Source organism: Streptomyces sp. NPDC046939 (assembly GCF_040644575.1).
GTDB lineage: Bacteria > Actinomycetota > Actinomycetes > Streptomycetales > Streptomycetaceae > Streptomyces.
The window spans coordinates 136,863-194,533 of the sequence record NZ_JBEYWV010000012.1 but is presented as its reverse complement, the minus strand read 5'-3'; the positions used below and the strand labels follow the sequence as shown (position 1 = coordinate 194,533).

42 protein-coding genes and 1 other RNA gene (2 of these 43 cut by a window edge) are annotated in these 57,671 nt (G+C 72.8%); 28 read left to right on the top strand and 15 right to left on the bottom strand.

From position 1 onward, the window contains the following. On the top strand, positions 1–774 hold the end of the coding sequence (locus ABZ877_RS15920) for a succinic semialdehyde dehydrogenase (protein WP_361070440.1). Its footprint begins 861 nt before the window's first position; 774 of the gene's 1,635 nt are visible here — the last part of the coding sequence; its start codon lies beyond the left edge, outside the window; its stop codon occupies positions 772–774. Between the two features lie 99 nt (positions 775–873). Further along, positions 874–2,676 (top strand): GMC family oxidoreductase, encoded by a 1,803-nt coding sequence (locus ABZ877_RS15915; protein ID WP_361070437.1) that lies wholly within the window; start codon positions 874–876, stop codon positions 2,674–2,676. A 70-nt stretch (positions 2,677–2,746) separates the two neighbouring features. Here the strand turns inward: ABZ877_RS15915 and ABZ877_RS15910 are convergent, their stop codons facing one another. Beyond that, a complete protein-coding gene (locus ABZ877_RS15910; RefSeq protein ID WP_361070434.1) occupies positions 2,747–3,832 on the bottom strand; it encodes an LPXTG cell wall anchor domain-containing protein in 1,086 nt (361 codons plus the stop codon). Positions 3,833–3,937: 105 nt separating this feature from the next. After that, the gene (locus tag ABZ877_RS15905) at positions 3,938–6,040 is read right to left on the bottom strand and encodes a glycosyltransferase family 4 protein (protein ID WP_361070431.1); all 2,103 of its coding nucleotides are present in this window, start codon (positions 6,038–6,040) and stop codon (positions 3,938–3,940) included. Between the two features lie 719 nt (positions 6,041–6,759). On the opposite strand from ABZ877_RS15905, the gene guaA reads away from it, so the two are divergent. After that, positions 6,760–8,340, top strand: a complete 1,581-nt coding sequence (guaA, locus tag ABZ877_RS15900; RefSeq protein WP_361070428.1) for a glutamine-hydrolyzing GMP synthase — start codon at positions 6,760–6,762, stop codon at positions 8,338–8,340. 59 nt (positions 8,341–8,399) lie between these two features. Here the strand turns inward: guaA and ABZ877_RS15895 are convergent, their stop codons facing one another. Continuing rightward, on the bottom strand, positions 8,400–8,879 hold the full coding sequence (locus ABZ877_RS15895; RefSeq protein ID WP_361070425.1) for a pyridoxamine 5'-phosphate oxidase family protein: 480 nt from the start codon (positions 8,877–8,879) through the stop codon (positions 8,400–8,402). A gap of 127 nt (positions 8,880–9,006) precedes the next feature. Between ABZ877_RS15895 and ABZ877_RS15890 the strand changes: the two genes are divergently transcribed. Next, complete coding sequence (locus tag ABZ877_RS15890; RefSeq protein ID WP_361070422.1) at positions 9,007–9,798, top strand: class II aldolase/adducin family protein; 792 nt, start codon at positions 9,007–9,009, stop codon at positions 9,796–9,798. Positions 9,799–9,814: 16 nt separating this feature from the next. Here the strand turns inward: ABZ877_RS15890 and ABZ877_RS15885 are convergent, their stop codons facing one another. Beyond that, the gene (locus tag ABZ877_RS15885) at positions 9,815–10,678 is read right to left on the bottom strand and encodes a DUF4429 domain-containing protein (RefSeq protein WP_361070419.1); all 864 of its coding nucleotides are present in this window, start codon (positions 10,676–10,678) and stop codon (positions 9,815–9,817) included. Positions 10,679–10,844: 166 nt separating this feature from the next. On the opposite strand from ABZ877_RS15885, the gene ABZ877_RS15880 reads away from it, so the two are divergent. Together ABZ877_RS15880 and ABZ877_RS15875 are read left to right on the top strand one after the other, a co-directional pair. Further along, entirely contained in the window at positions 10,845–12,122 is a 1,278-nt protein-coding gene (locus ABZ877_RS15880) for a hypothetical protein (protein ID WP_361070510.1), read from the top strand. Positions 12,123–12,246: 124 nt separating this feature from the next. Further along, on the top strand, positions 12,247–12,795 hold the full coding sequence (locus ABZ877_RS15875) for a DoxX family protein (RefSeq protein WP_361070416.1): 549 nt from the start codon (positions 12,247–12,249) through the stop codon (positions 12,793–12,795). Between the two features lie 533 nt (positions 12,796–13,328). Here the strand turns inward: ABZ877_RS15875 and ABZ877_RS15870 are convergent. Beyond that, positions 13,329–14,645 (bottom strand): PspC domain-containing protein, encoded by a 1,317-nt coding sequence (locus ABZ877_RS15870; protein WP_361070413.1) that lies wholly within the window; start codon positions 14,643–14,645, stop codon positions 13,329–13,331. A gap of 163 nt (positions 14,646–14,808) precedes the next feature. On the opposite strand from ABZ877_RS15870, the gene ABZ877_RS15865 reads away from it, so the two are divergent. Beyond that, positions 14,809–16,113 carry a PspC domain-containing protein gene (locus ABZ877_RS15865; protein ID WP_361070410.1) on the top strand — a complete coding sequence of 435 codons (1,305 nt, stop codon included), beginning with the start codon at positions 14,809–14,811 and terminating at the stop codon, positions 16,111–16,113. Then, positions 16,110–16,811, top strand: coding sequence for a response regulator transcription factor (locus ABZ877_RS15860; protein ID WP_361070408.1), 702 nt, complete (start codon positions 16,110–16,112; stop codon positions 16,809–16,811). The genes ABZ877_RS15865 and ABZ877_RS15860 overlap by 4 nt, the downstream gene beginning before the upstream one ends. A 50-nt stretch (positions 16,812–16,861) precedes the next feature. On the opposite strand, the gene ABZ877_RS15855 is transcribed toward ABZ877_RS15860, so the two are convergent. Then, complete coding sequence (locus tag ABZ877_RS15855) at positions 16,862–17,290, bottom strand: ATP-binding protein (protein ID WP_361070405.1); 429 nt, start codon at positions 17,288–17,290, stop codon at positions 16,862–16,864. Between the two features lie 138 nt (positions 17,291–17,428). On the opposite strand from ABZ877_RS15855, the gene ABZ877_RS15850 reads away from it, so the two are divergent. The 3 genes from ABZ877_RS15850 to ABZ877_RS15840 all read left to right on the top strand — a co-directional run bounded on the left by ABZ877_RS15850 (position 17,429) and on the right by ABZ877_RS15840 (position 19,895). Then, positions 17,429–18,235, top strand: a complete 807-nt coding sequence (locus tag ABZ877_RS15850; protein ID WP_361070403.1) for a helix-turn-helix transcriptional regulator — start codon at positions 17,429–17,431, stop codon at positions 18,233–18,235. Next, complete coding sequence (locus ABZ877_RS15845) at positions 18,232–18,432, top strand: DUF397 domain-containing protein (protein WP_361070401.1); 201 nt, start codon at positions 18,232–18,234, stop codon at positions 18,430–18,432. The genes ABZ877_RS15850 and ABZ877_RS15845 overlap by 4 nt, the downstream gene beginning before the upstream one ends. A gap of 62 nt (positions 18,433–18,494) precedes the next feature. Continuing rightward, positions 18,495–19,895 carry a threonine/serine exporter family protein gene (locus ABZ877_RS15840; RefSeq protein WP_361070398.1) on the top strand — a complete coding sequence of 467 codons (1,401 nt, stop codon included), beginning with the start codon at positions 18,495–18,497 and terminating at the stop codon, positions 19,893–19,895. A 6-nt stretch (positions 19,896–19,901) separates the two neighbouring features. On the opposite strand, the gene ABZ877_RS15835 is transcribed toward ABZ877_RS15840, so the two are convergent. Genes ABZ877_RS15835 through ABZ877_RS15825 form a run of 3 tightly spaced genes read right to left on the bottom strand, consistent with a single transcriptional unit; the run spans position 19,902 to position 23,374 of the window. Then, positions 19,902–21,539, bottom strand: coding sequence for a glycosyltransferase family 2 protein (locus ABZ877_RS15835; RefSeq protein WP_361070396.1), 1,638 nt, complete (start codon positions 21,537–21,539; stop codon positions 19,902–19,904). Positions 21,540–21,594: 55 nt separating this feature from the next. Beyond that, positions 21,595–22,830, bottom strand: coding sequence for a glycosyltransferase 87 family protein (locus tag ABZ877_RS15830; protein WP_361070393.1), 1,236 nt, complete (start codon positions 22,828–22,830; stop codon positions 21,595–21,597). A gap of 37 nt (positions 22,831–22,867) precedes the next feature. Next, on the bottom strand, positions 22,868–23,374 hold the full coding sequence (locus tag ABZ877_RS15825; RefSeq protein WP_361070391.1) for a MarR family transcriptional regulator: 507 nt from the start codon (positions 23,372–23,374) through the stop codon (positions 22,868–22,870). 145 nt (positions 23,375–23,519) lie between these two features. On the opposite strand from ABZ877_RS15825, the gene ABZ877_RS15820 reads away from it, so the two are divergent. Next, a complete protein-coding gene (locus tag ABZ877_RS15820; RefSeq protein WP_361070388.1) occupies positions 23,520–23,933 on the top strand; it encodes an organic hydroperoxide resistance protein in 414 nt (137 codons plus the stop codon). 6 nt (positions 23,934–23,939) lie between these two features. On the opposite strand, the gene ABZ877_RS15815 is transcribed toward ABZ877_RS15820, so the two are convergent. Beyond that, positions 23,940–27,542, bottom strand: coding sequence for a CDP-glycerol glycerophosphotransferase family protein (locus ABZ877_RS15815; protein WP_361070385.1), 3,603 nt, complete (start codon positions 27,540–27,542; stop codon positions 23,940–23,942). A 133-nt stretch (positions 27,543–27,675) separates the two neighbouring features. On the opposite strand from ABZ877_RS15815, the gene ABZ877_RS15810 reads away from it, so the two are divergent. The 6 genes from ABZ877_RS15810 to ABZ877_RS15785 all read left to right on the top strand — a co-directional run bounded on the left by ABZ877_RS15810 (position 27,676) and on the right by ABZ877_RS15785 (position 38,996). Next, on the top strand, positions 27,676–29,574 hold the full coding sequence (locus ABZ877_RS15810) for a hypothetical protein (RefSeq protein WP_361070382.1): 1,899 nt from the start codon (positions 27,676–27,678) through the stop codon (positions 29,572–29,574). Beyond that, positions 29,571–30,722: an acyltransferase gene (locus ABZ877_RS15805; RefSeq protein ID WP_361070379.1), complete on the top strand. Its 1,152-nt coding sequence runs from the start codon at positions 29,571–29,573 to the stop codon at positions 30,720–30,722. Before ABZ877_RS15810 ends, ABZ877_RS15805 begins: the two co-directional genes overlap by 4 nt. Positions 30,723–30,766: 44 nt before the next feature. Then, the gene (locus ABZ877_RS15800) at positions 30,767–31,585 is read left to right on the top strand and encodes a TylF/MycF/NovP-related O-methyltransferase (protein WP_361070376.1); all 819 of its coding nucleotides are present in this window, start codon (positions 30,767–30,769) and stop codon (positions 31,583–31,585) included. 105 nt (positions 31,586–31,690) lie between these two features. Further along, positions 31,691–35,161 (top strand): CDP-glycerol glycerophosphotransferase family protein, encoded by a 3,471-nt coding sequence (locus tag ABZ877_RS15795; protein ID WP_361070374.1) that lies wholly within the window; start codon positions 31,691–31,693, stop codon positions 35,159–35,161. Further along, positions 35,158–37,854, top strand: a complete 2,697-nt coding sequence (locus ABZ877_RS15790) for a CDP-glycerol glycerophosphotransferase family protein (RefSeq protein WP_361070371.1) — start codon at positions 35,158–35,160, stop codon at positions 37,852–37,854. The genes ABZ877_RS15795 and ABZ877_RS15790 overlap by 4 nt, the downstream gene beginning before the upstream one ends. Next, positions 37,851–38,996 carry a glycosyltransferase gene (locus ABZ877_RS15785; RefSeq protein ID WP_361070368.1) on the top strand — a complete coding sequence of 382 codons (1,146 nt, stop codon included), beginning with the start codon at positions 37,851–37,853 and terminating at the stop codon, positions 38,994–38,996. Before ABZ877_RS15790 ends, ABZ877_RS15785 begins: the two co-directional genes overlap by 4 nt. A 54-nt stretch (positions 38,997–39,050) precedes the next feature. Here ABZ877_RS15785 and ABZ877_RS15780 read toward each other — a convergent pair whose 3' ends face one another. The 4 genes from ABZ877_RS15780 to ABZ877_RS15765 form a co-directional block, all read right to left on the bottom strand. Further along, entirely contained in the window at positions 39,051–39,932 is an 882-nt protein-coding gene (locus ABZ877_RS15780) for a carbohydrate ABC transporter permease (protein WP_361070365.1), read from the bottom strand. Then, positions 39,929–41,395: a sugar ABC transporter permease gene (locus tag ABZ877_RS15775; RefSeq protein ID WP_361070362.1), complete on the bottom strand. Its 1,467-nt coding sequence runs from the start codon at positions 41,393–41,395 to the stop codon at positions 39,929–39,931. The genes ABZ877_RS15780 and ABZ877_RS15775 overlap by 4 nt, the downstream gene beginning before the upstream one ends. Before the next feature lie 46 nt (positions 41,396–41,441). Further along, a complete protein-coding gene (locus ABZ877_RS15770; protein WP_361070360.1) occupies positions 41,442–42,809 on the bottom strand; it encodes an extracellular solute-binding protein in 1,368 nt (455 codons plus the stop codon). 805 nt (positions 42,810–43,614) lie between these two features. Next, complete coding sequence (locus ABZ877_RS15765; RefSeq protein WP_361070358.1) at positions 43,615–46,761, bottom strand: FHA domain-containing protein; 3,147 nt, start codon at positions 46,759–46,761, stop codon at positions 43,615–43,617. 376 nt (positions 46,762–47,137) lie between these two features. Here ABZ877_RS15765 and ABZ877_RS15760 point away from each other — a divergent pair, with 376 nt between their 5' ends. From ABZ877_RS15760 to ABZ877_RS15745, 4 genes are all read left to right on the top strand, one after another. Then, positions 47,138–48,829 (top strand): serine/threonine-protein kinase, encoded by a 1,692-nt coding sequence (locus ABZ877_RS15760; RefSeq protein ID WP_361070355.1) that lies wholly within the window; start codon positions 47,138–47,140, stop codon positions 48,827–48,829. A gap of 123 nt (positions 48,830–48,952) precedes the next feature. Then, entirely contained in the window at positions 48,953–50,221 is a 1,269-nt protein-coding gene (locus tag ABZ877_RS15755) for a serine/threonine-protein kinase (protein WP_361070352.1), read from the top strand. A 59-nt stretch (positions 50,222–50,280) separates the two neighbouring features. Further along, the gene (gene prfB / locus ABZ877_RS15750; protein ID WP_361070349.1) at positions 50,281–51,384 is read left to right on the top strand and encodes a peptide chain release factor 2; all 1,104 of its coding nucleotides are present in this window, start codon (positions 50,281–50,283) and stop codon (positions 51,382–51,384) included. 351 nt (positions 51,385–51,735) lie between these two features. After that, positions 51,736–52,692: a hypothetical protein gene (locus ABZ877_RS15745; protein WP_361070346.1), complete on the top strand. Its 957-nt coding sequence runs from the start codon at positions 51,736–51,738 to the stop codon at positions 52,690–52,692. 96 nt (positions 52,693–52,788) lie between these two features. On the opposite strand, the gene ABZ877_RS15740 is transcribed toward ABZ877_RS15745, so the two are convergent. Continuing rightward, a complete protein-coding gene (locus tag ABZ877_RS15740; protein ID WP_361070343.1) occupies positions 52,789–52,977 on the bottom strand; it encodes a hypothetical protein in 189 nt (62 codons plus the stop codon). 364 nt (positions 52,978–53,341) lie between these two features. Here ABZ877_RS15740 and ftsE point away from each other — a divergent pair, with 364 nt between their 5' ends. The 6 genes from ftsE to ABZ877_RS15710 form a co-directional block, all read left to right on the top strand. Then, positions 53,342–54,031: a cell division ATP-binding protein FtsE gene (gene ftsE, locus ABZ877_RS15735; RefSeq protein ID WP_361070340.1), complete on the top strand. Its 690-nt coding sequence runs from the start codon at positions 53,342–53,344 to the stop codon at positions 54,029–54,031. Between the two features lie 39 nt (positions 54,032–54,070). Then, complete coding sequence (ftsX, locus tag ABZ877_RS15730) at positions 54,071–54,988, top strand: permease-like cell division protein FtsX (protein WP_361070337.1); 918 nt, start codon at positions 54,071–54,073, stop codon at positions 54,986–54,988. A 78-nt stretch (positions 54,989–55,066) separates the two neighbouring features. After that, a complete protein-coding gene (locus ABZ877_RS15725) occupies positions 55,067–56,263 on the top strand; it encodes a S41 family peptidase (protein WP_361070334.1) in 1,197 nt (398 codons plus the stop codon). A 31-nt stretch (positions 56,264–56,294) separates the two neighbouring features. Further along, positions 56,295–56,834: an SsrA-binding protein SmpB gene (smpB, locus tag ABZ877_RS15720; RefSeq protein ID WP_361070331.1), complete on the top strand. Its 540-nt coding sequence runs from the start codon at positions 56,295–56,297 to the stop codon at positions 56,832–56,834. A 109-nt stretch (positions 56,835–56,943) separates the two neighbouring features. Beyond that, positions 56,944–57,332: a transfer-messenger RNA gene (gene ssrA, locus ABZ877_RS15715) on the top strand. Between the two features lie 101 nt (positions 57,333–57,433). Beyond that, positions 57,434–57,671 carry the 5' end (the start) of a PHB depolymerase family esterase gene (locus ABZ877_RS15710; protein WP_361070328.1) on the top strand. It continues 743 nt past the right edge of the window, so the window shows 238 of its 981 coding nt (coding positions 1–238); the start codon lies at positions 57,434–57,436; its stop codon lies off the right edge, out of view.

The following is a 57,671-nucleotide window of genomic DNA, read 5'->3' as shown; positions in this document are numbered from 1 at the left end:
ATGCTGGTCCTCCACGACGCCGACGTGGAGAAGGCCGCGGCGGGCGCCGTGCGCGCCTGCTTCTCCTCCGCGGGCCAGCTCTGCATCTCCATCGAGCGGCTGTACGTCCACGACTCGATCGCCGACGCCTTCCTGGAGCGGTTCGCGACCCGGACGAAGGCGATGCGGCTCGGCAAGTCGCTCGCGTACGGCGCCGACATGGGGTCGCTCGTCGGCGAACGCCAGTTGGCGACCGTCAAGGCCCACGTCGAGGAGGCCGTCGCCAAGGGCGCGCGGCTCCTCGCGGGCGGTGTCGCACGCCCCGACATCGGCCCGTACTTCTTCGAGCCGACCATCCTCGACGGGGTGGAGGCGCCGATGGCCGTCTGCACCGAGGAGACCTTCGGCCCGGTCGTCTCCGTCTACCGCTTCACCGACGAGGACGAGGCCATTGCCCTCGCCAACGCCACCCCGTACGGCCTCAACTCCTCGGTGTGGACGAAGGACGGCAAGCGCGGCCACGAGGTCGCGGCCCGCCTGCGCAGCGGCACCGTGAACATCAACGAGGGGTACGCGCCCGCGTACGGCAGCGTCCAGTCGCCCATGGGCGGCATGAAGGACTCCGGGCTCGGCCGCCGCCACGGCTCCGAGGGCCTGCTGAAGTACACCGAGGCGCAGACGGTCGCGCACCAGCGCGTGATGCCGATGGCGCCGTCGTTCGGCATGGACGACGAGAGCTACGCGAAGTTCATGACCCGCAGCCTGAGCGTCATGAAGCAACTCCGCCTGCGCTAGCGCCCCGCCAGGGGCGCGGGACTGTATCGATATGTGGCTCCGCCACGTGAGCGCGACCAGCCACACTCAACCGGCACTCGCACGCAAGGAGATCTGGCAATGACGCTGGGCGAAACCGACGACGCGGCGTACGACTACGACGTGCTGGTCATAGGCTCGGGCTTCGGCGGAGCCGTGTCCGCCCTGCGCCTCACCGAGAAGGGCTACCGCGTCGGCGTCCTGGAGGCGGGCCGCCGCTTCACCCCCGGCACGCTCCCGAAGACCTCCTGGGACGTGAAGAACTACCTGTGGGCGCCGAAGCTCGGCATGTACGGCATCCAGCGCATCCACCTGCTCGGCAATGTGATGGTGCTGGCCGGCGCGGGCGTCGGCGGCGGCTCCCTCAACTACGCCAACACCCTCTACGTACCGCCGAAGCCGTTCTTCGAGGACCCCCAGTGGAAGGACATCACGGACTGGGAGGAGGAGCTGAAGCCGTACTACGACCAGGCGCGGCGGATGCTCGGCGTACGGCTCAACCCGACGATGACCCCGGCCGACGTGCACCTCAAGGCGGCGGCCCAGTCCATGGGCATCGGTGACACCTTCCACATGGCGCCGGTCGGCGTCTTCTTCGGCGACGGCGAGGACGCGGACGGCAGCGTCAGGGCGCGCCCCGGCCAGCAGGTCCCGGACCCGTACTTCGGCGGAGCCGGACCCGCGCGCAAGGCGTGCCAGGAGTGCGGTGAGTGCATGACGGGCTGCCGCCACGGCGCGAAGAACACCCTCAACGAGAACTACCTGTACCTGGCCGAGAAGGCGGGCGCGGTCGTCCACCCGATGACGACGGTCGTCTCCGTGACCGACGACTCGCAGGGCGGCTACGCGGTCGCGACGCTGCCCACCGACGACCGGAAGAAGGCGGCGGGCCGCGTCTTCAAGGCCCGCAAGGTGGTCGTCGCGGCGGGCACGTACGGCACCCAGACGCTTCTGCACCGCATGAAGGCGAGCGGCCAGCTGCCGCACATATCGAAGCGGCTGGGCGAGCTGACCCGGACCAACTCCGAGGCGCTCGTCGGCGCGCAGACCACCGACCGGCGCTACCGGCAACGGCACGGCACGGGCGCCGACTTCACCCGGGGCGTCGCGATCACCTCGTCCATCCACCCGGACGAGAACACGCACATCGAGCCGGTCCGCTACGGCAAGGGCTCGAACGCGATGGGCAGCCTCTCCATCCTCCAGGTGCCGTACGCGGAGAAGTCGTCGCGGGTCGCGGGCTGGCTGGTCAACGCGGTGAAGCACCCGACGCTGATGGCGCGTTCCCTGTCCAATCGCCGCTGGTCGGAGCGGACCATCATCGGCCTCGTCATGCAGTCGCTGGACAACTCGCTGACGACGTACCTGAAGCCGGACGGCGTCGGCAAGGGGCTGCTCACCGCGGACCAGGGGCACGGCGCCCCGAACCCGAAGCAGATCAAGGCGGCGTCCGAGGGCGCGTCCGCGATCGCCGCCGAGATCAACGGCTTCCCCGGGTCGAACGTCGGCGAGCTGATGGGCACCCCGCTGACCGCGCACTTCCTCGGCGGCTGCCCCATCGGCGACAGCGCGGAGAGCGGCGTCATCGACCCGTACCACCGGCTCTACGGCCACCCGGGGATCTCCGTCGTGGACGGCTCGGCGGTCTCCGCGAACCTCGGCGTGAACCCGTCCCTGACGATCACGGCGCAGGCCGAGCGCGCGATGTCGTACTGGCCGAACAAGGGCGAGGAGGACCCGCGCCCGCGCGTGGGGGCGGCCTACAGGCGGCTCGCGCCCGTCGAGCCGAAGAATCCGGCGGTCCCGCCGGAGGCGTTCGGCGCGCTGAGGCTGCCGTTCCTGGGGATGCCGTCGGTGCCGCCCAAGGAGCGCGAGGAGCGGTAGCGGGCAGGGGAGACGCGAAGGACCCGCACCCCCCTCCGAGTGCGGGTCCTCCTGGTCGCGTGCGAAGCGCTTACGCCTCGTCGCCTACCTTGCGGCGACGCACGGCGTAGACGACCCCGGCCCCGGCGAGGACGGCGAAGCCGCCGGCGGTGCCGAGGGCCGGCAGCGCCGAGCTCGAACCCGTCGCGGCCAGCTCACCCGTGTACGGGGTGCTGCTGGCCTGCGGGGCGGGGGTGTGGGACGGGGTGGGCGTGCTGGTCGCGACCGGCTTCGGCGAGGTGACGGCCGCCGGGACGGGGCGGGGCTTCTTCGGCGCGGCGACGATCTCGAACCGGTACTCCTGGTCCTCGGGGACGCTGTCGCCGCAGACGCCGTCCGCGTTGACGCTGGTGGCGAAGGCCACCGAGCCGCCGATCCCGGTCGGGGCGCCCCGGTCGACGCTGAGCCGCAGCGGCAGGTCGGCGTGGTCGCCGGGGGCGATGCGGCCGAGGTCGGTGAACGGATCGAGGTTGTCCTCGCCGATGGCGGTGTCGACGTCGTGCCAGCCGTCCATGTCGGAGTACTGCACGCGTACGTACTTCGTGATCTCGGTGGTGTCCTCGTCGTAGGCGTACGCGAAGGCGTAGAGCTGCACGAACGTCGCCTCGAACTCCTCGGACGTCTTGTTGGAGACGCGGAACGTGAAGTCGTGCCAGCCGGAGCCCGCGACGACCTTCGAGGGCAGGCCGCGCAGCTCCGCGAGGGTGCCGGGGCTGTCCTCGACCGCGGTGCAGTCGTCCCGGCCGGGCTCCTCGTCGGCGCCGGGCTTCGGGTCGCCGGTCTTCTCCGGGTCGTCCGGGACCGGCGCGGGCGGGGTCTTGGGGCCGCCGTCCGGGTCGGCCGGGGCCGGCTTGCCGTTCGTGTTCGCGTTCGGGTCGGCGGGCGGGGCGGTGTCCGGGTCCTTCCCCGTGGCGGCGGCCGGGTCCTTGTCCGCGCCCGGCGCCGTCGTCCCCGGGTCCGTCCCCTGGGCGGCGGCGGCCGGGTCCGGCGTGCCGGTCGCGGTCGTGGCCGCAGGCTGCGGCGCCTCCTCCGCGAAGGCGGCCGGGGCGGAGAGCAGCGCGAGGGGCGCCACGGCGGCCGTGGCGGCCGCCGTCACCAGTGCGCGGCGAAGCTTCATTCCTACCTCGATCGATATGCAGAGGGACGTTCGGTTCCGCATAAATGACCTGTGACGGCAGGCGATGGTTGTCCCCGCACTCACCCGATCTTCATGTGACCTGGATCACCGCTCCACCTCGCGGGCGCAGACGGCGAAGTCGCTCGCCATCGTGACGTACACCTTCACGCCGTGGCCGCCGCCCTCGGGGAACAGGTCGGTCTTGTTGCGGTCGACGATGTCGCCGCCGAGCCGCCCGACCGGCACCGGGGCCGGTTCGCCGGTGGCCCGGTGCAGGCGCAGGTCCCAGTAGTCGCGCTCGGCCCGGCGCCGCCCGGCCGCGTCCGCGTAGGGCAGCGTGAACGTGAAGCCGCCGCCGGTCCCCGGCGTCACCGGTACGGAGAAGTCCTGGCCGTCACCGGCGCGCGAGACGGCCACCACGCGCGCCCCGTCGAGACCGGCGCCGTCACCGAGGAGCACGGCGCGGAACGTGGCGCTCTCCTCACCGATCTCGACGCGCTCCACCTCGGCGTGCGCGGCACGGTGCCAGGTGCGCAGCGCCAGGAAGCCGTCGACGGTGGGGTACGGCTGCCAGGCCGAGACCCCGTCGGGACCGGTGTGCGGGGCCGCGCCCACGCGGGCGGCGCGCTCGGCGAGGCCGCAGATCAGGCGCTGCCGCTTGTTGGTGCCGCGGCGTGCGACGTAGCAGTCCCAGCGGCCCGTGGCGAGGACGTGCTCGGCGGGGGAGAGGGTGACGGCACGTCCGTCGGGGCCCTGTGCGGCGGCGTCGGGCAGGGGCACCCGGATCTCGCGGCCCTTGGGGTCCTTGCGCAGCCGGGCCACGAAGTCGAGCGGGCCCGAGGGCAGCGTCGCCGTCTCGAACCGCACGGTGAAGCCGCCGTCGGCGGTGGAGCGGACGTAGGCGAGCGGCTTGTCCGGCGCGGGAGCGGGCGCGGCGGCCACGGCCGGGGCCGGGGCCTGCACGAGCGCGGCGGCTTTGGGGCGCCGGAACAGCCGGGGGCGGCGGCGCGCGTCGAGGCGCTCGACCCGCGGCGGTTCGGGCGTGCGGCGGGCGGTGAGCACGCGGAACAGCTCCTCGTAGCGGCGGGCGACGACGTCGGGCTCGAAGTCCGCGGCGCGGATGCGGGCCGCCTCGCCCATCGCGTCGCGCAGCGCGGCGTCGGACATGAGCCGGTCGAGCGCGTCGGCGTACCGCTGGATGCCCGCCTCGCCGTCCTCCTTCGGGACGAGCAGACCGTTCTTGCCGTGCTCGATGATCTCGGCGGGGCCGTGCGGGCAGTCGGTGGCGACGACCGGGACGCCGCAGTGCATGGCCTCGACGATGGTCATGCCGAACGACTCCATGTCGGAGGAGACGGCGGCGATGGCGCCCTTGGCCCACTCGGTCTCTATCGGTGAGGCCGAGCCCATGAGGTAGATCCGCTCGTACAGGCCGAGGGCGTCGATCTGTTCCCGCAGCTCGTCCCTCTTGGGCCCGCGCCCGTACAGCCGCAGCGTCCAGTCGGGGTGGGCGTCCGCGACCTTGGCGAAGGCGTCGACGAGCCGGTCGTAGCGCTTGACGGTGATGAGCCGTCCCGCCGCCACGATCACCTTGGAGTCCCGCGTCGAGGGCTGCACCCGCCCTGCGGGCACCCCGTTGGGCACGCAGGTGATCAGGGTGCGGACCTGGGGGAGCGCGGCGCGGTAGGCCGCGGCGTCCGCCTCGGAGACGGTGACGTAGGCGTCGAGCTGCCCGATTGCCACGTTCTGGTCGCGGAGCACCTGGTCGGCGTGGCCGGCGAGGGAGAGGTGCTCCTGGCCGACGCGGAGGTAGCGGTCGGTGCCGTAGCGGGCCAGGTAGCCGTTGAGGATCGGGCGCGTGGCGATGACGACGTCCGCGTCCGTGCCGGCGAGGTAGCGGGAGAGGCGCTCGTCGTGCAGCGCGGTGTAGCGCTGGCGGCCGGAGACGGTGCTGCCCTCGTTGTACATCGTGTTGGGCCGCTCGGTCAGCGGGTGGTCGCCCGCGTAGTCCGGGCTGTCCTCGCGAAGATCGATCAGGGTGGTCATGCGGACGCGCGGGTCGAAGGGCAGCCCCGTACGGTCGGCCGTGCGGTGCACGCTCACGACCTCGACCTCGTGGCGCGCGGCCAGGGCGCCCGACATGTTCGCGGTGGCACGGATGGTCCCGCCGATGCCGTACGCGTTGTTGATGAGAAAAGCGATCTTCATGTGTTCCTCTCCCCCCACGGAGGCGAGCCCCCATCGACTCGCACTGTGGTTGAGACCAATCGGGCGAGAAGGGGTTGCTCCCTGTGACGCGTATCACACGTATAGACACATGTGCCACGCTCCGTCGCAAATGTGGCGGGATTCATGCGGTTGCCGTACAACCTTTTGACCGACTTCTGATCGTTATCGACAACGTGCAGGCAGAGGGCACGGCGAAGGGCCCCGCGGGACGGATCCGCGGGGCCCTTCGGCATCGGCTCCGACGTCAGGGCAGCGTCGTTGCCGCGGAGCGGCGCCGGGGGGTCGCGCCGCCGGCTCTGTGGGGGACAGGGGACGTGGGTGAAGGAGGCTTCGGGGGGTGTGGGAGGGGTTCAGGAGGCCGACCGGCCCCGGGCGTCCCCGGGACCGGCCGTTCTCTTGGGTGACCGGGCTGCTGTCCCCTGCCGTCCGGTCACTGCACCGGAGCGAGGTCCCACGACGTACGGCATGACCGTGACGTCTCATCGCTCCAGCAAAGCCACGCGTGGTTCGACTGGCCCGCCCCTGGCTGACACGGACACCGGGACCAACGAAGCCCGCCGCGTCCGGGTCACGCGCCGTACGGGTGAGTGCCGCACCGAACTGGGGTCCGGGGCGGGCCCCCGTGACCTCAGGGGCAACTGGGCCGAACCGTTAGAATCGACGGTACGACCCCCGCACAAGCCGCCGGAAGGCAACCCGTGTCATCAGCGACTTCCGCTGCCGCCGCCCCCGACACCGTCCTGGTCGTCGACTTCGGTGCGCAGTACGCCCAGCTCATCGCCCGCCGCGTCCGTGAGGCCCGGGTCTACAGCGAGATCGTGCCGAGCACCATGCCCGTCGCGGAGATGCTCGCCAAGAACCCGGCGGCCATCGTCCTCTCCGGCGGCCCGTCCTCGGTCTACGCGGAGGGCGCCCCGCGCCTGGACCGCGAGCTCTTCGAGGCCGGTGTCCCCGTCTTCGGCATGTGCTACGGCTTCCAGCTGATGGCGACGACCCTCGGCGGCACCGTCGACAACACCGGCGCCCGCGAGTACGGCCGCACCCCGCTCGCCGTCACCAAGACCGACTCCACGCTGTTCGAGGGCACCCCCGCCGAGCAGCCCGTGTGGATGTCCCACGGCGACGCCTGCTCGGCCGCGCCCGAGGGCTTCACCGTGACGGCCTCCACGGACGTCGTGCCCGTCGCCGCGTTCGAGAACGACGAGAAGAAGCTGTACGGGGTCCAGTACCACCCCGAGGTCATGCACTCCACGCACGGCCAGCAGGTCCTGGAGCACTTCCTGTACCGGGGCGCGGGCCTCAAGCCCACCTGGACCACGGGCAACGTGATCGAGGAGCAGGTCGCCGCGATCCGCGAGCAGGTCGGCGACAAGCGCGCCATCTGCGGTCTGTCCGGCGGCGTCGACTCCGCGGTCGCCGCGGCCCTGGTCCAGAAGGCCATCGGCTCCCAGCTGACCTGCGTCTATGTCGACCACGGCCTGATGCGCAAGGGCGAGACCGAGCAGGTCGAGAAGGACTTCGTCGCCGCGACCGGCGCGAACCTCAAGGTCGTCGACGCCAGCGACCGCTTCCTGAAGGCGCTCGCCGGGGTCTCCGACCCCGAGGAGAAGCGCAAGATCATCGGCCGCGAGTTCATCCGCGTCTTCGAGCAGGCCCAGCTGGAGATCCTCCAGGAGGACGGCCCCGAGGTCGCCTTCCTCGTGCAGGGCACGCTCTACCCGGACGTCGTCGAGTCCGGCGGCGGCACCGGCACCGCCAACATCAAGTCCCACCACAATGTGGGCGGGCTCCCCGACGACATCGAGTTCGAGCTCGTCGAGCCGCTGCGCCAGCTCTTCAAGGACGAGGTCCGCGCCGTCGGCGCCGAGCTGGGCCTGCCCGAGGAGATCGTCCAGCGCCAGCCGTTCCCCGGCCCCGGCCTCGGCATCCGCATCGTCGGCGAGGTCACCAAGGAGCGCCTCGACCTGCTCCGCGAGGCCGACGCCATCGCCCGCGAGGAGCTGACCGCCGCCGGTCTCGACCGCGACATCTGGCAGTGCCCGGTCGTGCTGCTCGCCGACGTCCGCTCCGTCGGCGTCCAGGGCGACGGCCGCACCTACGGCCACCCGATCGTGCTGCGCCCCGTCTCCTCCGAGGACGCCATGACGGCGGACTGGACCCGGATGCCGTACGAGGTGCTCGCGAAGATCTCCACGCGCATCACCAACGAGGTCAAGGACGTCAACCGCGTCGTCCTCGACGTCACGAGCAAGCCGCCGGGGACCATCGAGTGGGAGTAGTCCCCACGCCGGTACGTCACTGAAGGCGCCGCTCACCCCCGGGTGGGCGGCGCCTTCGGTCATTTCCGCCGCAGCGTCCGCACCGCCTCGCCCGGCGTCCACACCTGCGCCACCAGCCACGTGTCGTCCTCGATGAAGACCCGGGTCACCTCGGTGAGCTCCGTGCGGAAGAGGTGGAAGTCGTCCGGGTCGGGGACCTGGACCTGGCCGGTGTAGCGGGCGAGGGTCGCCGGGTCCTCGACGAGGAGGGCGCGGCCGCTGACGCGTACGTCACCGCCGCCCATCGTCGTGCCCTCGCCCGGGTTGGCCTGGAGGGCGAAGCGCGGGTCGCGCAGCAGGTCCCTGGCCTTGAGCGAGCCGGGCATCATGCCGAGCCACAACTCGCCGTCGAGGAAGCGGACTTCGAGCCCCGTGGTGCGGGGCGAGCCGTCCTTGCGCAGGGTCGCGAGGACGTGGTGCGTGTGGAGGGTGAAGCGGTCCTCGACGGTTTTGGCGAGGTCCGGTGCGGCGGCGGTGAAGGCGCCCCAGTTCGACGTCATACGTCGAGCCTGACGCGAAAACCCGACACCTCCTGTCGGGTTTTCGGGCGAATTCCGGAACACCCGGCGCACTCTCTTCACAGCCGGGGCCTGTCGCCCCGCGAGGCGCCCGGGTACCTTCCGCTCCATGTCGACGCCCAGCCCCGCCCCGATACCCACCGACCAGCTGCACTTCGCCATGCCGCCCGTGCACACCGACCCCGCCGACGAGCGCCGCCACCGCAAGGAGCGGCTCGCGGGCGCGCTGCGGAACTTCGGACGGCTCGGGTACGAGGACGGGGTGTCGGGCCACATCACCGCCCGGGACCCCGAGTTCGAGGACTGCTACTGGGTGAACCCGTTCGGGATGCCGTTCCGCCACATCACCGTCGGCGACCTCGTACTCGCCAACGGGGACGGGCAGGTCGTCGAGGGCCGCCACCACGTCAACCAGGCCGCGTTCACCGTCCACGCCGAGGTGCACCGGGCCCGGCCCGACCTCGTCGCCGTGGCGCACTGCCACTCCACGTACGGACGCGCCCTCGCCGCGCTCGGCGAGCTGATCGAACCGATCACCCAGGAGGCGTGCGCCTTCTACGAGGACCACGCGCTGCTCGACGAGTACACGGGCGTCTCCGTGGACGCGGGCGAGGGCAAGCGGATCGCGGTCGCGCTCGGCTCGTTCAAGGCGCTGATCCTGCGCAACCACGGGCTGCTCACCGTCGGGGACTCGGTGGACGCGGCGGCCTGGTGGTTCATCGCCCTGGAACGCTGCTGCCAGGTGCAGCTCACGGCACGGGCCGCCGGACGCCCCGTGCTCATCGACCGGCTCCAGGCGGTGGCGACCCGCGACCGGACGGGCGGCGACCTCGTGGCGTGGATCAACTACCAGTCGATGTGGCAGGACATCACGCGCAGCGAGCCGGAGCTGCTGTCATAGCCCCCTGCCTGGCCGGTCAGCGGAAGTCGCGGAGCACGACCTGCTTCGTCCGCGTGAACTCGGCGTCGGTGAGCACGCCCTGCCGGTGCAGCTCGCCCAACTCCCGCAACCGCCGCAGCAGTACGTCGTGGTCGGTGTGGCGCGACGTCGGCAGGGCGGGGGTGCCGGGCGGCGCCGACGGGTGCGGCAGCCGGGCCGTGACCGCCGCCGCGACGAGGGCGGTCAGCAGGTCCTTGCGCGCGTTGCCCCACAGATCGAGGGCGTACGGGTCCTTCTCCGGCGGCAGCTTCGCGTACGGGGAGCCCTTCAGGACGAAGCGCAGCACCCCGTCCTCGTAGCCGGAGTTCGGGACCCAGTCGACGCCGTCCAGGTCGTCCAGGGGGATGACGCGCGGTCCCGTCACCCGCTTCACCCGGTCCGAGGTGTCGCTCCAGTCGATCCGGACACGGCTGCCGTCGAAGGAGACCATGCCGTCGCTGGAGCGTACGGAGACGGGCACGGCGGGCCCCGGTACGAGATACGTGTCGGCGGGCCCGTCCGGCAATTGCTCCAGGAGCAGCGCCTGCCGGATCTCCTCCGCGATGTACTCGGCGACGCCCGAGCGGTCCGCGTCCACCGCGAGCCGGTAGGGGTCCGCCGTGTCCGGAAGCCGGCCCCCGGTGGCCTGAAGCAGCGGGTCGGCGGCCTCGCGCAGGGTCAGGCGGAGCCGGCCGCGCTTGCGCTCGGGTTCGTAGGCGACCCCGGAGACGGCCGTGAGCGGCACGCTGATCTCGCCGTACGTCTGCCGCAACAGGGCCACGCTGCGGTGCAGACCTGGGGTGATGCGGATGGTGCTGCCGTCGAAGGCCCAGGTTCCGTCACGCTGGATGATCTCGGCCATACGGAAATTCTCGCAGCGGCGTCAACATGCCGGTCAATGCGGACGAAAGACGTTCACCCCATGGGGGCAGCCCCGTGCGCCGGAGCGCGCGCCGCGTACGGCACAATTCCCAGTCTGAGCGCGGAAGTTGACGGACGACACAAGGCTTGAGGGCGGGGGCGTCGCGGTGGCGATGCGGGAAGCACGGCAGGGCGGGGCGGCGGGCACGCACGAGGGCGGGTGCACGTGCGGGGACTGCCCGCACGGCGCGCGCGAAGGACACCGCAGGGCGGTCGCCGCGTTCCTCGCGCGCCGGGACGAACTGGCGTCCGGTAGCGGCCTGCCGTCCGCCGTCGCGCACTCCGCCGGAGCCTCCCGCCAGTGGATCTCCGACGAGCTGACCCAGTCCGCCCAGACGGTCGCCGAACGCGGCCGGGCCGAGGGCGCGGCGTGGCGCGCGCGCCTGCTGCCGCGCAGCCTGTACGTGATCTGGGGCGGAGTGCTCCTCCTCCTGCTCGTGCAGGCGCTCACCGCGGTCGGCGCGGGCTGGAGCACGGCGCGCACGGCGGGCCTCGTCGCGGCGGTGGCCGTCGGCGCGCTGCTGAGCGGCGCCGCCGCCCTGCACCGGGCACGCGGCGGGGTCCTCGCGCCCGTCATCGGGGAGGACAACCGGCTGTCGACGTCACGGGCGGTGGCGGGCGGCGTGGTGGTCCTTGTGGTGTACGCGGTCCTCGTCCTCGCTGGTCAGCTGGCGCTGGCGGCGGAGGAGCGGGCGCGGGAGGACCTGATCGAGGGGCTCGGGCTGGCGCGCGGGGCCGGGCTGCTGACCGTGCTCGCGGTGGTCTGCGCGGTCGCGGTCCTCGTGCGCCGGGTCGTCGGCCTGCGGGTGCTCGGCCAGCGGCTGCAGAAAGTGCCCGCGATCCGGCCCCGCGCCGCCGACCTCCTCACCGACGACTCCGGGCGCGGAAGCTTCACCGACACGCAGTACGTCGCCGTCTCCGCCGCCGCGCTCGTATGGGCAGCCGCCCGGCTCGCCCGCCGCCCCGACCAACTGCCCGACCTGCCGTGGGGCCTCGCCGTCCTGGTCGCGGTCTCGGCCGCCACGTACCTCTGCGGCAAGTACGCCGAGGGCGGGCGCCCCGTCGTCCTCTCCGTCGTGCGCGCCCGCGAGGCCGGCGACCTCGACGGGCCGATCCGCACCGGCGAGGACATCGAGATCCGCGGCGCCGGATTCGTACCGCCCGGGGCCGGATCGGCCGACCAGTTGGCGCGGGTCGCCGTCCGCATCGGCACCGTCCACGTCCACGTACCGCTGGTGCCCGTGCCGGGCGGCTTCACCAACCCGGCCGACGGGCTCCTCACCGTGCCCGTGCCGGTGGACGTCGAACCCGGACGGGTGGAGGTGCAGGTGATCACGGCGGCCGGGGTCGAGACCAACCGCTGCGTGATCGACGTCGTCGACTGACCGGGCCGATCCGCTGCCTCACCGAACTACCGGCCCGTTCGCGGATGAGCCGGGGCGTCCTCCCGTCCGTATGGTCGGGTACAGGCACGGCATCAGGTGTGACGCGAGAGGCGGCGGAGCGGCGATGGCGCACGGCATGCGAACGGACCCGCACAGTGGCTACGGCCGGGACAGCGGGGGAGGCAACGGTCGGGGCGGCTGGCGGGGCACCGCCCAGCGGTACGCGCTGCTGCCGCTGCGGATCTTCCTCGGGGTCACGTTCATCTACGCGGGGCTGGACAAGCTCACGGACGCGGGGTTCTTCCAGGCGAGCGGGGCCGGATCCATCGGCGAACAGATGAGCAACATCCGCGATGTCTCCGCCCTCCCCGAACTCGTCGACCTGGCGCTCAAGTCGCCCGCGGGGTTCGGCTACGCGATCGCCTTCGGCGAACTGGCGGTCGGGGTCGGGACGCTGCTCGGGGTGCTCGGGCGTCTTGCGGCGGCCGGGGGTGCGGTGATCTCCCTGAGTCTGTGGCTGACGGTGAGCTGGGCGGTGAAGCCCTACTACCTGGGCAACGATCTGGCCTACCTGATGGCGTGGCTGCCACTTGTTCTGGGCGGGGCGGGGGTTTGGTCAGTGGACGCGTGGTGGGCCGGGCGGCGCCACCGGTTCCGTCCCGGGCGCGGGTGAGGTGGTGACCGCTCGCGCAGTTCGTGCGGGTGCCGTCGTGGCTGGTCGCGCAGTTCCCCGCGCCCCTGGGGAGGCGGCTGCGCCGCCGTCCCTCTTGGGTGCGTTGTCGAGTGCGCCTGGCGTCGTGGCCGCTCGCGCAGTTCCCCGCGCCCCTGAAGCATGCGGCTGCGCCGCAGCCCCATGAGATGGCGCACGCAGTGCGCATCTCAGGGGCGCGGGGAACTGCGCGACCAGCCACCACCACGCCCGCACTCGACAACGCTCCCAGCAGGGGTCCGGGGAACGTCGGAGGGCGAGGGGTGCTGGGGGCAGGCCCCGGTCAACCTTTCGGCGCCGGTTCGGAGGGTGCCGGGCGGTGGCGGAGCCTGAGCGCTTGGGTCACCGTCCCGACCACCCCCGCCACCCCCAACCCCCCACAAACCAGCGGAATCCCCACGAACCAGGGCGCCTCCCACGCCCCGCCCGCATCGCCGAAGTACACGAGCGCCGTAGCCAGCAGGGTGAGTCCCGCGAGCAGGCGCCCGGGGTGGAAGTCATGCCGCACGGGACACCTCCGCCTGTCCGAGTCCGACCTCGACGTGGATGTCGAGGACACCGTCACCATCGGCGCCGCGACCCGGCGTCGGGTTCAGGGTGAGTGTTTTCTCGATGCCGGGGCGGACGTCGACGTCGTTGCGCTGGTCGCCGGGCAGTTGGACGTCCCCGACCCCCACTTCGATGCGCAGCCGCACCGTCTCGTCCCGGGGCAGCACGATCTTGGCCTGGCCCGCGCCGACCTCCAGGTGGGTGGTGAGCGTACGGCCGTCGGCGACGTCGACGCCGGAAAGGTCGAGGGTGCCGACGCCGGACCCGAGTTCGTACTGCGGCCTCAGTTGGGTCGCGTCGGCGGGCGCCCAGTGCGTCCGGGCCCATTCGGTGCTGATGTTGGCGGGCAGCGCGGCGGAGGCGACGAGCAGCCCGGCCGTGACGAGCGCCCAGAAGACGGACCCCGCTCCGGTCCGCCCCCGGAACGCGCTGACCGTGATGCCGAGCCCGAACACTCCGAGCGCACAGGCGAGCCCGGTCTGCAGGCTGGGGCCGAGCGGCCGGGAGTCCCACGACGCGGCGGCCCCGGCGGCCCCGGCGACGAGGGCGGTCAGGAAGGTGATCCCTCCGATCCCGCGTGGCCGAGCCACGGCCCCAGCGGGCCGCCCGGCGACCGGCCCGCCGCGCCCGTCGGGTTTCCCGGGCCCGGCGGCGTCCACGCTGTCCGGCGGCCCCCAGATGTATCCGGTGCCGCCGACGTACGTACCGTCCTTGACGATCGGGTCCCGCCACCACGACGGCGCGGGCGAGACGGGCGGCGCCTGTGCCTCGGGCGGCGCGTCGGCGACCGCCTGCGCGGCGACGGGGTCGGGGTCGGCGGTGCGGCGCTGCTGGGACCAGTAGCCGGCGCCCGCGAGGAGCAGGGCGAGGACGACGGCGAAGGTGAACGCCCCGATGTTGTTGAGCATCGACAGGAAGACGCCGCAGCCGAGCAGTGCCGTGACGATGGCGGCGAGCCCGGGGCCGTCGACGCGGCCGGTGAGGAGTTTGCGGAACTCGTTCTCGTCCTCGTCGTCGTAGGGCACGAACAGCCAGGCGAAACCGTAGAAGAGCAGGCCGACGCCGCCGGTCACGGAGAGCACGGCGAGCCCGATCCGGAAGATCACCGGGTCCATGTCGCAGTGCCGGCCCAGGCCCGCGCAGACGCCGCCCAGCGTCTTGTATCGCCGGTCGCGGCGGAAGCGCCGCAGCGGGGCCGGGGCGGTGTCCTTCTCCGTGGTGTCCTGGTCGGCGGTGGGCACCGCGCCGTGAGGCTGCTCGGTCATACGTCCATGGTGACGGGCCCGCACGGACGGCGGCAGTCGGGACAACCCTGGCCGGACCCTGAGATCGCCCCTGAGACCGGTCCTCGTACGGGCGGCGGGATCAGGGGCGTATCGGGGGCGGACCCTGATGACCCCCACGCTTCCGGCGTGTGACGATCGGGGCATGCAGGAAGCAGCGACCGCCACCCGCGCCGAGCGGCCCGGGGACGCCCGGGACCCGGGGCCGCCCCGCAAGCTCTACCGCAGCGGTGACGGCCGCTGGCTCGGCGGTGTCGCGCGGGGCCTCGCCGGCCACCTCGGCCTGCCGGTGGTCTGGGTGCGCCTGGTCTTCGCGGGCCTGTTCATGGCGGACGGTCTGGGTGCCCTGCTGTACGCCGCGTTCTGGTTCTTCGTGCCGCTGGGTGTCGGGGGCGTGGGCACCGACCGGCCCTCCGTGCTGACCACCGAGACCGCCCCCGACGGGCGCCGCAAGCTGGTGGCGCGCCGCCCCGACCGGGGGCAGATCCTCGCCCTGCTGCTCATGGTCGTCGTCGCGATGATCTTCGTGCAGAACGTCAACCTCACCGGCAACACCAAGGCGTACCTGGTTCCCGCCGTCCTCGTCGGCGCGGGCGTCGCCCTCGTCTGGCGCCAGGCGGACAACGCGCGCCGGGCCCGCTGGGCCGAGGTCGGCCGCCGCAAGCGCACCCTGAACCTGGCCCGCGCGGCGGCCGGTGTCGTCCTCGTCGGCGCGGGCGTGACCGGCATCTTCGTCACCCAGGGCGCCACCGAGCACCTGGGCTCCATCCTCCAGGCGGCGCTCGCCGTCCTGGTCGGCATCGCGCTCCTCGCCGGGCCCTACCTGATCCGCATGACGCAGGACCTCTCGGAGGAGCGCCTCATGCGCATCCGCGCCCAGGAGCGCGCCGAGGTCGCCGCGCACGTCCACGACTCGGTCCTGCACACCCTGACCCTGATCCAGCGCAACGCGGACAGCCCCGCCGAGGTGCGCCGCCTCGCCCGCGCCCAGGAGCGCGACCTGCGGGCCTGGCTGTACAAGCCGGCCGCCGCCGAGAACCCGCGGGAGCCGGAGACGGTCGCGGAGGCCGTCAAGCGCCATGCCGCCGAGGTCGAGGACAAGCACGGGGTGCCGCTGGAGGTCGTGGTCGTCGGCGACTGCCCGCTCGACGAGGCGCTGAGCGCACAGATGCAGGCCGCGAGGGAAGCGATGGTGAACGCGGCCAAGTACGGTGGCGAGGGCGGGGCGGTCCAGGTGTACGCGGAGGTCGAGGGGGACGAGGTCTTCGTGTCCGTCCGCGACCGGGGGCCCGGCTTCGACCTGGACTCGGTCCCCGCCGACCGCATGGGCGTAAGAGAATCGATCATCGGCCGGATGGAGCGCAACGGCGGGACGGCCCGGCTGCGGGCGGTGCCGGACGGCGGCACGGAGGTCGAACTGACCATGAAGAGGGCGGAGAAGACGTCATGACCGAACCGACGGCACCGATCGAGGAGACCGGCCCTGGGCGCCACGTGCGCGTCGTCCTCGTCGACGACCACCGCATGTTCCGTACGGGGGTCCAGGCGGAGATCGGCCGTACGGAGTCGACGGGCGTCGAGGTCGTCGGCGAGGCGGCCGACGTCGACCAGGCGGTCACGGTGATCACGGCGACGCGCCCCGAGGTGGTGCTCCTCGACGTCCACCTGCCGGGCGGCGGCGGTGTCGAAGTGCTGCGCCGCTGCGCCGCCCTGATGGCCGACGCCGACGACCCGGTCCGCTTCCTCGCCCTCTCGGTGTCGGACGCGGCGGAGGACGTGATCGGCGTGATCCGCGGCGGGGCGCGCGGCTACGTCACCAAGACGATCACCGGCATGGACCTGGTCGACTCGATCTTCCGCGTGCAGGAGGGCGACGCGGTGTTCTCCCCGCGCCTCGCGGGCTTCGTCCTGGACGCCTTCGCCTCCACGGACGCGCCCCCGGTCGACGAGGACCTGGACCGCCTCACCCAGCGCGAGCGCGAGGTCCTGCGCCTCATCGCGCGCGGCTACGCCTACAAGGAGATCGCCAAGCAGCTGTTCATCTCGGTGAAGACGGTCGAGTCCCATGTGTCGGCGGTCCTGAGGAAGCTCCAGCTCTCCAACCGGCACGAGCTGACGCGGTGGGCGACGGCGCGACGCCTGGTGTGACCGTCCGGGCCGCCCGGGTGGTGACCGCGAGCCGTTCGCGCCTGGGATCCCTACCTTGGCGGCGTCAGCCGCACGTCGAACCACATGATCTTGCCCGCGCCACCTTCGCGCCCCTCCGCACCCCAGGCTTCCGCCAACATCGCCACCAGGGCCAGCCCCCGCCCCGACTCCTCCTCCACGGACACCTCGCGCGGGGCCGGAAGCGTGTCGCTCGCGTCCGTCACCATCACCCGGAGCCGGCCCCGCGTCAGGATCGCTCGGGCCCGGATCTCTTGGCCGACCGGGGTCTTCGCGTGGCGGTAGGCGTTTGTCATCAGCTCGCTGAGCAGGAGTTCGGCCGTGTCCGTGATCTCCTGAGGCAGCGCCCATGAGCCCGCCTGCTCCCGGAACAGCAACCGTGCCCGGCCCACGCTTCGCGCATGACGCGGCAGGCGCCACTCGATGTCCTGCGGGAGCTTCGTCGTCGGCTTCGTCTGCATGCGACGTTCATTCCTTGCGTGGGAGGTTCCGCGTTTGCCGAGTTCACCGTCGCGTCCCGTGCGTAGTCTCGGAAGTGACTGCCTGCGTACGGTGCGTAGCCGTACCCGGCGAGTACGTGCGGTCTGACGGAGGTACGCATGTTGACGGAGGCGAATCTCGCCTGGCGGTACTGCGGCAACCAGATCAAGCTCTGGCGTGAGCAGGCGGGCGTGACCCGTGAGGCGCTGGTCGCGGAGAGCGGCTACGGCCTGGAGTACGTCAAGTCCATGGAGAACGGGCGGCGCAAGCCCACGGGGCGGCTCCTCCTGATCGCCGACCAGATGTGTGGGGCGGGCGGGAAGCTCGTCGCGGCGCGCGAGTTCTTGAAGCCCGAAGCGCACCCGCAGCGGTCGCAGGAGTTCATGGCTCTGGAGAAGGACGCCGTCGCCATCGGCTCGTACGAACCGCTGCTCGTCCCCGGCCTGTTGCAGACAGAGAAGTACATGCGAACGCTGATCAGCGAGAGCTGTCCGCTGCTTGCTGATGAGGTCGTGGAGCAACGGGTGGCAGGGCGCCTCAAGCGGCAGGAGGCGTTGATCGAGCGTACGACCGTCATGTTCAGCTACGTGCTCTACGAGGCGACGCTGCGCACGCTGGTCGGTGGCCGCGACACTATGAAGGAGCAGTGTCAACGGCTGCTGGCATGTCAGCAGTTGCGTAACGTCATGATCCAGGTCCTGCCGTTCGGGCGGGCGTGTGGCGTTGCACTCAATGGGCCCGTCACGTTGTTGGAGACGGCTGATCACGAGCATTACGCCTTCGCGGAAGGGCAGAAGACCAGCGCCCTCTACGCCGACGGAGACAAGGCCAGTGAACTCAGCCGGGTCCATGGCATGATCCGCATGCACGCCCTCAGCCCCGAGGATTCGTCGGAGTTCATCAGAAAGGTGGCCGAAGAGCTGTGAACTCACGCCCGATATGGTTCAAGTCCAGCTACAGCGACAGTGAAGGCAGTAACTGCCTCGAAGCCGCCCTGGACTGGCGCGAGCCCACCCCCCGTGCCATCCACATCCGCGACTCGAAGCTCGGCCCCCAAGGTCCGACCTTCACCGCCGCCGCGCCCGCATGGAACGCCTTCCTGGCGCACGCCCGCACCGCCTGAGTTCCGAGCGTCGAAACCCGAGCTCGGCCGTATGGGTGGAATGTCCGTTACGCTCGATTCATATGCGTGTGAGGAACGACACCCCCACCCTGCCCGCCCCCTGGCTCGCGCGGGCCCTGCCCCGCCTGCGCGGGCTCGAACCGCTGAGCAGTTACGGATACGGCGGGGAGTTGCTGCACGACGACGGGCGTGCGGACATGCAGGCGTACGGGGCCCGCGTCGCCGATCTGGCGGTGCGGGTCGGTGAGGCCCTGCTGTCGTACGGGGCGTCCGCCGAGGAGGCCGTCGCCGGAATCCTGGTGACCGCCGAGACGTACGGGCTGAGCTACTGCGAGCCGGACGTCACGCTCGGGTCCGTGTCGCTGTCCGCGTACGCGCCCGGGGAGCTGACCCCCTTGCACGCCACCCGGCACGTGCGGCGCCACTCCACCGACTTCCGTGCCCTCGGGAACCTGCAGGCCCTCGTGGGGCGGATCAGCGGGCACACGCTGACGCTCGACGAGGCCCGCGCCGAGGCCGGGCGGATACTCGACGCCCCCGCTCCCGTCGGAGGGCGGCGCTGGGCGCGCTGGCGGGTGCCGGTGCAGACCGGGCTCGTGGCGGCCGGGGGCGGGCCGGTCTTCGGCGGCGGGCCGCTCACCTCCCTGTGCTCGTTCGTCGCCGGGGTGCTGGGCGGGCTGCTCAACGGGTGGCTGGAGCGCAACGGCGTCCCCGCGTTCTACCGGTACGCCGTCGCCGCGATGCCCGCCGCGATCATGGCCCTCGGCGTCAGCCGGTTCGTGCCCGCCTTCGCCGTCCAGGCCCTCGTGGTGGCCGGGGTGCTCGGGCTGCTGCCCACCGTCACCTTCGTCAGCGCCGTGCAGGACGCTCTCGCCGGGCACTATCTGACGGCGCTCGGACGGCTGGCCGACGCGCTGCTCGTCTTCGCCGCCGTCGTGACCGGCGTCGTCGCCGTGCTCGGGGTCGGGCACCTGGTCGGGCTCGGCGTGCCGATCGTGCCGTCCGTACGGCGCTCCGACCGTCTCGGGGCGCCGGGCGCCGGGGCCGTCGTCTTCGCGGTCGCCGTGGCGGCACGGGCCCGTACCCCGGCGCGGGACTGGCTGCCCGCGGCGGTGCTCGGGCTCGCCGGGTTCGTCGTCTCCGTGGAGTTCGAGGTGCTCGGGTTCTCGTCCCTGGTGGGGACCGCGCTGGTGGCGACCGCCGTCGGAGGCGCCGGGCACTTCGTCGCGCGGCGGCGGCGCGAGTCGGCCCTGCCGCTGGTCGTGCCGGGGATCGCGCCGCTGCTGCCGGGCGGGGTCCTGTACGCGTCCCTCGGGGCGCTCGCCTCCGGCCGGACCACGTCGGGCATCGCCGGGATGGTCAACGTGGCGGCGGTGACGCTGGCGCTCGCGGTCGGGGTCGGGCTCGCGGGCGAGGTGGGTCAGTTGATCAGGCGGCTCCGGCTGCGGTCGCGGGCCGTTTAGCGCCGGTCAGCGCAGCAGGCGCGCGACCCGTCGGCGGACCACCGACACGACCCCCCGCACCCCCGCCGCCGTCCGCAGCGCCAGTGCGCCCGAGTGCGTGGCGTAGGGCTGGGCCAGGAGGACGCCGTGGCGGCGGCTCGGGACGGCGGTGCGGCGGAGCAGGCCGGGGCCGTGGGCGGCGTGGGGTGTGGTGTCGCGGTGGGTGCCGTCGACGAAGGTCAGGCGGAGGCGGATGTCGCAGGTGCCGGGGCGGCCGAGCGCCGAGAGGTCGAGCGTCGTCGACGCCGTCCACGTCCGGCCGTCCGGTTCGTCGTCCGTGCCGTACCGCGAGAAGGGCGCCGTTCTGCGCTGGACCACCGTGCCGCCCTTGCGCTCCACCAGTTCCACCCGCGCCTCGCGCGGCCCCGCGTCCGCCACCCGTCCGTACAGCTCGTGCAGCCGGAGCGTGAGGCGGGTGGAGCGGACGCCGGGGCGGAGTGCGCCGTCGACCGCCACGGGGAGCAGGTGCATCGGGCGGTGCAGGACGTGTTCCAGGGTGAGCTGCGGCAGGTCGGGGGACCAGACGGGCGTGCCGTCGGGGGCCCGCGCGTACGGCGGGAGCAGCCGTGCCGGGCGCGCCGCCAGCTCCTTCAGGCGGGGCAGGTCGCGGGGTGCCGGGGAGGCCAGGATCAGACGCCCGACGAGACGGCCGGGCGCCGGGGCCGCGTCGAAGTCGGCGGTGTCGAAGGTCTCCAGGTAGGCGCGGGTGCGGGTCCACCACTCGGCGCGGTACTCGGGCCCGCGCAGGTCGAGTTCGCGCGCGTACATCCGCAGGGAGTGGTCGAGGAACGCGGAGCGGGATGCGCGGGCGAGCCGTTTGCGGGAGGCGTCGAGGAGGAGGGCGACGGACTGGCGGTGGGCGTCGAGGCGGGCCTGCCAGTTGTCGACGGAGGCGCGGTCGAGGGAGAGGGAGAGCTTCCCGGCGGCGCGGCGCACGTGCCAGACGTAGACCCGGTCGGGGACGAGGGCCATGCGCGGGGCGGCGGCGAGGACGCGCGCCCCGAACACGAAGTCCTCGTAGACGAACCGGCCGTCGGGGAAGCGGATGGCGTGCGCGCGCAGGAAGTCGGCGCGGTAGAGCTTGTTGACGCAGAGGGTGTCGCGGACCAGGCGCGGGCGCTGCTCGGGGGTGTCGAGCACCCGCTCCTTCGCGTACAGCTCGGGCTGCCAGGGGACCTCGCGGCCCGAGGGGAGTTCGCGGCGTACGCACAGTCCGGCGGTGACCTGCGCGCCGTGCCGTCCCGCCGCGTCGAGCAGCGCGTCCACCGCGCCCGGCGGGAGCACGTCGTCGCTGTCGAGGAACATGACGTACGAGGAGGTGGCGCGGGCCAGTCCGTCGTTGCGAGGGGTGCCGCAGCCGCCGCTGTTGGTCTCCCGGTGCACCACGGTGAGCCGGGGCTCGTGGGCGGCGAGGCCGTCGAGCAGGGCGCCGCTGCCGTCCGTGGAGCAGTCGTCGACCGCGATCACCTCCCGGACGGCCGGCCCCTGCGCGAGCGCGGAGCGCACCGCGTCGGCGACATGGGCGACGTCGTCGTAACCGATCACGACGACCGTGACGGTCGGGGCAGGGGGCGGGGTCGGGTCTGCGGGGTCCACGGGATTCACAGGGGGAATCCTACGTGTTTGGGCTAATTGTCCGATTAAGCGAAACGCTTACTGACTAAGAGAAACGCCTGCCCGCCGTGGCCCTCCACAGGGCGCGGAACGAGATCCACGCCCCGGCGACGAGGAGCGCGTTCCGCAGCGTCATCACCGCGACCCCCGTCCACGTCCCGGCCATCACGTCCCCGTAGAGCACCGGGTACGCGAGGCCGCTCAGCGCCGCCGCCGCCAGCACGAGCAGCGCGACCGGCCGCTGGGTCGTGCGGCGCGAGGTGAGGCAGACCGCCGCCAGGCCCAGCAGCCAGACCAGGTACTGCGGGCTGATCACACGGCTGACCACGGTGAACAGCAGCACCGCGCAGAGCGCCGCGTCGTACGGGGTCGCCTCCGTGTGGCGCCGCGCCCGCACCCGCCACCACAGCAGCACCGCGAACGCCGCCGCCGTCAGTACGAGCGAGGCCGTCGCCACCCCGTCCACCCACGGGCCGACGTACTCCATCGCCCCGTACCGGTAGCGGACCCGGCCCGGCCAGCCCGCGAGGCGGGCGAGCGCGAGCACCGTCCCGCCCAGCGACTCGATCTGCACGCCGCGCCCGCCCTGCTCGTGCAGGAAGGACAGCGGGGCGCGGAAGACCAGCGCCAGGAACAGCAGCATCGCCGTCGCGGCACCGAGCGCCGTGCCCCAGACCTGGCGCGCCGTCCGGCCCGGCTCCACGCCGAGCAGCGCCAGCGCGGGCCACACCTTCACCAGGGCGCCGAGCGCCGCGAGCGCGCCGGTGAGGCGGGGGGAGCGGCCGAGGGCGAGCAGGGCGAGGACGGCGAGGGCGGTGACCTCGACGTCGTAGCGGGCGAGCGGCACGTGAAGGAGCAGCGGCAGACCGGCCGTCCACAGCCAGGCGCCGCGCGGGTCGCGGTCGCCGCGCGAGAGGACGTAGGTGACGAGCGCGTCCGCGGCGAGGGTGAGGGCGACGAACGCCTGGAAGTAGGTGAGCCCGGGCAGCAGCCCCGGCGCGAGGAGCAGCGGGCCCGCGCCCGGCGGGTACTGCCACAGCGGGTCGCCGGTCGGGAACGTGCCCTGGGCGAGCGTCGCGCTCCAGTGCGCGTACCGGGCGTGCACCTCGTGGGCGACGCCGCCCACGCCCAGCGGATACGTGCCGTCGAGGGCGAGCAGCGCGAGCATGGCCGCGCGGGTCAGCGCCCAGACGACGGGGAGTGCGGTGCGGGAGGGGCGGACCCAGGTGTCGTGGACCGGGTCCAGGGCCGTCAGGCGGTCCCGGCTCATGTCGATTGTCACGCCATGGGAGCGTATGTCCACAAACGCTCCGGAACGGTCAGCCCAGCGCCGCCGTGTCCAGCGCCGCCGAGTCCAGCGCCTCCGTCAGACGGTTCAGGCGGCGGCGCAGATCCTCGATCTCCGCCAGCTCGAAGCCGGTGGCCCGCGCGATGCTGCGCGGGACCTCGGCCGCGCGCGCCTTCAGGGCGGCGCCCGCGTCCGTGAGGGTCACGTTGACCGAACGCTCGTCGCGCGCGCTGCGCTCCCGCCGCACCAGGCCATTGGCCTCCAGGCGCTTCAGCAGCGGCGACAGCGTGCCCGAGTCGAGTCGCAGGCGCTCGCCGAGCCGCTTGACCGGGACCGCCGCGTTCTCCTCCCAGAGGACCAGCATCACCAGGTACTGCGGGTAGGTGAGGTCGAGGTCCTTGAGCAGCGTGCGGTAGACGCCGCCGAAGGCGCGGGACGCCGCGTTCAGCGAGAAGCAGATCTGCGCGTCGAGCCGGAGGAGGTTCTCGGAGAGGTTCTCGGGAAGCTCCTCGGCTGCGGCGGGGCGGGAATCGGTCATGCGATCAAGCCTAACCGAACGGACGGTTTTGGTTGTGCACAACTGAATTGCGTGCCATAGTTATGGCTGTACGCGGAGCCCGCCCCCGGCGGGTCTCCGGCCCGCTTTCCGGCGCTTCCGGCGCCCTTCCGACCAAGGAGCCCTCATGGACGCCCTCTACACCGCCGTCGCCACCGCCACCCACGGCCGTGACGGCCGCGCCGTCACCTCCGACGGCCTCATCGACCTCAAGCTCGGCGTCCCCGCCGAGATGGGCGGCAACGGCCAGGGCTCGAACCCGGAGCAGCTCTTCGCCGCCGGATACGCGGCCTGCTTCGGCAGCGCGCTCGGGCTCGTCGGCCGCAACGCCAAGGTGGACGTCTCCGACGCCGCCGTCACCGCCGAGGTCACCATCGGCAAGCAGGGCGAGGGCTTCGGCCTCGCGGTCGTGCTCCGGGTCGAGCTGCCCGACTCGGTCGACGAGGAGACGGGCCGCAAGCTCGTCGAGCAGGCCCATCAGGTGTGCCCGTACTCCAACGCCACTCGCGGCAACATCGACGTCGACCTCGTCATCGAGTAACCACCGTCACCGCAGCAGCCGCTCCACCACCCGCGCCGCCGCGCCGCCGTCGTCCAGGTCGCAGTAGGCGGCGCGGAACGCCTCGTACGCCGCCGCGTGCTGGGGCGCCAGCGTGTCCAGCTCCCGCAGCGCCTTGACCACCTCGTCGGTCGAGGACAGGAGCGGGCCCGGCGCGTGCTCCTCGAAGTCGAGGTAGAAGCCGCGCACCGTGTCCCGGTAGTGGGCCAGGTCGTAGGTGTGGAACAGCATCGGGCGGCCCGTGTGCGCGAAGTCGAACATCAGGGACGAGTAGTCCGTCACCAGGACATCCGCCAGGAGCAGCAGCTCCGCCGCGCTCGGATAGCCCGTGACGTCCCGGACGAACGGGGCCCGCGCCCCCGTCAGACGGCCCGTCACCTGGGGGTGCTTGCGGACGAGGAGGACGTGGTCGCCGGCGAGTTCGCGCTCGGCGGCGGCGAAGTCGAACGCGGGCTCGTGGCGGAAGCGGCCCGGGGCGTGCGCCAGGTGGTCGCGGTAGGTCGGCGCGTACAGCACGATCCGCTTGCCCGGGTCGATGGCGAGGTCGCGGCGCAGCCCTTCGGCCCGTTCGCGGCGGGCGTCCGGCGCGGCGAACAGGATGTCGTTGCGCGGGGAGCCCGCCGGGAGGACCTCACCCTCGTGGCCGAGGGCGCGGGACAGGTGCGGGGCCGACCAGCGGGACGGGGCGACCAGGACGTTCCACTGGCGGGAGAGGTGAGGCAGCCGCGCCAGATGGTCGTGGTCGGCGTAGAGGGTGTCGGTGAGGTCCGCGCCGATCCGCTTGAGCGGGGCGCCGTCCCACGTCTGGACGACGGTCTGACCCTCGCGGCGCTCGAAGAAGTCGGGGAGCTGGTGGGCGGTGACGATGCGGCGGCACCGGGCCAGGGCCGCGTACCACTCGGCCGAGTACTCCTCGACGCCGCGCGCCGCCGGGGGCACGTGGGTACGGCCGTCCCGGGTCACCCACAGGTGCTCGACGGCGACACCCCGCCGCACCAGCTCGGCGTGCACGGCGCGCGGCGAGTCCCCGTCGACGTACAGCACCGCGTCCTGGAGGGGGAGCTGCCGCTGGGCCGGGTAGTGGACGGTGCGCAGCCGGTGCCGGCGGTACGCCCCACGCTCACCGGGCGACAGAACGGACCCCACCTCGACGAGCAGCCGGTCCCCGTACCGCCGATCGAGGGTGCAGTCCCGTGCGGCTGCGGGCAGCGGACGCCCGGCGGTCTCCCCTTGCGGCGACGAATCTTCCCCGGCACCCGGAACCGGGCCTGTGACCGTGGCATCGCCTGCATGGGCGGCCGGGCCCGCAGCCGCGCCCGCGTCCAGCGCCGCCTTCCTGCGATGCCGTGGCAGGACCATGCCCAGGGAGGCCAGAACCCGTACCGGGACCCCGTTCCCGTGGCGGTCGTCCGCTTCTCGTAGGTGGGCGTACCAGTGCCCCTCCCACAGGGCCGAGGGGTCGACCCTCGCGCGGAAGCGGTCCTGTGCGTGTTCGGTGGGGGCGGCGATCTCCTCGTGGGTGGTGCTGTGCCGCAGGACCAGTTCCGGGCGGTGCCAGGCGGCGGCGCTCGCCGTGCCCGCGACGACGAACGAGCCGTCCTCCGTCCACTCCGCGAGGTCGGCGACGGGCTGCCGGGTCAGTTCGACGACGAGCCGGCCCTGGTCGTCGGCGGTGGCGCACAGCTCGCGCCCGTCGTGGGTGCGGTAGCGGCCGGGCGGCAGGTCGAGCGTCGCCGCCACCGACCGCGTCTTGCCGTCGGGGAGCCGGAAGACGACCTGCCAGCGGTCGCCGTGCGGCGGCTCGACCCCCTTGGGCGCGCGGTGCGGCGGCTCGGGCACCGCCGCGAGCCGGTCGAGCGGCACCCGGACGAGGAAACGGCCGCCCGCGCACGTCACCGGGAGGTCGTAGGTGGTGCCGGAGTGCTGGTGCGTCAGGCGCAGGGAGCGCGGCTCGATGCCGTTCAGGAGGCGGCCGGTGAGCACCATGGCGCCGTCCTCGGCGCGGTGGTCGTCGGCGAGCGCCGCGTACGCCACCACCTTCAGGACGAGCCGCCCGTCGATGTGGCCGAGGACGAGCCGGGTGCCGTCGGCGAGGTCGCGGACGAGGTGCTGCCGCGTCGAGTCGTCGCGCGTGCGCAGCGCGGCACGGCGCAGTTGCCCGTGCCCGGCGAGGACGATGCCGAGGTGCCAGGTGCCGGGCTGCCAACGCCCCTTCACCTTCAGCCTCGCCGGGTCGATCGTCATGGTGAACCCGGAGTGGTCGTAGTCGTGCAGCTCCTGCCCGGAGTCCACGGTGGCCGACGGGTCGGCGACGGTCCGGGTCGGGACCACGCGCACCTGCGCGCGGTTGCCCTCGGCCCGGAGCAGCCCCGTGCGCACGGTCTGCCCGGACCGCCCGGCCGGCAGGTTCCGCACGTACGCGTACCCGGTGACGCGCAGCTTCCCGTCCGTGTCCCACGCCGTCTCGCGCACCCGCGCCACCACGGGCAGTTCCCGCTTGTCGACGCGCAGGAGCCGGTCGGGCAGCCCGGTGAGGCCGGGGTAGACGGCGCCGCGCCGCAGCGCGCCGCGGACCTGGAAGGCGGTGCCGTTGCGCCGCTCGAAGGAGAGCAGCCGTACGAGGTCGTCGACGCGGCCCTCGCGGACGAGATGCCACTTCACGCGCAGGGGGAGGGGGAGTTCGTCGGCCACCGCGGGATCGGCGCGGCTCAGGAAGTCGGCGGTGCCCTCGCAGAGCGCCCGCCGGTACGCGGGCCCGCCCGTCGGCAGTGCGTCGAGGAAGGGCGCGAAGTCGTCGCGCAGGCAGGAAGTGTCGTACGTGCGCTTCAGCTCGGGCCGGTCGGCGAAGCTCTCGGCGAGGAAGCGGCTGACGTGGTCGCAGGCCGCGATCCGGTCCCGTACGCCTCGCACGTCGGTGCGGCGCCGGGCGAGGGAGCCCTCACGGACCCGCCAGTAGTGGACATGGCCGTCGAGCACGTCGACGGACTCGGCGAGGAAGTGCGCCGGGATCATGACGGGCGTGTCCTCGTGGATCCTGCCCTCGGGGAACGTGAAGCGGTGGCGGTCCCAGAACGCGCGCCGGAACACCTTGTTCCCGGCCGCCCGGTCGCAGAGGAGCCCCACGTCACGGGTGATGTGGGTGCGCTCGCGGCGCCGGGTCAACCACGCGTACTGCGGGGCCTGTTGGCGGCCGTGCTCGGTCAGATGCCACACGTTGCCGGTCACGAAGTCGGAGCCGGTGCGCTCCAGGCTCGCGACCATCCGCTCGTACGCGTCGTGCGGCACGACGTCGTCGCCGTCGACGAACGTGAGGAACTCGGAGCCGGGACCGAGTGCGCGCACACCGGTGTTGCGGGCGGCGCTCGGTCCGGCGTTGTCCTGGCGGACATAACGGAAGCGGGGGTCGCGGTCGGCGAAGGCACGGGCGATGCGCGGGCTGTCGTCCGTGGACCCGTCGTCGACGAGGACGACCTCCAGGTCGGTGAGGGTCTGGGCGGCGATCGACTCCAGGCACTCGGTCAAGTGGTCCGCGACGTCGAAGACGGTGACGACGACGCTGAGACGGGGGCGGCGGCCAGGCTTGTGTGACATTCGCCTTATGTGCCCGATCAGTGCACCTATGACAACTGTTTCGCCGTCGCTCGCCCATCTGGGCCAACCCCGCCGGTCACCCGGGCGGTCCAGCGCTCGTGACCCGCCCGGGCGCGCCGGTGTTGGTCCCTGGATGAAAATCCTCAACCGCCCCTTCGCGCCACCCCGCCCGGCCGTCCCCGGCGCCCGCCGCCCCGCCGCACCGCCCGGCACCCGGTCCCGTACATGGGCGGCGTGGGCCGTCCCCCTCGCCGTGCTCGGCGGCACCGCGCTCGTCGCGGTGCGCGCCGCCGCGCTCGGGCAGTGGATCGTGGACGACGCCGCCGTCACCTTCGCCTACGCGCGCAGCGTCGGCGAAGGGCTCGGACCGGTGCAGCAGGCGGGCGCCGCGCCCGTCGAGGGGTACTCCGACCCGGCGTGGCTCGCGCTGCTCCTCTTTGGGCGGGCGCTCGGGCTGTTCGACCACGGCGCGTGGTTCGGGGTGAGCGACCTCGCGCTGTTCCCGAAGGGCCTCGCGCTCCTGTGCGTCGCGGGGACGCTGGCGTGCGTCGGGGGAGCGGCGCGGGTGGCGCTGCCCGCGCGGGCGTGGCTCGTCGTGCTCGGCACGGGCGGGCTGCTCGCCGCGAACGAGTCGTACGTCGTGTGGTGCTTCTCGGGCCTGGAGAACTCCCTGTACGGGCTGGCCGCGGCGGCCCTCGCGCCGCTGCTCGTACGGGCCGTCGTCGCCCGGGGCGCCGCCGCGACCGGCGTGGCCTGCGGCGCCGGGGCCGTCGCCCTCCTCGCCGCGCTGACCCGCCCCGACGGGGCCGTGCTCGCCGCCGCCTACCCGCTGACCGTGCTGCTGTCGCGGCGCCGGGGCGCCGTGCGGGCGGCGCTGCTCAGCGTCGGGGTGTTCGCGGCCGGGTACGGCGGGTTCCTGCTGTGGCGGCACGCGGAGTTCGGCCGGTGGGTGCCGAACACGGCGGTGGCGAAGTCGCAGGGGGCGCCGTCGCTCGCGGAGCTGTCGAAGGCGGGGGACCTGCTCACGTACGCGGGCTGGCCGGTGGTCCTGCTCGGCGCGGCCTGCGCGGGGGTCGTCCTCGGCCGGCGCGGTCCGGCCCGCCGGGTGGTCGCCGTCCTGTCCGTGCCGCTCGTCCTCACCCTCCTCGCGTACGGGGCGCTGGCCCGGGACTGGATGCCGCTGCACCGGTTCGCCACCCCGGTGTGGGTGCTCGGCTCGGCCGTCACCGCGCTCGCCGTCACCGCCGTGGCGCACGGGGCCCGGCCCCGGGTGCGGGCGCTGCTGTGCTGCGCCATGGCGGGCGCCCTCGGGCTCTCCCTCGCCGGGCAGGCCGCGCGCGGCGCCGGGTTCCGGCGCGAGCCGACGCTCTCCATGTGCTGGGTCGCCGACCGCTACGGCCGCACCTTCGACGCCTACGCGGACCGGCTCACTCTGCGCCCCGGCGCCACCGTCGCCCTGCCCGACCTCGGCGGCACGCTCCTCACCAGCCGCCTCCGCGTCCTCGACCTGGCGGGCCTGACGGACCGGACGATCGCCGACGCGTACGCCGCCCACGACAAAGCGGCGCTGACCCGCCACGTCCTGGCCGAGGTCCGCCCCGCCCTGGTCCACACCCATGGCCCGTGGACCCCCAAGACGGGCCTGACGCCCGCCCGCCTCAGAGCGGCGGGGTACGCGCCGCTGTACCGGGAGGGCGACGGCGGCGACTACGTCCGCACCTCCGCGGTCCCGGCGGGCGCGCCCCGCATCGCGCAGGTACGGACCTGGGCGACCCCGCACCTGAACCGCCTGAACCGGCAGAAGCACGAGGAACGAGGCCACTTGGGCGGCTGCGGGGCCCGCCTCGTCCCGGACGGCCGGGCGAACCCGGGGGCCCGCTCCGGGCGGGCCACCGCCCCCACCGCCCTCCCGGCCCCGTCCCCGCCGCGTCCCGCCCCCGGCCCACGTCCGTCCCACGCCCGCCCCATCCCCCTCGCCAGCCCCCGTCCGGCCGCGCCTGTCGTGCCTGTTGTTCTGGGAGTTCGTTCATGACCACCGCGTTGCTTCCCGCCCAGCCCGCTGCCGCGTCCAGGCGGAGGCGGTCCCTGTCGGACGGGCGGCTCGACTCGCTGACGGGGTTGCGGTTCCTCGCCGCGTTCGCCGTGTTCGCGCATCACTTCACCGGGGCGAGCCCGACCGGAGGGGTCGCGCAGGCGCCCGCGTTGTTCCCGTACACGACGATGGGCGTCAACGGCGTCGGGTTCTTCTTCGTCCTGTCCGGGTTCCTGCTCGCCTGGGGCCACCGCTCGGGGACGCGGGCCCGGGAGTTCTACCGGCGGCGCGCGGGCCGCATCCTGCCGCTGCACCTGGCGGCGACCGTGCCGTGCGTCTGGGTGTTCCACGTGTGGGGCGGTGTCCCGTGGGACCTGCCGAGCTTCGTGGCGTCGCTGGTGCTCGTGCAGACCTGGTTCCCGGACGTCGTCCCGATGTTCCCGGGCAACGGCGTCTCCTGGACGCTCAGCGTCGAGGCGTTCTTCTACCTCCTGTTCCCGTTCGTCGTCCGGGGCGCCTACCGGCTGCGCACCCGCACGCTGCTCACTCTCGCCGGGACGGGCCTCGTCGCGATGTGGGGCGTCAACTGGTGGGCCGCGCTGCACCTTTCGCCGTCCCGGTGCGAGTGGCTGATGCGGCTCCCCGTGACCCGGCTCCCCGAGTTCGCGCTCGGCCTCGCGCTCGCCCTCGCCGTGGGCCGGGGCCTGCGCGTCCCGCTGCGGCCCGGCGTCCTGGCCGCCGCTTTCGCCGCGTACACCGTCGTCTACGTCCACCGGGGCGCCTGGTGCCCGGAGCCCGTCGCCGCGCAACTGCACTGGACCGTACGGCCGGTGGTCGCGCTCTTCTCCGTCGCCGTCATCGTCGCCTACGTGCAGCGCGAGCGCGCCGGGCGGCGCGGCTGGCTCTGCACGCCCGTCATGGTGCGGCTCGGCGCGTGGTCGTACGCCTTCTACCTGCTGCACCAGACCGTCAACCGGCTGATCCTCGACCACTGGGGCCGCACCCCGCCCACCAACCTGTCGGTGTTCACGCTGCTCGGCGTCGCCACGGTCGTCGTGGCCCTGTCCTGGGCCGCGTACACCTACGTCGAGGAGCCCGCCCGGCGCTGGTGGGCCGGGCGGGCAACCACGGAGAGCGACCGCCGTTGACCTAGCGTGACATTTGTGGGTATTTACGCGTATTGTCCCGGGCCATGGCATGGAAGAAAGCTGTCAACGACGCCCTCCGGACGCTGACCGGATACCAGTTGACCCGGCCGAGGCTCCCCGCCCCGCGCGCCGAGGCCCCCAAGCCCCCGCAGCCCGCGCCGCTCGCCCCCGGCAAGCCGAAGGAACTGCGCCTGCCCGTCGACTACGACGACGAGGCGAAGGAGACGATCCGCGCCGTCAAGCCGTGGACCATGACCTCCCCGGAGCGGCTGAACGCGTTCATCCTCGCCACCCGCCACGTCGTCCGGCACGACATCCCCGGCGCCGTCGTCGAGTGCGGCGTGTGGCGCGGCGGCTCCATGCAGGCGTGCGCGAGGACCCTGCTCGGCTGCGGCGTCACCGACCGGGACCTGTACCTCTTCGACACCTTCGAGGGCATGACCCCGCCCACCGAGGAGGACCTGCGCCGCGACGGCACCCCGGCCGCCGACCTCCTGGCCCGGCACGGCAAGGACAAGGCGATCTGGGCCTACGCCACCCTGGACGACGTCAAGTCCGGCTTCGAGGCGGTGCCTTACCCGGCCGAGCGCATCCACTATGTCCAGGGCAAGGTCGAGGACACCGTGCCCGGCGAGGCCCCTGAGCGGATCGCGATCCTGCGCCTGGACACCGACTGGTACGCCTCCACCAAGCACGAACTCGACCACCTCTACGACCGGTTGGTCCCCGGCGGCGTGCTCCTCATCGACGACTACGGCTACTGGCAGGGCAGCCGCCAGGCCGTCGACGAGTTCCTGGAGCGCACCGGCGAGCGCCTGCTCCTGCTGCGCATGGACGAGGGGCGCATCGCGGTCAAGCCGTGACCACCGCCGCGACCACCCGTATGGCCCAGGCCGGGTGACCGGGAACGGCGGCACCGGTTGTCAGACGAGCAGGCCCCCCGCCGCCGGAAGGAACGTGCGCAGCGCATGACACCCCGCCTCACCGTCGTCGTCCCCGTCCACAACGTCGAGGACTACCTCGGCGCCTGCCTGGAGTCGCTGTCGGCACAGTCCATGCCGGACCTGGAGGTCGTCCTCGTCGACGACGGCTCCACCGACGGCAGCGGCGGGATCGCGCGCGCCTTCGCCGCGAAGGACCCCCGCTTCCGCCTGGTCGAGCAGGCCAACGCGGGCCTCGGCGCCGCCCGCAACACCGGCGTCCGCCACGCCCACGGCACCCACCTCGCCTTCGTGGACAGCGACGACGTGATCCCGCCGGGCGCCTACGAGCTGATGCTCGCCACCCTGGAGGAATCCGGCTCGGACTTCGTCACCGGCAACGTGCACCGGCTGCGCGCCGACGGCACCACCGAGCAGTCGCCCATGTTCCGCAAGGCGATGGCCACCGGCCGGGCCGCCACCCACGTCACCCGCGACTGGGAGCTGCTCGCCGACCGCATCGCCTGCAACAAGGTCTTCCGGCGCGCCTTCTGGGACGCGCACGGCCTCGCCTTCCCCGAGGGCGTCCTCTTCGAGGACATCCCCGTCGTGCTGCCCGCCCACTTCCTGGCCCGCTCCGTCGACGTCCTGGACGACACCGTCTACCTGTGGCGCGACCGCGAAGGGTCGATCTCCAACCGGCGCGCCCTGCCCCGTGCCGTCCGCGACCGCACCGTCTCCGTCACCCACGTCAGCCGCTTCCTGGCCGGCCGCCCGGAGTGGCGGGAGGGCAAGCGGCGCTACGACGCCTCCGTGCTCGCCGGCGACCTGTGGATGTTCATGGAGGCCCTCCCGGACGGCGACACCGCCTACCACGAGGCGTTCCTCGACCACGCGAACGCCTTCGCCGCCTCCGTCGACCCGGCCGTCCTCGGTGAACTGCCGCTCGGCCTGCGCGTGCGCTGGCAGTTGATCCGCGAGCGCCGCCTGCCCGAACTCCTCACGTTCATGGCGTACGAGAAGGCGCACTCGGGCGCCTTCCGCACCCGCCGCACCCTGCTCGGGCGCCGCGCCGACCTCCCCGGCGTGACCCCGCCGCTGCCCCGCAAGGCCGTCGGCCTGACCCGCGCCGAACTGCCCCTGGAGGCCCGCGTCACGCACGCCGCCTGGGGCGACGACGGCATGCTCCGGCTCAAGGGCTACGCCTACGTACGCAACCTGCCCGCCGGACGGCTCACCGCCCGGGTCCGCCTCGCCTGGCTGCGCGCGGGCAGGCGCCGGGCCGTGCCGCTGCGCCTTCGCACCGTCCGCTCCCGCGAGGCGACGCTCTCCTCACGGCAGGGCCTGCACGACTACGACCGGGCCGGGTTCGAGACGGTCGTCGACCCCGCGAAGCTGGTCACCGGGCGGGCGAGCACCACCTGGAACCTGGAGCTTGCCGCGTACGCGGGCGGTCTCCTGCCCCGCAGCGGCCCGGTCCGGATGAGCGGCGCCTGCCCGCTGCCCGTACGCCACCTGGACGACTTCCTGCGGATCGCGCCGACCCTGCGCGGCGGATGCCTCCGGCTGCGCGTCGAGCGGCTGCCCGCGCGTCTCGTCGCGCACGAGAGCGACGGGCGGCGGGTGCGCGTCAGAGGCGAGCTGGCGCCGGGGCGGCAGGACGCGCCGCTCGCCGTCCGCGTCGAGAACCGGCGCACCAAGGAGACCCACGACCTGCCCGTCACCGTCGACGGCCGCACCTTCACCGCCGAGGTGCCCCTCGCCCTGTTCGGCGGCGCGGACGGCCCCACGGACCCGTGGGGCGTCGGCCTGGTCCGCCCCGGCGACACATGGACCTCGCTGCCCGTCCGCCCCGACATCGCGCCCGGCCGCTACGGGCTCGGCCGGGGCCGCGAGCTGATGGTCCTCGCCAACCCGTCCGGCAACACCGAACTGCGCGACCAGACCGTACGCCCCGTGGTCGACACCCTGCGCTGGGAGGAGGACGGCCGGCTGCTGCTCGCGGGCCGGTGCCCCGACGCCGTCCGGCGCGAACTGCTGCTCGTGCACGGCGGCCACGACGAGGAGAACGCCGTCCCGGTCACCGTCGCCGACGGCCGCTTCGAGGCCGCCCTGTACCCGCACGCCCTGCCGGGCCCGGCGGGCACGCTGCCGCTCGCCGAAGGCACCTGGTCCCTGTTCCTGCGCGCGAGCGGCGACAGCGACCCGGACCACCGCGCCCCTGTCCTGGTCGCCCCGGCCCGCCACCCGCACCTGCCGCTCACCCGGGTCCTGAACGGCCGCGAGTTCACCGTGCAGCGCCGCCACCACGACCAGCTCCTGCTCACCTCCGGCACGGCGCTGCCCGAGGAGGACCGGGGACGCGGCGCCCAGGCGGCCCTGCGCGCCGCTTATGCGCGTCAGCGAGAGCTGCCCCGCCGCGACGCCGTCCTCTACGCCAGCTTCGACGGCCGCCAGCACTCCGACTCACCGCGCGCGATCTTCGACGAACTGCTCCGCCGCGGCGTCGACCACGAGCACCTGTGGGTCGTCCGCGACCAGCAGGTGGAGCTGCCGCCGGGCGCCACCCCCGTCGCCCTGTGGAGCGCCGACTGGCACGAGGCGCTCGCCCGCAGCCGCTACATCGTCACCAACACCCACCTGCCCGACTGGTTCCGGCGCGCCGAGGACCAGTACGTCGTCCAGACCTGGCACGGCACCCCCCTCAAACGGATCGGCCGCGACCTGCGCGGCACCGCCTCCGCCGACCAGCGCTACATCGACACGCTGCCCGCCCGCGCCGCCCAGTGGTCCCTGCTCGTCTCCCCGAACAGCTTCGCCACGCCGCTCCTGCGCGGCGCCTTCGGCTACGACGGGCCCGTGCTCGCCTCCGGCTATCCGCGCAACGACGTGCTGCACGCCCCCGACCGCGCCAAGCTCGCCACCGCCGTCCGCGAGCGCCTCAGCGTCCCCGAGGGCAAGCGCGTCATCCTCTACGCCCCGACCTGGCGCGAGAACCAGCCCCGCAGAACGTCCGGCCGCTACGGGCTCGACCTCCGCCTCGACCTGGCCGCCGCCGAGGCCGCGCTCGGCGACGACCACGTCCTCCTGGTCCGCCGCCACTACCTCGTCGGCGGCTCCGTCCCCACCTCCGACTTCGTCCGGGACGTCTCCCGCCACCCGGACGCCGCCGACCTCCTCCTCATCGCCGACGTCCTCGTCACCGACTACTCCTCGATGATGTTCGACTTCGCCCGCACCGGCCGCCCCATGCTGTTCCACACCTACGACCTCGACCACTACCGGGACTCCCTGCGCGGCTTCTACCTCGACTTCACCGCCCGCGCCCCGGGCCCGCTTCTGCGCACCAGCGACGAGGTCATCGCCGCGCTCCTCGACCCGGACGCGGCCGTCGCCGGGTACCGGGACGCCTACGCCCGGTTCCGCGAGGCGTTCTGCGACCTCGACGACGGCACGGCGGCGGCCCAGGTCGCGGACGCCATGCTCGCCCACCGCGGCACGGACGGGGGCCGCGGGTGAGCGCCGCCGAGGACCCCGACATCACCGTCCTGATCGACTGCCCGGCAGAGACCGACCCCGCGCGGCTGCACGTCACACTCCGCTCGGTGCGGGCCCAGACCCATCGCCGTACGGAAGCCGTCGTCGCCGGTGAGGCGGCGCCCCGAGGCACGTACGTGCTGCCCCTCGCCGCCGGTGAACACCTCGAACGCGACGCCTGCCGCAACCTGTACGCGGCGGCCCGCCGCACCGGCGCCGACCTCGTCGCGGGCCGCTGGACCCGAAGGGACGGCACGAAGGAGCACTGCCCCGACTGGCAGAGCGAGGTGTACGCCCGCTCGCGCTTCCTGGACGCGGTGACCGAGGCCCCCGGACTCCTGACCCACCCCGCGCTGACCGCCGGGTACTGCGTGCGGCGCGTCCTGTTCGAGAAGTGCCCGCCGGAGCGCCGGTCCGGGCTCGACCTCGCCGTCGCCGCCCGCCGTGTCGCCCTGATCCCGCAGCTCGTCACGGGCGGCCTCGCCGCCCCCGACCCGCTGGGCGACCTCGCGGCCGCCGTCGCCGGCCACCGGCACGCACTCACCCTCATCACCGACCCCGGGCTGCGGACGCGCCGCACCCGCGTCCTCGTCGACGAACAGGTGCTGCCGTACGCCCGCGCCTTCCTCGGCCTCGACGCCGCGCGCCGCGCACAGGCGGCCGCCGACGCGGCCCGATCGCTCGAAGGACTGCTCGACGCCGCCGCGCTCGACGGCCTGCCCGCCCTGGAGCGCGTCGCCGTCCGCCTCCTCGCCGACGGGGACGCGGACGGCGTGCACCGCGCCGCGTACGGCCTCGCGCACCCCGGCACCGTCGTCTCCGCGCTGGTCCGCGCCGACGACGGCGGCGTGCGATGGAGCGCGCACCACACCGAGGCCGCGTACGACGTCACCGAGCTCGGCCACCAGTACGAGCACCCGCGCGAACGCAGGCTCCTCAACCGCGTCACCGGGTGCACCGCCGAGGACGGGCGGCTCGTCGTCGAGGGCGAGACCGTCGCACCGTTCGGCCTGTGCGGACCGGACAGCGTCCTCACCGCCACGCTCGACCTCCGGGCCCGAGGCGCCGGAGGCAAGACGGTCACCGTGCCCGTCGACACCGTGCGCCTGCGCGACGACGCCACCCTCGCGTGGCGCGCCGCCGTCCCCCTCACCGACGTGCTGCGCCCGCGCGGCATCGGCGACCGCGTGTGGGACCCGCGCCTGCGCCTCGGCGTCGACGGCACCCTCCTGCCGCCGCTCGACCTGTGCGCGGGCCCCGACAGCGTCCCCGGCCCGCTGGCCGCGCTCCCGGCCCGGCCCCGGCTGACCCGGCTCACCGCCGACACCTGGCAGCCGTACGTCACCGTCAAGCACCACCTCGCCCTCTGCCTCCTGCCCCGCCGCGAGCCCGCCCGCAGGGCCAACGCCCTCGTCCGCCGCCTCACGCACGCCCGCCCGGCCCGCGCGGCCAAGCGGCTCTGGCGGACCCTGCGCAAGCGGTACGCGGCCCTGCACGCCCAGCGCGTCAAGATCCACGTCTACCACCGGTACCTGTGCCGCCTGCCCGTCAACCGCGGCACCGTCGTCTTCGAGAGCCACATGGGCAAGTGCTACGGCGACAGCCCCCGCGCCCTCCACGAGGAGCTGCGGAACCTGAAGGACCACGGCTTCCGCGCGATCTGGTCGTACGCGGGCTCCCCGGACGGCTTCCCGGCCGACGCGCGGCTCGTACGCCGCTGGTCCTGGCGGTACCTGTGGGCGCTGGCCCGCGCCGAGTTCTGGGTCGACAACCAGGGCTTCCCGCACGCCCTCACCAAGCCGAGGGAGACCACGTACCTCCAGACCTGGCACGGCTCCGCGTACAAGCGGATGGGCCGCGACGAGATCCGGCACAAGACGCTCAACGCACCGCAGCGCGCCCGGCTGGAGCGCGCCGTCTCCCGCTTCGACCACTTCCTGGTCCGCTCCGAGCACGACGTGCGCACCCTCGCCCGCGCCTACCGCATCCCCGAGGAACGCCTCCTGCGCGTCGGCTACCCGCGCAACGACCGGCTCGTGGCGGCCCGCGCACGCGACGAGCGCGAGGGGCGCCTCCCGCGCCCCGCCCCGGCCGCCGCCCTCGGCATCCCCGACCACCGCACGGTCGTCCTGTACGCGCCCACCTTCCGCGGCGACCCCAAGAGCCGCACCGTACGGCTGCCGCTGGACGTGGCCGCCTTCGCCGACGCCTTCGGTGACACCCATGTCCTGCTCGTCCGCGCCCACTACATGGAGGCCGCGGCCCTGCCGGCCACTCCGCCCGGCACCGTCATCGACGTCTCCGCCCACCACGACGCCGGCGAACTGCTGTGCCTCGCGGACGTCCTGATCACCGACTACTCCTCGATCATGTTCGACTACGCCCTCCTCGACCGCCCGATCCTGCACTTCGCCCCCGACCTCGACGCCTACACCGCCGAGCGCGGCAGCTACTTCGACCTGCGCGAACGCTCCGGCGGCCCGGTCGTCGAGACCCAGGACGCACTGCACCGCGCCCTCGCCGGGATCAAGGAGACCGACCGCGCCTGGCAGGAGAGGCGCCGGGCCTTCGCCGCCGAGTTCGGGACCTACGACGACGGAGGCGCGGCGCGCGCCGTCGTTGACGCCGTCTTCCTGCGCGCAGGCGCCCCCGCCGCACGGAAGGCAGGCTCATGAGCGCGGCCCGCGACCTCTACCTCGTCACCAACTCCGTCGACGAACTCGGCGGCGTCACCGCCTGGACCCACCAGATGGCCCGCCTTTTCACGAGCGCGGGCCACCACGTGCACGTCATCGGCGTCTACGAGTCCGACCTGAAGATGGCCGTCCCGGAGGCGCCCGACTACCCCGTCACCAGCCTCTACCCGCACCACCCGCCGACCCCCCGGCCCCTGCGCGGCGCCCGGCGGCTCAGCGTGCCCGCACGCCGCCGCGAGGCCCGCCGGATCGCGGCGCGCCAGGACGCCCTCGCCACGCTCGACTCCGTGCTCGGCCGGGCCCGCCCCGGCTCCGTCGTGATCGTCACCCAGGTCTGGGCGATGGAGTGGCTGGGCGACCTCGACACCGCGCACCTCACCGTCGTCGGCATGAGCCACGAGTCGTACCGGTACTCGCGCGCCTGCCACCGCTACCACTGGATCAAGCGGCACTACCCGCACGTCGACCGCTGGCTCGCGCTCACCCAGGAGGACGCCGACATCTGGGCGGCCGACGGCCTCCACAACGTCGACTTCATGCCCAACGCCCTCGCCCACCTGCCCGCCGTGCCCTCACCCCGTACGGCGAACGTCGTCTGCTCGATCGGCCGGCTCGCCGACCAGAAGGGCGTCGACATGCTCCTCGACACCTGGGCGCGGGTCGCGCCGCTCCGCCCGGACTGGGAGCTGCACGTGTACGGCGCGGGCGGCGACGAGCCCGAACTCCGCGCGCAATGCGCCGAGTTGGGCCTCGACGGTTCGGTGCGGTGGCGCGGGCGGACCGACGACGTGCCCGGCGCCCTCGCCGCCTCCTCCGTCTTCGTGCAGTCCTCGCGCGGCGAGGGGTTCCCGCTCGCGCTGATGGAGGCGATGGCGAGCGGCGTGCCGTGCGCCGCGTTCGACTGCGCGCCGGGCGTCCGCGAGATCGTCCGCGACGGCGAGGACGGCCTCCTCGCCCCCGTCGGCGACCTCGACGCGCTCGCCGCCCACCTGCTCCGCCTCACCGGCAACCCACGGATGCGGGACGCCATGGGAGAGCGGGCCCGCGTCAATGTGCGGCGGTTCTCCGAGGAGCGGGTGCTGGAGCGGTGGGAGGAGTTGTTCGAGCTGCTGGAGCGGTGAGATCGGAGGCGCGTGCCGGGTGTCGCTTTGTGGGCGGCACCCGGCTTCTGGCGCCTATTTCACCGCGCCCGCCATCACGCCCGAAACGAACTGCCGCTGGAAGGCGAAGAACACGGCCAACGGGATGATCATCGAGATGAACGCGCCCGGGCCCAGCACGTCCACGTTGTTGCCGAACTGTCGCACCTGGGTCTGCAGCGCGACCGTGATCGGCTGACTGTCGGTGTCCGTGAAGATCAGCGCCACCAGCATGTCGTTCCACACCCACAGGAACTGGAAGATGCCGAGCGAGGCGATCGCCGGACCGCCGAGCGGCATCACCACGCGCACGAACAGGCGCAGCTCGCCCGCCCCGTCCAGGCGCGCCGCCTCCAGGAGTTCCCTGGGGATCTCCGCGAAGAAGTTCCGCAGCAGGAACACCGCGAACGGCAGCCCGAACCCGACATGGAAGAGGATCACGCCGAACAGCGAACCGAAGATCCCGATGTCGCCGAAGAGCTTCGCGATCGGTACGAGGGCCAGCTGCACCGGCACCACGAGCAGCCCCACCACGATCAGGAACCACCAGTCGCGGCCCGGGAACTCCATCCACGCGAACGCGTACCCGGCGAGCGAACCGATGACGATCACCAGCAGCGTCGCGGGCACCGTGATCAGCGCCGTGTTGACCAGCGACTTCGTGACATCGGCGTTCTCAAGAAGGCTGCTGTAGCTGTCGAAGGTCAACTGCGAGGGCTTGCTGAACACCTTCCACCAGCCGCTCGCCGCCATGTCCTCGGGGCTGCGCAAGGAGGAGAGCAGCAGCCCCACCGTGGGCACCAGCCACAGCGCGCCCACCAGGATGAGCACGAACTGAAGGACTCCGCTGCCCAGCTTGTCGACGACGCGGCCCGCGAACGAACGCTCCTTGTGCACTGTCTCGTCGACGGTCGTCATCGTCGTGCCTCCCGTCGAAGCCGCCTCATGTTGAACCACATCACCGGGATCACGAGCAGCAGGAGCAGGACCGCGATCGCGCTCGCCAGACCCTCGTTGCCCTCACTGAACGCCGACCGGTACAGCTGCAGCGCCAGGACGTTCGCGTCGTCCTGCGAGGAGCCCGGCGCGATGATGAAGATCAGGTCGAAGATCTTCAGCACGTTGATCATCAGCGTCACCAGGACGACGGCGAGCACCGGCGCGAGCAGGGGCACCGTGACCCGCCGGAACACCTGCCACTCCGTGGCTCCGTCCACGCGCGCCGCTTCCAGCAACTCCCTGGGGATGCTCGCGAGCCCCGCGCCGATCAGCACCATCGCGAACCCGGCCCACATCCATACGTACGACACCATGATCGACGTCGTCACGATGTTCAGGTAGAGATCGAATCCGCCCAGGTGGATCGTGAAGAACTTCTTGTCGCCGAGCCAGTCGACGCCGTTGTACGCCTCCGCGAAGTTCGACTGCGGCAGGCGCAGCTTCGCGCCGTCCGCCTCGGCGGGGAGCGTGAACGTCCCGTCGGCAGCGGCCGTCGTCGACGCCACCACCTTGCCGCCCTTGACCGCCTCGATCTTCATGCCCGGGTAGCCGAGCTCGGTCGCGTCGATGCCGTTGACGCCGCCCGCGCCCTTGCCGAGCGTGAAGTCCTGCCAGACCGTGCCGGTGATCTCACCGGACGAGGTGGGCGCCGCCTTCGCCGGCTTCGCGTCCTTCGGCATCTGGTCCGCGGCCACACCGACCAGCGCCAGCTTCACCGGCTGCCCGGCCTTGACCGGCTCCTTGGTGAGGTACGGGCCGCCGCTCTTGCCCGCAAGCTCCCCGTTCGGCCGCGGATGCGCCTTCGGGAACGCCGACGAGTCGACGAACGTGTCATGGATGCCGACCCACACCGCGTTCGCCGCGCCCTTCTCCGGGTCCTGGTCGTACACGAGCCGGAAGATGATGCCCGCGGCCAGCATCGAGATCGCCATCGGCATGAAGACGACCAGCTTGAACGCGGTGCCCCAGCGAATCCGCTCCGTCAGCACGGCGAAGATCAGACCCAGCGCCGTGGCGACCGTCGGGGCGAGCACCACCCAGAAGATGTTGTTGTTGATCGCCGCCTTCGTGTCGGCGCGCGTGAACAGGGTCTCGTAGTTGTCGAAACCGATGAACGAGCCGCCCGACGCGTCGAAGAAGCTCCGCACGATCGAGTACCCGATCGGGTACACGACCAGCGCGCCGAGCAGGACGAGCGCGGGCAGCAGGAACAGGAACGCGACGGTCCGGCGGGTGCCGGTGACGCTCTTGAACCGCGAAGGGTTCCTACGGGGTGCGGTGGGGTCGGGGGCGGGCCCGGACGACCGTCCCGCCAAATCACCCTGTCTCTCCGGTGACTTGGCGGTGCGGTCCGGGCCGCCGCCGTCGGCGGCCGAGGTCATCGTGGCGTCAGTCCTTAGTCCTTGATCCTTGGTCCTTGCGCACGCCTCAGTCCTTGTACGCCTTGGCCGCCTCGGCCTCCAGGGTCGACTGCGTGCCCGCCACGTTCTTCGGGTTCATCAGGAAGTCCTGCAGCGCCTTCCACTCGCCCTTGCCGGGGGTGCCGCCGAACGCCTGCGGGGTCTGGTCCGACATGTCGAAGCGGAAGCTGTCACCCGCGTCGATCAGGGACTTGGCGATCGTGCGCTGCACCTCGTTCGGGTACGCCGACAGGTCCACGCTCTTGTTGGGGGAGAGGTAGCCGCCCAGCTTCGCCTGGATCGTCGCCGCCTCCGGCGACGCCAGCCACGTCACCAGCGCCTGCGACGCCTTCGAGTCCTTCAGGATCACCGCCGCGTCGCCGCCGCTGACCACCGGGGCGTCCGCGCCGACCGCCGGGAACGGGAACACCTTCGCGTCCGTCCCGATCTTCGCCTTCGACTGCTCGATGTTCACCTGCGCGAAGTCGCCCTCGTAGACCATGCCGGCCTTCGGGTTGTCACCGCCCGTGAACGTCTGCTCCACCGACTTCGTGAACTCCGTCTGCACGGCGCCCTTGTTGCCGCCCGCGATGAAGTCGCTCTTGCCCCACAGCTGCGCCAGCGTCGTCAGCGCCTGCTTCACCGACGGGTCCGTCCACTTGATCTGGTGCTTCGCCAGCTGGTCGTACTTCTCCGGGCCCGCCTGCGACAGATAGACGTTCTCGAACCAGTCCGTCAGCGGCCAGCCGTCGGCTCCGCCGATCGACACCGGGGTCACACCCGAGTCGTAGATCGCCTGCGCCGTCGACAGGAACTCCTTCCACGTCTTCGGCTCCTTCGCCGCCGCGTTCTCGAAGACGGCGGTGTTGTACCAGACCAGGGACTTGTTCGCGGCCTTGTAGTACGCGGCGTACTGCGTCCCGTTCACCTTCCCCAGGTCCTGCCAGCCCTTGCTGTAGTTCTTCGTGAGCTGCGCCTGGGCCTCCTTGCCCAGCGGCTTCGCCCACTTCTTGTCCACCGCCTGCTTGATCGCGCCCGGCTGCGGCAGCATCGCCACGTCCGGCGGGGCGCCGCCCGCCACCTTCGAACCCAGGAAGTTGATGATCGGGTCCTGCGCCGGGACGAACGTCACCTTCGCGCCCGTCCGCTTCTCGAACTCCGCCAGCACCTGCTTGAAGTTCTTCTGCTCGTCGCCGGTCCACACCGCGGCGATCTCCAGCGACTCGCCGTTCAGCTTCGGCAGTTGGACGCTGGAGGCGGGGGACTTGCTCTCGCCCCCGCCGGACTTCTCGTCCTTCTTGTCGTCCCCGCAGGAGGTGAGCCCGAGGGCCAGTGACCCGACGGCCACGGCCACGAGGGCTCGGCGGAATATGGGTGTACGAAGAGTGCTGCGCATCGCTGCCCCGTTCTCGTCCTGAACGCTTCACCTGGGCGGTGACCCGTGCGCACTGGTCTACGCCCGACCAGGGACGACCGGCAAGGGTGCCTGTGCGCTCAGGGGGGTGATCGTGACGGGGTCGTGATGCGTCAACGCCGTTACCGGGGGCAGGAGTTACGGCGGGGCATTGGGCCGCAGTCTGGGCTCGGGGCGGGGCGGAACTGACGTTCTTTCCGCGGTGCTGTGGACGCCGCCGGTCGGATGGTGGGTCGGGGCCGCGCCGGCGTACCTCCTCGGCCGGATAGGTCTGGCCCCCCGCTGTCCGCCCAGAGGTCGCGTATCCGGCGCTGAATTCCGGCGGTGTCCTGCGGGGGCACCCCGACACGTCCCCTCCCGCCGCCACGCGGGTGCACCCCGGTGGTCCCGCCCCGCCTTGGGCAATCTGCCGCCTGGGGCGGCAGGGTGGGCAAGGCGGCCCCCAGCGCCGGGTGACCGTGCGAGCAGGCCCCTGCAAGTACCCCGCCCGCCTTGGGCAATCTGCCATCCACCACCCCCACCCTGGGCGCCTCCCGCGCCGCCGTGGGCAACCTGCCGCCCCCCGCACCTCCCCGCCCCGCCTTGGGCAATCTGCCGCCTGGGGCGGCAGGGTGGGCAAGGCGGCACCCCAGCGCCGGGCCACCGCAGAAGCAGGGCCCTGCAAACACCCCGCCCGGCGGCACCCAGCGATGGGTCACCGTGCGAGCAGGCCCCCGCAAACGCCCCTCCCCACCCGGCGGCACCCCAGCACCGGGTCACCGCGCGAGCAGCCCGGCCCGGGCCAAGGTCACAGCAGCGAGGGGACCTCGCGCGCTGAGACGGAGCGGGCCGCTCGGTCCAGGGCCGAGGCCAAGAGGGCCAGGTCGGTCGGCCCGTTGCCCAGTTCTCGTACGGGGCGGCGGTCCGGAGGATCGCCCATGCGGGCCCAGTCCAGGACGACGACCGTGGGCCGCTGCGTAGCCGTACGCGGAATCCGCCCGGTGACCCGCCCGACCTGAACCCCGACGTCCCGCCCGTCCACCCCGAGCAACCTCCCCCGCCCGGGCGCCGGATCATCCACCCCCGCCCCCACGGCTTCGAGCACGACCCGCGGCCGAGCCGCCCCCCACCCGGGCCCGCCCCCGACCCCGAACCCGGCCACGAGATGCACCCCGAGCCGCTCCCCGTCCCGGGCGACAGCCTCGAGCGCCCGTACGACGGACCCCGCGGCGGGCCGCCCGGGCGATCCGAGGGGCGGCGCCAGCAGCGCGTCCAGGTCATCGACGATCACGACGAGCCGCGGCAACGGAGCCACCGCCTCGGTCTTGTCCCGCGCCCCGCCCGGCCGCAGCCGTATCGTCGAACTCGGCGCCGTCTCCAGATCCCCGGCCCCGTCCGACACCGATGCTGACGATGACGCCGATGACGACGATGAAGCCGATGATGACGATGAGCCGATCCGCTGCGTCACCATCCGCCCTGCCACCACCCGCTGCGTGTGCCACTCCGTGAAGTGCGTGCGCCCTATGAGTTCGGCGCGCCGCTTCAGCTCGGTCGTCAGGGATTGCGCGAACTCCCGCATCCGCACAGGGTCGTTGGCGGCCAGGTGTGTGGTGACGTGCGGCAGGTCCGTGCAGACCCGGAGCCCTTCGACCCGCTCGGCCCCCGTACCGCCGCCCTGCCCGTCCACGAGCACGATGCCGAGCCGGTCGGGCCGTTCGGCCGCAGCCAAGGACGCGGCGACGGAGCGCAGAAGTTCCGTACGGCCACTGCCCGCTGGGCCTTCGATCAGCAGGTGCGGGCCGTCGGCGGCCAGGTCCACGGCGACCGGCCCGCGCGGCCCCGCCCCGAGCACCGCCCACACCCGTCCCCCGAGCGACCCGGCGTCGTCGGCTGCGGCGGCCCAGCGCGCCATCAGGGACGCCGGGGTGGCCCGCGCGAGCCCCAGTTCGTCGAGGAGCCGCGCGGACTGCGGCAGCGGCGCGGAGACCCGCGCCTGTCGTGCCCCGGCCCCGCCGGAGGTGTCGGTGCGGAGGGGGGCGAGCGCCCGCGCGAACCGCTCGGCCCACGGCAGTGACACCGCGTCGACCGTGGCGACCGTCCCGTGTCCGACGAGTTGTCCTCGCGCCGCCCGGTGCAGCCGCAGCGCCGTCGCCACGTCTCCGCTGAGCAGGGCGACGGCACCGCACGCCCGGAACGCGGGGCTCTGCGCGCACGCCGCCTCGTACGTCTCGTCGACGGGGGAGGCGGGGGACGCGGCCGGTGCTTCCGCCAGGCACAGCACGTGGATGCCCGCGGGCGCTCCTTCCGCCGCGAGGCGCGCGGCGGCTTCCCGCAGGGTCGCCGATCCCGGGTCGCCGTCGATGACGACGACGGTCGGGACGACCGCCGTCTCCTCGCCGGTGACCGGCTCGTCGCGGCCGGGGCGCAGCCCGGCCGCGTGGTCCTCCAGGCGTCGCAGCAGTTCGCCGGTGCGCGCGGCCGCCTGTTCCCGGTCGTAGGCGAGGAGCAGCCGGCAGTCCTGCCCGTGTGCGGGGCGTACGTGCGGCAGCCAGCCGAGCCAGGACCACTCCGCCACGCGCTCGGCCTCGCTCCGGGCCCGGTCCGTGGCGATCAGGACGATCTCCAGGCGGTCCGGCGCGTGCAGGGCGGCGAGCTGGGCGAGGACGCACCGGGCGAGCCCGGCGAGGCGCGTTCGCGGTCCGGCGAGGCCGAGCGCCCCGGCCTCGGCGAGCCCCACGGTCACCGGAACGGCGGGCAGCAGGCCGCTGCCGCCGGGGCCGGTCCGGTCGACGGTGCCGAGCCGCACCGCCAGGTCCTCCGGGTGCCCCGGCCCGCGCTCCCACAGCCGGGGCCCGGGGCCGAGGGCGGTGAGCAGCAGGGCCGCGGCGTCGGGCCAGGTCTCGGCGGTGGCGGGGCCGGGGATGCCGGTGGGCGGCGCGGGGTCCGGCCCGTCCTCGTACGGCTCGGGCGGGTGGGGTGTGCGCAGCGTGTACGGCTCGTGGATCTCGTGCTGCTGGTCCTGCTCGTCCCGGCCGCGCCGCAGCAGCCGCCCGAGTCCGCCCCGGCGGCGCGGGGCGCGGGGGAGCGCGGTGCCGCGCGGCGGGGTGCCGAGGGGGGCCTGCTCGATGCCGGGGGCGCCGCCCTGGTCGGGGACGACGGACCGGGCGACCGGGGCCGGGCTTTCTCCGGCTGCGCCCCAGGAGGCGTCCCCGTAGGCGTGCCGGGTCTCCTCGGGCGGGGCCGCTGCCGGGTGGCCGCTTGCCGGGGCCGGTCCGCTGCTGGCGCCGCACGCGACCCGTACGTGGCCTTCCCCGTCCGGCGCCGTGGCGACCGCCGCCGGGCGCGCGGCGTCGTCCGCCGTCACGACCCGCAGCGCCGATTCGCCGAGGCGCAGGAGTGCGCCGGGGGCGAGGCGGGCGGGGCGTTCGTCGAGGGGGCGGCCGTCGAGGGTCGTGCCGTTGGTCGAGCCCAGGTCGGCGACCGTGATCCGGCCGTCGGGCGTCAGCGTCACCGCGCAGTGCAGGCGTGAGACGTCCGGGTCGTCCAGCGGGACGTCGGCGTCGGCGGAGCGGCCGATGCGGACCTGGCCGCCGTGGAGGAGGTGGACGCCGCCCGCGTCGGGTCCGGCCACGACGTGCAGTTGCGCCGCGCCGTCGGACGGGTCGGGGCCGGGGTCGGTGGGGGCGCCGAGCGAGAGGACCGCGCCGTCGGTCAGGGGCGGCTCGCCGAGGAGGCAGCGCTGGGCGTCGAGCCGCTCGGCGCCCGCGTACAGCACGGAGGTCGGCGCGTCGCCGCCCGCGACGGCGGCGGCGAGGCCGGAGGCGACGGCGGCGAGCGCGGTGCCGGACGGGGCGGTGACCAGCACGTCCACCGTGGCGGACGCGGCTCCTTCGCGCGTGGCCGCGTCGGGGCGCGTGCCCAGGGGGTCTACGACGGTAAGGCGGATCTGCATCGCCGTCTGCGGTCCCTTCTGCGCGGGCGCCCGGGACGGGTCGGCCCGCGGTCCCCCCACCGCGCTTCCCCCTCGCCACGGGCACATCAGCCAGTGCTGCAAGGCATCCTCGCACCTGCCACCGACAACACGCCCGCCCCCCACCCGTAAGTGATCTTGATTGGTCGGCTCTGCCCGCAAAGTGCCTGCTCCGGGCCGCCTGGGTGCGGCTTGAGATCACTCACGTCGCCGCATGGCAACCAAGGACCGGGAAGCGGCGTCTTCCCGTCGAACACGGGTTTGTCCTCACCGGTACCGCGGACGCCGCCACTAGAGTGGGTCGCGGCACCCGGGACCGGGGCAGATCACGCAAGTACCGATGCAGGGAGCGCATGACGTGCGGCCGGTAGGCAGCAAGTACCTGCTCGAGGAGCCGCTCGGACGCGGCGCCACGGGCACCGTCTGGCGAGCCCGCCAGCGCGAGACCGCGGGCGCCGAGGCGGCCGTCGCCGGGCAGCCCGGCGAGACCGTCGCCATCAAGGTCCTCAAGGAGGAGCTGGCGAACGACGCGGACGTGGTGATGCGCTTCCTGCGCGAGCGCTCCGTCCTGCTCCGCCTGACGCACCCGAACATCGTGCGCACCCGCGACCTGGTCGTGGAGGGCGAGCTGCTCGCCCTGGTGATGGACCTCATCGACGGTCCCGACCTGCACCGCTACCTGCGGGAGAACGGCCCGTTCTCGCCGGTCGCCGCCGCGCTCCTGACCGCCCAGATCGCCGACGCGCTCGCCGCCAGCCACGCCGACGGCGTCGTGCACCGCGACCTGAAGCCCGCCAACGTCCTCCTCAAGCAGGACGACGCGGGCATGCACCCGATGCTCACCGACTTCGGCATCGCGCGCCTCGCCGACTCGCCGGGCCTGACCCGCACCCACGAGTTCGTCGGCACGCCCGCGTACGTGGCCCCCGAGTCCGCCGAGGGCCGCCCGCAGACCAGCGCCGTCGACATCTACGGCGCGGGCATCCTGCTGTACGAGCTGGTCACCGGGCGCCCGCCGTTCTCCGGCGGCTCGGCGCTCGAAGTCCTGCACCAGCACCTCAGCGCCGAACCGCGCCGCCCCTCGACCGTCCCCGACCCGCTGTGGACGGTCATCGAGCGCTGCCTGCGCAAGAACCCGGAGGACCGGCCGAGCGCCGAGAACCTCGCGCGTGCGCTGCGTACCGTCGCCGAGGGCATCGGCGTGCACGCGAGCAGCGCGCAGATCGCCGCCGCCGAGGGCGTCGGCGCCCTCCTGGCGCCCGACCCGGACCCGGCGCAGGTCCCGGGCGCCGCCGACCCGACCCAAGTGCTGCCGAACAACGCGGCGACGTACGACCCGAACGCCGCCACCAGCGTCATGCAGCAGCAGGGCAATCAACAGGGCAACCAGGGCAACCAGTACTCCGACGCGGACCCGACGTCCGTCCTGCCCGGCAATCGCGGCGCCGCCGACCCGACCGCCGTCATGCCGCCCGTCCCGTCGCACCAGCCCGGCCAGCAGCCGCAGAGCGGCAACCCGGACGACCCGCACCCCTGGCAGAACCAGATGCGCGCCGCCCGCGACCGCAACGAGCAGACGCAGGTCCAGTACCTCGACCCGAACCAGGACCCCCTGCGCCGCCGCCCGCAGCGCCAGGTCGCCCGCCCCGAGCAGCAGCAGCCCAGGCCGCAGCAGTACGCCCCGCAGCAGCCGCGCGGACGCCAGCAGCGCCCGCAGCAGCAGCCCGAGCCGTACGCCCCGCAGCGCCAGCAGCCGCGCCCGCAGCCGCAGCAGTACGCGCCGCCCACGCCGCCCCGGCAGGCGCCGCCCGCGCGCGAGCCGCGTGAACCGCGCGAGCCGCGCCGCCGCAGCGCCAACCCGATGAAGATCCCCGGTCTCGGCTGCCTCAAGGGCTGCCTGTTCATGATCGTCATCCTGTTCGTGGTGTCCTGGCTGGTCTGGGAGTTCACCCCGCTCCAGGACTGGATCGGCACCGGCAAGGGGTACTGGGCGCAGCTCTCCGACTGGTTCTCGACGGCCACCGACTGGATCGGCAGCCTGAGCAACTGAGCCGACTGCGATCGGTGATGTTGGAGATTTGTCGACACCCAGCGGGTGATTTCGCCTCCTGATGCGTTGGTTGGCGTCCGAGCCGCGTAGCTTGGGCGCCAACACGCGTCTGTAGGAGCAGCCTTGGCACGGAAGATCGGCAGCCGGTACACCGCACACCAGATCCTGGGGCGCGGCAGTGCGGGCACGGTGTGGCTGGGCGAGGGGCCGGAGGGTCCCGTCGCCATCAAAACGCTGCGCGAGGACCTCGCCTCCGACCAGGAGCTGGTCGGCCGCTTCGTCCAGGAGCGCACCGCCTTGCTGAGCCTCGACCACCCGCGCGTGGTCGGCGTCCACGACCTCGTCGTCGACGGCAACGACCTGGCGCTCGTCATGGACCTCGTCCGCGGCACCGACCTGCGCACCCGCCTGGACCGCGAGAAGCGCCTCGCCCCCGAGGCCGCCGTCGCCATCGCCGCCGACATCGCCGACGCGCTGGCCGCCGCCCACGCCGCCGGCATCGTCCACCGCGACGTGAAGCCGGAGAACGTGCTGCTCGACATGGAGGGCCCCCTCGGCCCCGGCGGCGCCCACCCCGCCCTCCTCACCGACTTCGGCGTCGCCAAGCTCATCGACACCCCGCGCCGCACCCGCGCCACGAAGATCATCGGCACCCCGGACTATCTGGCGCCCGAGATCATCGAGGGCCTCCCGCCGCGCGCCGCCGTCGACATCTACGCCCTCGCGACGGTCCTCTACGAGCTTCTGGCCGGCTTCACCCCGTTCGGCGGCGGCCACCCCGGTGCCATCCTGCGCCGCCACGTCACCGAGACCGTCGTCCCGCTCCCCGGCATCCCCGACGAGCTGTGGCAGCTCCTCATCCAGTGCCTCGCCAAGGCCCCGGCCTCCCGGCTGCGCGCCTCCGAGCTGGCCGCCCGCCTGCGCGAGCTGGCCCCGATGCTGGCGGGCATGGCCCCGCTCGACGTCCACGACCCCGACGAGTCCGACGACAGCGCCGAGGGCGACGCCACCGACCCGGCGGCCGAGCGGGCCCGCTCCGCCGCCCCTGAGCCCACCGGGACCGCCGCGCCCCGCCGCGGCGCCGTCTCCCTGGTCCCCGGCGCCGCCCCCGCCGACTCCAACCGCGACACCCACACCTCCATGCGCGTCCCCGCCCCGGACGAGCTGGCCGGGGGCGCCCGCGGGACCGCCCGCGCGCCGCGCGCCACCGGCGCCCGCCGCCCCGGCTCGGCCCGCAACCGGCACCCCGCGCGCCGCCGCCGCATCACCCTCGGCGTCGTCGGCCTCGTCGCGGCGGCGGCCATCGGCGGCGGCGTCTGGGCGGCCACCTCCTCCGGCTCCGACGACACCCCGCCGGGCGACAGCAACAACTCGGCCCCGGAGATCCCCTAGCCGGGGGCCCGCCGGGCCGCCCGGGACGGATCACTTGCACCAGCCGTTAGGCTGGTCCTGTGGCAGTCGTCGATGTATCCGAAGAGCTGAAGTCCCTCTCCTCGACCATGGAGTCGATCGAGGCCGTCCTGGACCTCGACAAGCTGAGGGCAGATATCGCCGTGCTCGAGGAGCAGGCGGCCGCGCCGTCCCTGTGGGACGACCCGGAGGCGGCGCAGAAGATCACCAGCAAGCTGAGCCACCTCCAGGCGGAGGTCCGCAAGGCCGAGGCGCTGCGCGGCAGGATCGACGATCTCTCCGTGCTCTTCGAGATGGCCGAGGAGGAGGACGACCCGGACACCCGCGCGGAGGCCGAGTCCGAGCTGACCTCGGTGAAGAAGGCGCTGGACGAGATGGAGGTCCGTACGCTCCTGTCCGGCGAGTACGACTCCCGCGAGGCGCTGGTCAACATCCGCGCCGAGGCCGGCGGCGTCGACGCCGCGGACTTCGCCGAGCAGCTCCAGCGCATGTACCTGCGCTGGGCCGAGCGCCACGGCTACAAGACCGAGATCTACGAGACGTCGTACGCGGAAGAGGCCGGCATCAAGTCGACCACCTTCGCCGTGCAGGCGCCGTACGCCTACGGCACGCTCTCCGTCGAGCAGGGCACGCACCGCCTCGTGCGCATCTCCCCGTTCGACAACCAGGGCCGCCGCCAGACGTCGTTCGCCGGTGTCGAGGTGCTTCCCGTCGTAGAGCAGACCGACCACGTCGAGATCGACGAGTCGGACCTGCGCGTCGACGTCTACCGTTCGTCCGGACCCGGTGGCCAGGGCGTCAACACGACGGACTCCGCGGTCCGCCTGACCCACCTCCCCACCGGCATCGTGGTCTCCTGCCAGAACGAGCGCTCGCAGATCCAGAACAAGGCCACGGCGATGAACGTCCTCCAGGCCAAGCTCCTGGAGCGCCAGCGCCAGGAGGAGCGGGCCAAGATGGACGCCCTCAAGGACGGTGGCAGCTCCTGGGGCAACCAGATGCGCTCCTACGTCCTGCACCCGTACCAGATGGTCAAGGACCTCCGCACCGAGTTCGAGGTCGGCAACCCACAGGCCGTGCTCGACGGTGAGATCGACGGGTTCATCGAGGCGGGAATTCGCTGGCGCAAGCAGCAGGAGAAGTAACCCGAGCGGATCCGCTCCGCGGCTTTCCGCGATTTGTCGACAAGGTAACTGTCGCCTTCCGGGCGGCAGTTGCTTTGTTTTTGGCGGGCATTTCTCGACTGTGAAGGTCCTTCGGGGTTTTACGTCACAGTCACATGACCGTACGGCGGTCAACTCGCCCCATATCCGGTCATCGCGTACGCAACGACCTTGACGTTGATCCGGAAACTGGGAAGGCTGGCGCGCGGCATGCGTATCAGTGGGACGCGTGTGAACGGGGGGCGGGTCGACATCGACGCCTGCTGATACCCCGGTTGAACGTGGTCCCGGGCGCTGCTCCAATGACGATTGGCTACTGGGGGTAGCAGACATATGACCAAGAAGACGCGGATCCGCGTGGCGCGGATAGCGGCCGGAGCGGTGATCGCCGCCGGTGCGTCGCTGACCGCAGCGGGTGCCGCCTCCGCCCTCGAGATCGACGTTCTGGGCCTGACGAGCGTCAGCGCCGACCAGGATGGTCTGAATGTGGCCGTGCCCGCCGAGGGCGATGACGGCGGCGCGACGATCGCGGGCCTTCCCGGCGGCAATGACACTGCTGGCAACACCAACGCGGGCAACACCAACGCGGGTGGCGAGAACGCGGGCAACACCAACGCCGGCAACACCAACGCGGGCAACACCAACGCCGGTAACGGCAACGGCGGCAACACCAACGCGGGTGGCGAGAACGCGGGTAACACCAACGCCGGCAACACCAATGCGGGCAACACCAACGCCGGTAACGGCAACGGCGGCAACACCAACGCGGGTGGCGAGAACGCGGGTAACACCAACGCCGGCAACACCAACGCAGGTAACGGCAACGGCGGCAACACCAACGCCGGTAACGGCAACGGTGGCAACACCAACGCGGGCAACACCAACGCCGGTAATGGCAACGGCGGCAACAACGGCGGCGGCAACAACGGCGGCGGTAACAACGGCGGCGGCGGTAACGGCGGCGGCGGTGACAACGGCGGCGGTAACGGCGGCGGTGGCAACAACGGCGGCGGCAACGGCGGCTCGTCCACCGGTGGTGGGTGGGACAACACCAACCCCGACGGCAACAACACCCCCGTCGAGCAGGGCCAGGGCAAGGACAGCCTGCAGGACACCGGGTCGGCCCCCGCGGAGCAGACCGCCGCTCAGGGCAAGAACGACGGCGAGCTGGCCGAGACCGGTGCCGACGGCACCACCGTGCTGCTCATCGGCGCCGCGACCATGATCGCGGGCGGCATCGGCTTCCGGTTCCTGCCGCGCCTCGCCGGCAACCGTGGCGCGGCCGCGTAACACCTCCGCGTAACGACTGAACCACGCGGCGCACACGCCAGTGCACGCGGAAGGGCCCGGAGCCACAGCTCCGGGCCCTTCCGCGTGACCGGGGGGTCAGACGGTCTGATGGGCGAGCAGCGCCATCGCCGCGATGAGCACGGCGACGAGCGCGATCAGCGCCATGGGGTTGAGCCCGGCGAACGGGCTCTGCTGGAGCCGCTCGCGGTTGGCCCGGCACACCGGGCAGCGGCCCTCGCTCACGGGCGCCGCGCAGTTCGCGCACACCAAGCGGTCATAGGTCATGCGCCTGTCCTCCTCCCGCGCGGCGGAGCCGGCTGCGACGTCTGCCAGGTTCCCACTGGTTCTCTCCGCTCAACGCTCCGGGAAACGCGACCGTTCCCACCTCCACTGTGCCAGCTTCCCGCGGATTAGGCGCGGCCCCCTCCGACGCCCCTGTGCGGGAGGCCCCGGGGAGCATCCCTGACCAGGGCCGGGGCGGACAAAAACGGCACTGTCCGTGACCGCGCACCGGGACAAAAAGTGCAACCAGGGACGGCGCCTGCGCTGCGTGTGCCGGTTCGCGTATGGTCACGCTCACCGAGGGGGTGTCACGGGAGGCCCGCACAGCACCCCCGCCCCCGACCTACCCGACGCTCCGAGGCGCTCCGTGATCCGATTCGACAACGTCTCCAAGGTCTATCCGAAGCAGACCCGCCCCGCTCTCAGGGATGTCTCCCTGGAGGTCGAGCGCGGTGAGTTCGTCTTCCTGGTCGGCTCGTCCGGCTCCGGCAAGTCGACGTTCCTGCGGCTCATCCTGCGCGAGGAGCGGTGCAGCCACGGCCAGGTGCACGTGCTCGGCAAGGACCTGGCCCGCGTCTCCAACTGGAAGGTCCCGCAGATCCGCCGCCAGCTCGGCACGGTCTTCCAGGACTTCCGGCTGCTGCCCAACAAGACGGTCGGGGAGAACGTGGCGTTCGCCCAGGAGGTCATCGGCAAGGGCCGCGGCGAGATCCGCAAGGCCGTGCCGCAGGTGCTCGACCTGGTCGGCCTGGGCGGCAAGGAGGACCGGATGCCGGGCGAGTTGTCCGGTGGTGAGCAGCAACGCGTCGCCATCGCGCGGGCGTTCGTGAACCGGCCGAAGCTCCTGATCGCGGACGAGCCGACCGGCAACCTGGACCCGCAGACGTCGGTCGGCATCATGAAGCTGCTCGACCGCATCAACCGCACGGGCACCACCGTCGTCATGGCCACCCACGACCAGAACATCGTGGACCAGATGCGCAAGCGCGTCATCGAGCTGGAGAAGGGCCGTCTCGTCCGCGACCAGGCGCGCGGCGTCTACGGCTACCAGCACTGAGAAGTACCGAGAGAAGCTGCGAAAGGCTCAGTAAGCGCTATGCGTGCCCAATTCGTCCTGTCGGAGATCGGCGTCGGCCTCCGCCGCAACCTCACGATGACTTTTGCCGTCATCATCTCGGTGGCCCTCTCGCTCGCCCTGTTCGGCGGCTCGCTGCTCATGAGCGACCAGGTCAACCAGATGAAGGGCTTCTGGTACGACAAGGTCAACGTCTCGATCTTCCTGTGCAACAAGGGAGACGCCGAGTCCGACCCGAACTGCGCCAAGGGCCCGGTCACCGCCGAGCAGAAGAAGCAGATCCAGGACGACCTCGCCAAGATGGACGTCGTCCAGAAGGTGTCGTACGAGTCCCAGGACGAGGCCTACAAGCACTACAAGGAGCAGTTCGGCGACTCCCCGCTGGCCAGTTCGCTCACCCCGGACCAGTTGCAGGAGTCGTACCGGATCAAGCTCAAGGACCCGGAGAAGTACGAGGTCATCGCCACCGCGTTCAACGGGCGGGCCGGCGTGCAGTCCGTGCAGGACCAGAAGGGCGTGCTCGACAACCTCTTCCGGCTGCTCGGCTACCTCAACTACGCGGCCGGGGCCGTGATGCTCGTGATGCTCGTGGTCGCGCTGCTGCTGATCGTGAACACCGTGCGGGTCTCCGCGTTCTCCCGGCGCCGCGAGACCGGCATCATGCGCCTGGTCGGCGCGTCCGGCTTCTACATCCAGGCGCCGTTCATCATGGAGGCCGCGGTCGCCGGGCTCATCGGCGGCGGCATCGCCTGCGTCTTCCTCGCCGCGGGCCAGTACTTCGTGATCGACAACGGCGTCGCGCTCTCCGACAAGCTCCAGCTGATCAACTTCATCGGCTGGGACGCGGTGCTCACCAAGCTGCCGCTCATCCTCGCGGTGAGCGTCCTGATGCCCGCGCTGGCCGCGTTCGTCGCGTTGCGCAAGTATCTGAAGGTGTGACGAGAGTCCCCCGTGCCACGGGGCGCCGGGCGGGTCAACCTCCCGTACGGCGCCCCAGGTTGTCCTAGACTCACCGGCATGTCAGGCCGCCAGGATCTGCTCCACGCGCTCTCCGCGCACCCTGTGCCCCGCCGCATCGGCCGCGGGGCGGCCCTGACCTTCGTCTTCGCCGGTGTCCTCGCGGCGGGCGCCGCGACCGGCTCCTGGCCCGACGAGACACGGGACTCCGCCGCGGAACCGGGCCGTTCGGTCGCCGCCGCGCCCCACCGCCACATCGCCGACCAGGTGACCGACCCGACCGAGGCCGCCGCCGAGGCCGTCGAGGACGGCAAGTCCCCGACGCTCGCCGCCGAGGAGGCCGTCAGCCGCAGCGGCGACCGCTGGGGCGCGGTCTACTCGCAGGGCGAGTACGAGGAGTTCGAGCAGTCCCTGGACGGCGAGTACACCGGCGTCGGCCTGCGGGCCCGCCGCGCCGCCGACGGCGACGTGCAGGTCACCAAGGTCCGCTCAGGGTCGCCCGCCCAGCTCGCCGGCGTCCGCGAGGGCGACCGCATCTCCTCCGTGGACGGCGAGCCCGTCACCGGCCGCCCCGTCACCGAGGTCCTCGGCCTGCTGCGCGGCGACCACGCGGGCACGCCCGTGCGCGTCGGGCTGCGGCGCGGCACGCGCGCGTGGAGCGAGACGCTGCGCCGCGCCAACCTGACCACGGACAATGTCACGACGACCGCCCTGCGCTCCGGCGCCCGGCTCATCAAGGTCAGTGCCTTCACCAAGGGCACCGGCGCACAGGTGCGCGAGGCGGTGCGCGAGGCACCCGCGCGCGCGGGCGTCATCCTCGACCTCCGGGGGAACTCCGGCGGCCTGGTCACCGAGGCGGTCAGCGCGGCCTCCGCGTTCCTGGACGGCGGACTCGTCGCCACGTACGACGTACGGGGAGCGCAGCGGGCCCTGCACGCAGCGCGCGGCGGCGACACCACCAGACCCGTGGTCGTGCTCGTCGACAGCGGGACGATGAGCGCGGCCGAACTGCTCACCGGCGCCCTCCAGGACCGCGGCCGCGCGGTCGTCGTGGGCACCAGGACCTTCGGCAAGGGCTCCGTGCAGATGCCGAGCAAGCTGCCGGGCGGCTCGGTCGCGGAGCTGACCGTCGGCCACTACCGCACCCCCGGCGGCCGGGGCGTCGACGGCCGGGGCATCACCCCCGACCTGGAGGCCGAGAACGGGGCCAGGCAGCGGGCCGAGACGGTATTGAGTGGCCTCGGCACCCCCTCGTAGTGCGAAAATGGCCAGCACTATGGCCAAGTCAATGTTCGTACCGAAGGAGTCCCAGCCCAAGCAGGGCAAGGGGACCGCGTCCGGCAAGAAGGACGGCACCCGCAAGATCGTCGCGCAGAACAAGAAGGCGCGCCACGACTACGCGATCATCGACACCTACGAGGCCGGTCTCGTCCTCACCGGCACGGAGGTGAAGTCGCTGCGCCAGGGCCGCGCCTCCCTGGTCGACGGCTTCGTGCAGATCGACGGCGGCGAGGCGTGGCTGCACAACGCGCACATCCCCGAGTACAGCCAGGGCACGTGGACCAACCACTCCGTGCGCCGCAAGCGCAAGCTGCTCCTGCACCGCGAGGAGATCGACAAGCTGGAGTCGAAGTCGCAGGAGACCGGCCACACGATCGTGCCGCTGGTGATCTACTTCAAGGACGGCCGCGCGAAGGCCGAGATCGCGCTGGCGAAGGGCAAGCGCGAGTACGACAAGCGCCAGACGCTGCGTGAGCAGCAGGACCGCCGGGACGCGGACCGCGCGATCGCGGCGGCGAAGCGGCGCCAGCGGGCTCAGCAGCGCTGAGGCGGCGCCGGGAATAAGCTGGCACGTCCACCCGTTGGTCACGTACGATGGGACTGCTCCTCACGGCAGGGGCACCAGGGCCGCGAGGTCCGCTTTGAAAAAACAACATGGGGATGATCGGTTTCGACAGCGGATGTCGAAGCAGGGGAAGCGAGCCGAGGAAGCGGCAATGATCTCGTTAACCATATGTCGCAACCAATAATCGCCAATTCTAAGCGCGATTCCCAGTCCTTCGCTCTCGCTGCCTGATAAGCAGTGATCGAGGGACCCTAAAAGGGTGTCAGCCCGGGGATGTTCCCGACCCGGATCCTGGCATAATCTAGGGGACTAAACCATCGAACCCGGTCACGGGGTTCGATGGGAAATCAAACAGTGACTGGGCCCGTCGGAGACTTGTTCGCGTGATCTCCGGGGCCGAGAAAATCGCAGCGAACTGCGCTCGGAGAAGCCCTGCTGCTGCACCGTTGGACGCGGGTTCGATTCCCGCCATCTCCACCACCCCATGCGCTGAGGCCCGGCTGTTCACACAGCCGGGCCTTTGTCGTTGTGTGGGCCCGCCCCATATCGAGCCCCCGGGGCCGGTCCTACCTTCGCTCCCCATGACAGACACCCGTACACACACCAGAGCCGTCACGGTCCTGCTCGCTCTCCTCGCCCTCTTCCTGCCCGCCGTTCCGCAGGCGTCCGCCGCCGCGCCCGGTGTCCAGGAGGTCACCGGGTTCGGGTCCAACCCCGGTGCGCTGAGGATGTTCCGTCACGTGCCCGACGGGCTGCCGCGCGGGCGGCCCGTCGTCGTCGTGCTGCACGGCTGTACGCAGGACGCCGCCGGGTACGGGG

What these genes read in the sequence shown, in the direction of transcription:
- ABZ877_RS15915 (WP_361070437.1), top strand. Translation starts at nt 874, where the DNA reads ATGACGCTGGGCGAAACCGACGACGCGGCGTACGACTACGACGTGCTG.
- ABZ877_RS15910 (WP_361070434.1), bottom strand. Translation starts at nt 3,832, where the DNA reads ATGAAGCTTCGCCGCGCACTGGTGACGGCGGCCGCCACGGCCGCCGTG.
- ABZ877_RS15905 (WP_361070431.1), bottom strand. Translation starts at nt 6,040, where the DNA reads ATGAAGATCGCTTTTCTCATCAACAACGCGTACGGCATCGGCGGGACC.
- ABZ877_RS15895 (WP_361070425.1), bottom strand. Translation starts at nt 8,879, where the DNA reads ATGACGTCGAACTGGGGCGCCTTCACCGCCGCCGCACCGGACCTCGCC.
- ABZ877_RS15890 (WP_361070422.1), top strand. Translation starts at nt 9,007, where the DNA reads ATGTCGACGCCCAGCCCCGCCCCGATACCCACCGACCAGCTGCACTTC.
- ABZ877_RS15885 (WP_361070419.1), bottom strand. Translation starts at nt 10,678, where the DNA reads ATGGCCGAGATCATCCAGCGTGACGGAACCTGGGCCTTCGACGGCAGC.
- ABZ877_RS15875 (WP_361070416.1), top strand. Translation starts at nt 12,247, where the DNA reads ATGGCGCACGGCATGCGAACGGACCCGCACAGTGGCTACGGCCGGGAC.
- ABZ877_RS15870 (WP_361070413.1), bottom strand. Translation starts at nt 14,645, where the DNA reads ATGACCGAGCAGCCTCACGGCGCGGTGCCCACCGCCGACCAGGACACC.
- ABZ877_RS15865 (WP_361070410.1), top strand. Translation starts at nt 14,809, where the DNA reads ATGCAGGAAGCAGCGACCGCCACCCGCGCCGAGCGGCCCGGGGACGCC.
- ABZ877_RS15860 (WP_361070408.1), top strand. Translation starts at nt 16,110, where the DNA reads ATGACCGAACCGACGGCACCGATCGAGGAGACCGGCCCTGGGCGCCAC.
- ABZ877_RS15855 (WP_361070405.1), bottom strand. Translation starts at nt 17,290, where the DNA reads ATGCAGACGAAGCCGACGACGAAGCTCCCGCAGGACATCGAGTGGCGC.
- ABZ877_RS15850 (WP_361070403.1), top strand. Translation starts at nt 17,429, where the DNA reads ATGTTGACGGAGGCGAATCTCGCCTGGCGGTACTGCGGCAACCAGATC.
- ABZ877_RS15840 (WP_361070398.1), top strand. Translation starts at nt 18,495, where the DNA reads ATGCGTGTGAGGAACGACACCCCCACCCTGCCCGCCCCCTGGCTCGCG.
- ABZ877_RS15825 (WP_361070391.1), bottom strand. Translation starts at nt 23,374, where the DNA reads ATGACCGATTCCCGCCCCGCCGCAGCCGAGGAGCTTCCCGAGAACCTC.
- ABZ877_RS15820 (WP_361070388.1), top strand. Translation starts at nt 23,520, where the DNA reads ATGGACGCCCTCTACACCGCCGTCGCCACCGCCACCCACGGCCGTGAC.
- ABZ877_RS15815 (WP_361070385.1), bottom strand. Translation starts at nt 27,542, where the DNA reads ATGTCACACAAGCCTGGCCGCCGCCCCCGTCTCAGCGTCGTCGTCACC.
- ABZ877_RS15810 (WP_361070382.1), top strand. Translation starts at nt 27,676, where the DNA reads ATGAAAATCCTCAACCGCCCCTTCGCGCCACCCCGCCCGGCCGTCCCC.
- ABZ877_RS15805 (WP_361070379.1), top strand. Translation starts at nt 29,571, where the DNA reads ATGACCACCGCGTTGCTTCCCGCCCAGCCCGCTGCCGCGTCCAGGCGG.
- ABZ877_RS15800 (WP_361070376.1), top strand. Translation starts at nt 30,767, where the DNA reads ATGGCATGGAAGAAAGCTGTCAACGACGCCCTCCGGACGCTGACCGGA.
- ABZ877_RS15795 (WP_361070374.1), top strand. Translation starts at nt 31,691, where the DNA reads ATGACACCCCGCCTCACCGTCGTCGTCCCCGTCCACAACGTCGAGGAC.
- ABZ877_RS15785 (WP_361070368.1), top strand. Translation starts at nt 37,851, where the DNA reads ATGAGCGCGGCCCGCGACCTCTACCTCGTCACCAACTCCGTCGACGAA.
- ABZ877_RS15780 (WP_361070365.1), bottom strand. Translation starts at nt 39,932, where the DNA reads ATGACGACCGTCGACGAGACAGTGCACAAGGAGCGTTCGTTCGCGGGC.
- ABZ877_RS15775 (WP_361070362.1), bottom strand. Translation starts at nt 41,395, where the DNA reads ATGACCTCGGCCGCCGACGGCGGCGGCCCGGACCGCACCGCCAAGTCA.
- ABZ877_RS15770 (WP_361070360.1), bottom strand. Translation starts at nt 42,809, where the DNA reads ATGCGCAGCACTCTTCGTACACCCATATTCCGCCGAGCCCTCGTGGCC.
- ABZ877_RS15765 (WP_361070358.1), bottom strand. Translation starts at nt 46,761, where the DNA reads ATGCAGATCCGCCTTACCGTCGTAGACCCCCTGGGCACGCGCCCCGAC.
- ABZ877_RS15745 (WP_361070346.1), top strand. Translation starts at nt 51,736, where the DNA reads ATGACCAAGAAGACGCGGATCCGCGTGGCGCGGATAGCGGCCGGAGCG.
- ABZ877_RS15740 (WP_361070343.1), bottom strand. Translation starts at nt 52,977, where the DNA reads ATGACCTATGACCGCTTGGTGTGCGCGAACTGCGCGGCGCCCGTGAGC.
- ftsX (WP_361070337.1), top strand. Translation starts at nt 54,071, where the DNA reads ATGCGTGCCCAATTCGTCCTGTCGGAGATCGGCGTCGGCCTCCGCCGC.
- ABZ877_RS15725 (WP_361070334.1), top strand. Translation starts at nt 55,067, where the DNA reads ATGTCAGGCCGCCAGGATCTGCTCCACGCGCTCTCCGCGCACCCTGTG.
- smpB (WP_361070331.1), top strand. Translation starts at nt 56,295, where the DNA reads ATGTTCGTACCGAAGGAGTCCCAGCCCAAGCAGGGCAAGGGGACCGCG.